Here is a 55,317-nt window from a genome sequence, read left to right on the forward strand (position 1 = left end):
GGCTCGACGCGCTCACCATGCGCGCGGTCGCGCAGCGCCTCGGCGTGACCCCGATGACCCTCTACACGTACGTCCCCGGCAAGGCCGAACTGCTCGACCTGATGCTCGACCTGGTCTTCCGGCGGATGCCCCGAACCCCCTTCGCGCCGGAGGAGCCCTGGCGGGAGCGGGTGACGGCGGTCGCCGACGAGAACCGCGCGCTCTATCTACGGCACCCCTGGCTGGTCGAACTGCGGGTCCACCGGCCTCCGCTCGGGCCCGGGGTGATGACGAAGTACGAGCACGAGCTCGGTGCCTTCGAAGGGCTCGGCCTCGACGACGTGGCCATGGACTCGGCGCTGACGCATCTGCTCGGGTTCGTGCAGTCCGCCGCCCGTACGGAGCTGGACGCGCGGGCCGTCGACCGGGAGAGCGCGATGTCCGACCACGAGTGGTGGGACGCCCACGCGCCGCTGCTGGCCCGGATGTTCGACGCGGAGCGGTTCCCGCTGGCGTCGCGGGTGGGGGAGGCGGCGGCCGTGGCGTACGAGGGCATGTACAGCCCCGACCACGCCTACGCCTTCGGTCTGGCGCGCGTCCTGGACGGACTCGCGGCGCTCATCCCCCCAGGTTCAGCAGCGCGTCGACCCCGGCCTTGAGCTCCTCGGCGGAGAGCGCGCGTTCGACGGTGAGGTGGTGCATCAGGCTCGGCGAGAACGGCGCGAGCAGCAGGTGCGCGAGGAGCGCCGGGTTGGTTTCGGGCCGGACGCGGGCGAGCAGCATCGCGACGTGGGCGTGCATGGCGAGGTACGCGCCGCTGGTGTAGCGCGCGCTCGGGGCGGCGGCCTGGGCGGCGAGCAGCAGCTCGCGCTGCTCGATGATCCGGTCGACGAGGGCGTCGAGGAAGGCGCGCAGGCGCTCGTCGTCGGGTGCGCCGGGGCCGAGCGGCGGCGGGCCGCTCAGGTACGCCTCCTGGAACTGGCGCTCCCGGTCGTCGAGGAGCGCCCACAGGAGCTGGGCTACGTCGCCGAAGCGGCGGTAGACGGTGCCGACGCCTATCCCGCTGGCGTGGGCGACCTGGTTCATGGTCACGGCCTCGGGCCCCACCTCGGCGACGATCCGGGCGGCCGCGTCGAGGATCCTGCGCCGGTTCCGCGCGGCATCGGCCCGCTCGGTCACGACGGGCGCTCCGGCGGCGGGGAGCAGGGTGACGGCGGGGGGTATGGCGCCGCCGGCCGGGGGCGCGGCGGAGGCTGCCGGGCGGGCGGGAGCGGCCGGGCGGGCGGGGGCGGCCGGGCGGGCGGGGGCCTGGGGCGCCTCGCTCGTCTCGGACGCCTCGCTCGTCCCGTGCGCCTGGCTCGTCCCGTGCGCCGGCCCGGGCGCCTGGCCCGTCCCGGGTACTGGCCCGGACGCCTCGCTCGTTCCGTGCGTCGGCCCGGGCGCCTGGCTCGTTCCGTGCGTCCGGCCCTGGCGGTGGTCCGCTCCGGTGTTCTTCGTGCGCGCCATGTCCGCCTCCGCCTCCGCCTGTCCGCTCGCTCGCTCCGATCCCCGTCGGTCGCTTCCTGCCCCCGAGCATAACGGAGCGCTATCCGGTTCCTCGATGATTCCCCTTGCAAAGCGGATGAGTATCCGTTTACGCTCGGAACCGTTGAAGCGGAAATGAATCCGGTTGAAGGGGTACGTCATGTCCGTCAAGGTCGCCGTCATCTACTACTCGTCCACCGGCAGCGTGCACCAGCTCGCCCAGGCCGTCGCCGAAGGTGCGGAGAAGGCCGGCGCGGAGGTCCGGCTGCGGCGCGTGACCGAGCTCGCCCCCGACGCCGCCATCGACGGCAACCCGGCATGGCGCGCCCACGTCGACGCGACCGGTGACGTCGAGATCGCCACGCTCGACGACCTGGAGTGGGCGGACGCGTACGCGCTCGGCTCGCCGACCCGGTACGGCAACATCGCCGCCCAGCTGAAGCAGTTCATCGACACCACCGGCGGCCTGTGGGCGCGCGGCGCCTTCGCCGACAAGCCCGCGACGGCCTTCACGAGCGCCCACAACGTTCACGGTGGCAACGAGTCCACGCTGCTGGCGCTCTACAACACCTTCCACCACTGGGGTTCGGTCATCGTCTCCCCCGGTTACACCGACGCCTCCGTCTACGCCGCGGGCGGCAACCCCTACGGCACCTCGCACCCGGCCGCGAACGGCGCCCCGGACGAGAACACCCTCCAGGCCGCTCGCTACCAGGGCGCCCGCCTCGCGAAGATCGCCAAGCGTCTGAAGGGCCTCGCGACCGACTGACCTGCGGCGACACATCGCCTTCCGCGTCCCCCAAGGGCCGGGCCTCCGTACGGCGGAGGCCCGGCCCTTTGCCGTTCCGGCAAGCGGGCTGGATACCCCCGGGGGTACTTCTGTTAGGGTCACGGAGTCGCTTGGATACCCCGGGGGGTAATTGAGCTCGTGCTTCCGAGCTCGGAAGGAGGACAAGGCCGTGTTCTTCGTGGATACCGTCGACATGCCCGGCCTCGGCAATCGCGGATACCTCGCGGGCGGAACCGCCCGCGCCGTCGTGATCGACCCGCCGCGTGACATCGACCGCGTGCTCACCGCGGCGGCCCTGCGCGGTGTGCGGATCTCCCACGTGCTGGAGACCCATGTGCACAACGACTACGTGAGCGGCGGCCGCGAGCTGGCCCGGATCACCGGGGCCGTGCACGTGGTCCCGGCCGCCGCCCCCGTCGCGTACGACCGGCTCCCCGTCTCCGACGGGGACAGGCTCGAGATCGACGAGGGCCTCGCCGTGCGGGCCATGGCCACCCCCGGCCACACCCCGCACCACACCTCGTACGTCCTGGAGGAGGCCGGCCGGGCCGCCGCCGTCTTCACCGGCGGCTCGCTGCTCATCGGCACCGTCGGCCGCCCCGACCTGGTCGAACCCCGGCTGACCGAGCGGCTCGCCCGCGCCCAGCACGCCTCCGCGCACCGCCTCGCCGCCGAACTCCCCGCGGACACCGCCGTGCTGCCCACCCACGGGTTCGGCAGCTTCTGCGCCTCCGGCCCGTCCTCGCCCGACGCCGGTCCCACCACCATCGGTGAGCAGGCGGCGGTGAACGCGGCCCTGGTCAAGGACGCCGACACCTTCGTCGCCGAGCTGCTCGCCGGTCTCGACGACGTCCCCGCGTACTACGCCCACATGGGCCCGCTCAACACCGTCGGCGCGGCGCCCGTCGACCTCACCCCTCCGCCCGTCGCGGATTCCGAGGAGATCGCGGCGCGGCTGGCCGCGGGCGAGTGGGTCGTGGACCTGCGCGGCCGGATGGCCTTCGCGGAGGGGCACGTGGCCGGCTCGTTCAACATCGAGGCGGGCGGTCAGCTCGCGGCCCACCTGGCCTGGCTCATTCCGTGGGGCAGGCCGGTGACGTTGCTCGCGGAGTCGCCGGGCCAACTGGCCGAGGCCCAGCGGGAGCTGGTGCGAGTCGGCATCGACCGCCCGGCGGCCGCCGCGACCGGCGGCCCCGAGGACTGGGTGCGGGCGGGGGAGCGGCCGGAGACGTACCGCCGCGCCGTCTTCGCGGACCTCGCCGAGGTGGAGGGGTCGGCCGAGGTGGAGGGGTCGGCCGGGACCGTCCGTGTACTGGACGTACGGCGGGACTCCGAGCGCTCCTCGGCCGGCCACATCCCGGGGTCGCTCCACATCCCGCTGCACCTGCTCCGTTCCCGGATGGGCGAGATACCCGCCGGCACGACCGTCTGGGTGCACTGCGCCGGCGGGATGCGGGCCGCGATCGCCGCGTCGATGCTGGCCGCGGTCGGCCACGACGTCGTGGCGATCGACGACTCGTTCGCGAACGCGCCTGTCCCGAACCGGTGTTGATCGCCCTCGCCGGAGGCGCCGTCGTCGGGCTCGCGCTCGGGGCGCTCGGGGGCGGCGGCAGCGTGCTCGCCGTACCGGTACTGATCTATCTCCTCGGTTTCGCGCCGCCCGCGGCGGCGACCGCGAGCCTGCTCATCGTGCTCGCGACCTCGGCGACCGCCCTGTTCGCCCACGCCCGGGACGGTCAGGTGCGGTGGGGGACGGGCGCGCTGTTCGCGGCGGCGGGGCTGGTACCGGCGGCGCTCGGCGGACTGCTCTCGGCCCGGCTCCCGGAGTGGCTCCTGACGACCGGCTTCGCGGTGGTGGCGGGAGTGGCGGCGGTGCGGATGGTACGACCGGCTCGTGTCGCCGAGGCCGAGGCGGTTCGGATGGGGGCTCCGGCGGTCGCGGGTGCGGGCGCCGGGCTCGGCGCGGTCACCGGTGTCCTCGGCGTGGGCGGCGGCTTCTTGACCGTACCGGCGCTCGTCCAGGTCGTCGGCCTGCGGATGCGGACGGCGGTCGGGACCAGCCTGCTGATCGTCTCCGTCAACGCGCTGGCCGCCCTGCTCGCGCGCGGCGGCGGAGGCACGGCCGGATCCTTCGACTGGGCCGTGGTCGCCCCCTTCGCGGGTGCGGCGATCCTCGGCGCCTGGGACGGGCGGCGGCTGGCCGCCAGGATCCGCGGAGAGACGCTGCGCCGCGTGTTCGGCGCGGTGCTGCTGGCGGTGTCGGCGCTGATGCTGCTCGACGCAGCTCTCGACTGAGCCAGACGCCGCGCCCCAGGCCACCCCCGCCGGTCACCCGCCGACAGGCCACCGTCCGCCGGCGGCTACGCGAGCGAGAGGAAGAGCTTCTCCAGCCGGGCCCGCATCTGCTCGCGGTCCTCGCCGTCCTTCTGGCCGGCGTCGATGTCCGTCAGGCACTGCTGCAGGCCCGTCGCGATGATCGCGAAACCGGCCCGGTCCAGGGCCCGGGAGGCGGCGGCGAGCTGGGTCACGACCTCCTCGCAGTCACGGCCCTCCTCGATCATCCGGATCACGCCGGAGATCTGGCCCTGTGCCCGGCGCAGCCGGTTCAGGACGGCCTTCAGCTCGGCGCCCGCGAGATCCAGTTCCACCACTCCTCCTCCACAGATACCCCAGGGGGTAATTTACTCCCCCGAACGGGGTCCCGTCGAAGACCAAGGATGACACCTGTCATGACCGCTCCCCGCTCCCTCGACGCAGACCAGGCCCTGGCCCGACTCGGCGATCTGACGGTCGTCGACGTCCGTACGCCCGGCGAGTACGCCGCAGGTCATGTGCCGGGCGCCCTCAACGTCCCGCTCGACCGGCTCTCCCGCGCGCTCCCCGCGCTCAAGGAGGCCGCCGCGCGGGGCGAGCTGCTCGTGGTGTGCCAGTCGGGCAACCGCTCCGCCCGCGCCTGCGCACAGCTCGCCGCGCACGGCGTGACCGCGCTCGACCTCACGGGCGGCACCACGGGCTGGTCCGCGCGCGGCCACGCCCTCGCCCGCCCCGAGGGCGCGCCGGCCCGCGCCACCTGGGCGATGGAACGCCAGGTCCGCCTCGCCGCCGGATCCCTGATCCTGACCGGCCTGGCCCTGGGACTGCTCCTCCACCCGGCCTGGCAGCTGCTCTCGGCGGCCGCCGCGGGCGGCCTCGTCCTCGCGGCGCTCACGAACACCTGCGGCATGGCAGCAGTACTGGCCAGACTCCCGCACAACCGCCCCACCCACTGCACCCCGGACCTGAACACCACCCTGACCCACCTCGGCTCGGCCCCGGACACTCCCTGACGGAGGGCGGCCGCCGGCGGGACGGCGTGCTCAGCTCAGGGCCACCGGCTGCTCCCCGCCGGACCGCTGACGAGGTGTGCCGCGCTCGAACTGGCCGAGGTGCGTGACGACCGTCCCGTAGAAGCGGTCGACGGCGTCGTCGACGCTGCGGATGAAGCCAGACTCAGTACTGCCCCGGCTCCCGCCCATGCCCTTGAAGAGCGTGAGCCGGAATCCTGAGATCGGGGCTCCGTCCTTCGGCAGCAGGTCACCGGGTTCGGGCCGCAAACGCTCCAGTGTGCCGCGAGGTCCGTTCCCGCCGTCCACCAGCGTCTGGACGTGGAGGTCGGCGGGCGCCTCGGCGAGAACCCGGACGAGCCGCTTGGCGATCGTGAGCGGGTAGCCGCCCTCCGGTGCCGGAAGGTCCACCGACGTGCGCAACTTCCCCGTCCGCAGGTCCGCGGTGATCGCGAGGACGCCATGCGCCCCGTCGACTCGCACCTCCGCCGACAGGCGGCCCTCCTCGCACAACCGGTCCGCGAGCTCAGCACGTCGGGACGCAGGGTCCGTGCCTCGCTTGGCCCGCTGGACGGGCAGGGCCTTCTGCCCGAGCTCACCTCCGAGGCGCAGACAGACCTGACGGATCAGCCGTTCCCAGCTCTCGACCACGTCGACGGCCTGACGGTCGCCCTGGCAGAGCGTCTCGGCGTCGATTCCGTTGCGCACGGGGACCCATGACGGGCCCATGTTCTGGAAGCCGTGGCAGCCCGAGTTCTCGTGCTGGAGGTAGTGCAGCAGCTCCTCCAGCAGCCAGGCGTGCGCCGCGTTGCCGACGCCCTCGTGCCGGATCAGCATCTGTGCCTGATGGGCCACTTCGGCCCAGGAGAGGTGCCAGAGCGCCACCTTGTGCTTGCGACGTCCGTCGATCTTGACGTCGACGAGCGGGCTGCCTTCCAGGGCCACGTCGTTGGAGAGCGTGATGACCGCTTCGTAGCCTCGCCGGGCCGCGATGTCCATGTAGTTCTGGACCTGCTCCGCCTTCAGCGGATTCCCGTTGGTCTTCGTCTCGACGAGAGCGGTCCAGAGCTTGCCGGCCCGCTCCACCCTGATCACCCCGTCGGGCCGCTTGGGGGTGTCTCCGTGGGGGAGGGCGACCTCGGAGAACGTCTGCATCCGCCCGGCCGGGGCACCGAACCCGGCCGTGAGCCGACGGCCGAACTCCGGGACCTCCGCCATCACCGAGAGGAGCACCGAGGTCGCCCGGACCTCCCGTTCCCTGTCGCTCTTGTACGACGGGACAGGGAAGAGGCGAGCCGGCTTCCAGGAGTCGCTCTCAGCGAGGGACTTCTTGGCCGCCTTGGGGAGGGTGACCTTCTTCTTGGCCGTGCGCGGGCCACGGCGCCCGCGGGCAGGTGCAGGTGTCGTCGCGGTGGCCTCCGGTGTCGGGCCGGTGCGGCCGGTCCTCGGCGCGGGCTGCGCCGGAACGGCGTCGAGCAGACGTTCGGCTGCAGGATCCGCCGCCGTCGGCGGTTCGGCGTCATGCGTTCCGAGGCCCGTACCGTCGGCCTCTTCGTCATCGACGACATCGATGCCGAAGTCGGTGGCGAGACCGGCAAGTCCGGTCTCGTACCCCTGTCCGACGGCGCGGAACTTCCATTCCTCGTTGCGCCGGTAGAGCTCGCCGAAGATGAACGCGGTCTCGATCGTGGCGTCCGTGATGGAGAAGCCGAGGAGGGCTTCGCCCGACCGGTCGGAGACGGTCATCCGGAGGTCGTCGAGGGCCCCGAAGGTCGTCGTTCCGTACTGACTCGCGGCGACGACGATGCGCGTCACGTCCGAGGGTACGGCGGTGAGGTCCAGCCCGATGCGGTCCTCGCTGCCGTTGTCCGTCGGGGTCTTGCCCAGGAGCTGCACACTGCCGTCGGCGGCGGCGGGGTGGTTGTAGAAGTAGAAGTCGGCGTCGCTGCGAACCTTGCCGCTGCTGTCGAGAAGCAGAACGGACACGTCCGCGTCGCCGTCCCCGGCCGCGCTGCTCCAACTCAGGCCCACGAAAACCGAGCTCGCGTCCTCGCTCAGCGAGGCCAGCCCGACATTGGCTCCCTTGGACATCTCGTGCATATGTCCCCCCACGGACACGCGGCCGTCGTCGGAGAGTGCGAACGGTCGCGAAAGATCTGGTTCCGGATGTTCGACCCATGGGGAACCGTAGCCGTCGGGGCCGGAGTACGAGGACGTGATGTGAAATTCAGTGCAATTCACGAAACGAACGGACGGTCTCGCGTTCACCGGCTCAGTCGGGCGGCCTTGGTGTGGAGGTAGTGGCGTTCCGGGAGGCTGAGGGTGAGGGCGGCGGCCTGGGTGTAGGCGGCGCGGGCGGCTTCGGTCGCGCCCGTGCGCTCCAGGAGGTGGGCGCGGACCGCCCAGAGTCGGTGGTGGTCCTTCAGGCGCGGTTCCAGGGCGGTGAGTTCGGTGAGGCCCGCCTCCGGGCCGTGGGTCATCGCGACGGCGACCACGCGGCCCAGTTCTGCCATCGGGTCGGGCCAGTCGGCGACCAGGACGTCGTAGAGGGCGAGGATCTGCGGCCAGTCCGTGTCCTCGGCAACGCGGGCCTCGTCGTGGAGCGCGGAGATCGCCGCCTGGAGCTGGTACGGCCCCGGCGGGCCCTCGGTCAGCGCCTCCTCCACCAGGGCCGTGCCCTCGGTGATCGCGGCCCGGTCCCAGAGCGACCGGTCCTGCTCGTCGAGCGGGACCAGTTCGCCGTGCGGGCCCGTGCGGGCGGCGCTGCGGGCCTCCGTGAGGAGCATCAGGGCGAGGAGCCCCGTCACCGTGGCCTCGCGGGGGAGCAGTCTGCGGACCGCCCGCGTCAGCCGGATCGCCTCCTGCGCCAGGTCGGCCCGGCGGAGGGCGGCGCCCGAGGTGGCGGTGTAGCCCTCGTTGAAGATCAGGTACAGCACCTGCAGGACCGTCGCCAGGCGTGCGTCCCGGTCGTCGGGGCCGGGCGGATGGAAGGGGTGGTCGCGCAGCTTCGCCTTCGCCCGGCTGATCCGCTGGGCGATCGTCGCCTCCGGTACGAGATGCGCCCGGGCGATCTCCGCCGTCGTGAGACCCCCGACCGCGCGCAGCGTCAGCGCGATCCGGGCGGCGGGCGCGAGAGAGGGGTCGCAGCAGAGGAAGAGCAGCGTCAGGGTGTCGTCGTCGGACGGCGCGGCCCGGGTCTCGCGGGGTTCCAGACGCGCCGCGGTCTCCTCCCGCCGGGCCCGCGCCTCGTCCGCCCGCAGCTGGTCCGTCAGCCGCCGCGCGGCCACCCGGATGAGCCAGCCCCGCGGATTCGCGGGCGTCCCGGACTCCGGCCACTGCCGGGCCGCGGCCAGCAGGGCCTCCTGCACGGCGTCCTCGGCGGCGTCGAAGTGCCCGTACCGGCGCACGAGCGCGCCGAGGACCTGCGGCGCGTGCCTGCGCAGCAGGTCCTCGACGGTCTCGTCCCCGTCCACGTCCACGCTCAGCCGGCGAGGAACTCGGACTCGGACCGCTCGTCGATCTGGCGGATCACCACCGGGTACTCCGGCGCACCGTCGGGCTGCGGGCACCGCGCGACGCGCGCAGCGATCTCCGTGACCCGCTCCAGGCTCGCGCAGTCGAGAACCCAGTAGCCGGCGAGCAGCTCCTTCGTCTCGCTGTACGGCCCGTCGGTGATCACCGGCTGCCCGGCCTTGTCGACGGAGACGAACCGGGTCCTGGCCGGCTCGACGAGACCCTGCGCGTCGACCAGTTCTCCCGACTCCGCGAGGTCGTTGTTGATCGATCCCATGTGCTCGAACATCGCCTGCATGTCCTGCTCGCTCCACGCGGGGCCCTGCCCGGTGCTCTTGCCGGTCATCGTGTCGTAGTCGGCCTGGGACCCCTGCACCATGACGAGGTACTTCATGACGTTCTCCTTCGGAGGCGGTGGCTTCGCTTCACCCGTTCCCGGATGCCTTTCACAGGGGACGTCGGAGCCGCGTGCCGATTCTCGACACCTCGCCGGGAGCCGGAGGCGTTTTCTTCGGGATTCCACCCGGGGGGACCACGGACGCCCTTGCGCCGGCGCCGGCGCGTGCCCGGCGCCGGTGCGTGCTGGGGTCGGGCGCGTACCCGGGTCGGGTGCTTGCGCGGCTCGGGTGCCTGCTCGGGTGCCTGCTCGGGTCGGGCGCGCACCCGGGCCCGGGTACGCGAACGGGCTACGGCGCGCCCGCGAGCTCCCGTTCCAGCGGTGTACGGAACCGGGGCGTCACCCGGGCCTCCCCCAGCCGGCCGCGCAGCCGCGCCGCCTCCGCCTCTACGGCCGCCGTCGCCTCCGCACCACCCTCCTCACCCCGGCCGCTCAGGAGACGGACCGCGATCTCGCCGTCCGGGCGCTGCGCCCAGCCGCCGACGACACGGCCGTTCCACCACACGGTGGGGCCGATGTTGCCGTTGCGGTCGAAGAGCGCGGCCCGGTGCGCGGGATCGGTGTACCAGTCGCGGTGCTGCCAGCCCATCGCCGTCGGGTCCAGGGCGGGGAGCAGCGCCGCCCACGGTTCGGGGTCGGCCCGTACGGGTTCGAGGTCGTCGGGCAGGACATGGCCGGTGCCCTCCGCCAGCTCCACCGGCTCCGCGCCCGTCGCCGCGAGCGCTCTGCGGACGTCGGTGACCTTCCATCCGGTCCACCACTTCAGGTCCGCCTCGGTCGCGGGACCGCAGGCCGCCAGCCACCGCCGTACGAGTTCGGCGTGGGCGTCCCCGTCGCTCGGGTGGGGCTGCCGGGGCGTCGGCGCCCAGCGGAACTGGCTGGAGGTCCACGCCCCCAGCGGGCGCCCCCGCGCGATCCGGCCCTCCATGCCGAGGATCCGCAGCAGCCGGCTGGAGAGCGACTGGGGCCCTTCCTGCCGGGTGCCGATCCCGTACAGGTACTGCGCGCGCAGCCGTGGCACGGCCCGGCCCAGCTCCGCCCCGGTGGCCTCGCCCCGTGCCGTCAGCTCGGCCAGGACCTGCCGCTCGGTCTCGGCGAGCCAGGCCTCGTCGTACTCGCTGCCCTTGCGCAGGTCCCTGAGCAGCATCGTGCGCTCGCGGACGGCGACGTCGCGGGTGGTCGAGGCGTGGACGGCGGGGACGAGAGCGGTCGGGAAGACGAAGAGCGTGTGCCGCATGCCGTGCATCCGGGTCAGCGTCCGGTCCTCGTACAGGGCCCGTTCGAGCCCGGCCACCGGACTTCCGCCCCCGGCGAGCCGCGCCCCCACGGCGAGGAACACGCTCGCGGGGTCGGTCGCGTGCAGGGCGACGAGGGAGGCCGCGACCTCCTCGGCGCTCGACGCCCGCGCCGACGGCGCCAGCCGGTGGCGTACGGCGAGGCGGGCCCGGCGTTCGTCGGCGTCGACCCGGCGGCGTGTGTGCGTCCCCATACGAGCAAGCATGGACCAGGGACGGCGCCGGGGCGGGCTACCCGGGAGGAGTGGCCGGCCCGCCGCGGGCCGCTCGAGCACGGACCCGCGCTCGAGCGGCCCGTCTTGGGCGCGGGCCCGCGCGGGCGGCCGCCGAGCGCGTGAGCCCTCGCTCGGGTGGCCCGTGTCGCGCGTAGGCCCGTGTTCGGGTGGCCCGTCTTGTGCGCGGGCCCGCGCGGGCGGCCGCCGAGCGCGTAAGCCCACGCTCGGGCGGTTTCGCGCGCGAGCGGTCGCCCGGTCAGCCCGCCGCGCGGTCCGTCGTCGGCCTCCGCCGCAGCGACACGTCCGTCAGGGACTCCGGCTGCCAGACGCCGTCCGCCCGGTAGAGGTTCGTCCCCGGCGGGACGATCTCGTCGATCCGGTCGAGGACCTCGTCGTCGAGGAGGAGCGACGCGCCCTTCAGCAGCCCCTCCAGCTGTTCCCCCGTCCGGGGCCCGATGATCACGGACGTCACCGCCGGGTGCGCCGTCACGAACGCGAGGGCCAGCTCGGGCAGCGAGCAGCCGATCTGCTCGGCCAGAGCGGCCAGTTGCTCGACGGCCTCGAACTTGGCCGCGTTGCCGGGGAGTTCCGGGTCGAAGCGGTGCGGGGTGAGCGCGGGGCGCCCGCCGGTCAGGTCGACCGGCCGGCCCTTGCGGTACTTCCCGGAGAGGAACCCGGAGGCCAGCGGGCTCCAGGTCAGCACACCCATCCCGTACCGCTGCGCCACCGGCAGCACCGAGGCCTCCACGCCCCGCGCGAGCAGCGAGTACGGCGGCTGCTCGGTACGGAAGCGGCGCAGTCCGCGGCGCTCGGCGACGGCGTGCGCCTCGACGATCTCCTCGGCGGGGAAGGTGGAGCAGCCGAACGCCCGGATCTTGCCCTGGGCCTGGAGGTCCCCGAGGACGGAGAGCGTCTCCTCGACGTCCGTACGGTGGTCGGGCCGGTGGACCTGGTAGAGGTCGATCCAGTCGGTACCGAGCCGCGTCAGGCTGTCCTCGACCGCGCGGGTGAGCCAGCGCCGGGAGAGCCCGCCGCGGGCCGGCCCCTCGCCCATCGGGAAGTACCCCTTCGTCGCGAGGACGGTCTCGGCGCGGCGGCGCGGGTCGCGCAGCGCCTGGCCGACGATCTCCTCGGACTCGCCGGTCGAGTACATGTCGGCGGTGTCCACGAAGTTGATGCCCTGGTCGAGGGCGGCGTGGATGATCCGTACGGAGTCCGCGTGGTCGGGGTTGCCGACGGCGCCGAACATCATCGTTCCGAGGCAGTACGCGCTGACTTCGATGCCGGTTCCGCCGAGTACGCGATAACGCATGCTTCTCATCTCCCCGTTGGGCGTGCGGGCCGGGTGTGCGCGGCCGCTTCGCGCGACGCACTCTAGAAGTTGGAGTGGACTCCAGCGCAAGGGGTGACTGGGCCGGGGCCTTCCCGGCCTTCCCAGCCTTCCGGGCCTTCCGGGCCTTCCTGGTCTTTCCGTCCTTCCTGGCCTTCCGGACCGCTCGGGCCTTCCCGGCCGTCCGCGACTTCCGATCCGTCCACGTCGCGGAGGAACGCGGCGAGCAGCTGGTGGAGTGCGTCCGGCCGCTCCAGATGGACGTCGTGCCCCGTGGCCGGGACGCTCGCGGTCCAGGTGTCGGGGCGCCGGCCGACCATGCCGTCCAACTCGTCCGCCGTGATGATCCCGTTCTGGGCGATCACCATGAGCTTCGGGCAGTCGATCGCCGCCCACTCCTCCCACCAGGCCCGGGTGCCGTTCTCGGCGAGCGAGCGCACCATGACCTCGGCGTCGAATCGCGGCCACAGCCCGCCGCCGTCCCGTTCCTGGAGGCCGGCCGCCCAGCCCTCGCCCACGGGGCCGCCACCCAGGAACCGCGCGGCCGCCTCCCGGGTGGGGAACGGCACCGGCCAGCTCTTCAGCCACGCGCCGATGTCGTCGGCGACCCCCGGGTCACCCTGCGCGGCCCCGGCCTCGACGAGCACCACACCCCTCAGCAGGCCGGGGTGGGCGGCCGCGGTGAGCATGGCGGCGTGCCCGCCGAGCGACTGCCCGATCAACACGGGCCGGGTGAGGCCGAGTTCCTCGATGACGGCCACGGTGTCGGCGACGTACGCGGCGCGTGAGGTGTCCTGCGGGAGGCGCTCGCTGAGGCCGTGCCCGCGCTGGTCGACGGCGACGACCCGGTGGCCCTCGGCCCGGAGCCGTACGGCGGTGGCGTCCCACTCGCCGGCGTGCCCGGCGAGCCCGTGCAGGAGGACGACGGCGGGCGAGGTCCCGTCGCCGCCGTCGCCGTCGCCGTCGCCCCAGTCGCGGCAGGAGAGCCGTACTCCGTCGCGTATGACGACACGCTCGGACCAGGGCGAGGACCATGACCAGGTCATACGAGTTCCTCCGTGGGAGAGAGCAAGGCGTCCGCGACCGAGGTGCGGGCGTAGAGGACCGAGCGGCCGCTGCGGTGCGCGGTGACGAGGCCCGCGTCGCGCAGCGCGGTGAGGTGCTGCGAGACGGCGGCGGCCGACAGGCCGCAGTCGGCGGCGAGTCGGGTGGTGGATGCCGGGGTGTCGAGTTCGGTGAGGAGCAGGGTGCGGGAACGGCCGAGTACGGCGGCGACGGCATCGGTCGCGGCGGACCTGCGCGGCTCCCAGAGGTTGCCGATACCGCGTGCAGGATAGGCGAGTTGGGGCGGTTCGGGTGACACCGAGCGGGTCAGGACTCGGGGCCAGGCGAACGCCGAGGGGACGAGCAGCAGCCCGGAGCCCGCCTCGTCCCGGGTCAGCGCGCAGTGGCGGCGGACCAGGCGGAGGGTGCCGTCGTCCCACCGTACGGTCTCGTGCAGTTCGCTCAGGACACGCGCCGAGCCGTGTTCGGCCACCTGCCGGGCGCGGTGGAAGACGTCGGCTTCGAGGAGGCGGCGGATGCGGGCCCAGTAGGGGGCGAGGGCGAGTTCCCAGTACGCCTCGATCTCGGCGGCGACCTTCTCCAGGGCCTCCTCGGGGGCCTCGCGCAGCAGCCGCATACGGGGCGAGGGGCGGTGCCCGGGGCCGCGCGGCTCCTTGGTGCGGAGGATGTCCAGGTCCTTGCGCACCTGCGCGGGCGTGGAGGTGCGGATGGCGTCGAGCTCGGCGGCGAGGGTGGGGAAGGGGGTGGTGGGGGTCGGGTTGAGGAAGTCGGCGAGGTAACCGTGCCCGGGGATCAGCTCGGCGAGCCAGCCGCGGTCGAGCCCGGCGGCGCCGATCCGGGGCCGCACCTGAGCGGCCCAACGCCGATGCAGGGGCGGGTCGTCGGCCTCGCGGAGCAGTCGGAAGCTGGTGACGACCTCCCACATGGGGGAGACCGCGAAACGGGTCTGGGCCAGATCGGCCGCCGAGAAACTGAGTCCGGTCTCCACGCGCGCGCCCCCTCGTCACCGACGGTGGATTCGGCCTGAGCTTAATCAATGGATGGGTCGGGTGTCCCGGGAGCATGGTGCTCGCATGCTCTCCTCCTTCCGCGGACTCCCGCCCACCGTGTGGACCCTCTTCGCCGGAACGGTCATCAACCGTCTCGGCTTCATGGTCACTCCCTTCCTCGTCTTCTTCCTCGCCGCGCGCGACGTCACGGGTCCGGAGACGACGTACGTCCTCGGCGCCCTGGGCGCGGGCAACCTCCTCGGCCCGGCCGTGGGCGGCGTCCTCGCCGACCGAGTGGGCCGCCGCCCCACGATGCTGCTCGGCCTCGTCGGCTCGGCGGCGGCGCAGGGCGCGCTGTTCGTGGCGCCCGGTGTGTGGACGATGGCGGCGGCGGCGCTGCTGATCAGCGCGATGGGGGCCCTGGTCGGCCCGGCGGCGTTCGCGCTGATGGCCGACGCGGTCGACGCGGAGCGCAGGCAGCGCGCGTACGCCCTCTTCGGCTGGGGCGTGAACATCGGTACGGCGGTGGCGGGCGTCCTCGGCGGCTTCCTGGCGGCGCGGGGCTACTGGCTGCTGTTCGCGGTGGACGCGGGAACCATGCTGATCTACGCGGTGGTGGTGGCGACGCGCCTGAAGGAGCCGCGTCGAGACGAGCCGGCACGGGGCGCGAAGGACGGCATCGGTTACGGAGTGGTGTTCCGGGACCGGCTGGCCCTGGCGCTGCTCCCTCTCTTCGGGATCCAGCTCTTCGTCTACTCCCTGACGGAGGTGGCCTTGCCGCTCGCCGTCCAGGACAGCGGTCTGTCGCCGGCGGTGTACGGGGCGATGGCGGCGGTCAACGCGATCCTGGTGGTCGGGCTCCAGCCCTTCGTCACGGCGAGGCTGACCCGCCTGCCCCAGCTGTGGGTGCAGGCGGCGGGCAGTGTACTGATCGCGGTCGGCGTGGCCCTGACGGGCCTTGCGGACGGGATCGTGGGCTTCACGGTGTCGGTGGTCGTCTGGTCGCTGGGCGAGGTCGTGGTCGCGGGCATCGCGGCGACGGTCGTCGCCAACCTGGCCCCGCCCCACGCCCGCGGCCGCTACCAGGGCGCCTTCAGCTGGACCTGGGGCCTGGCCCGCTTCACGGCCCTCACCGTGGGCGTCACGCTCTACACGGGCGCGGGCCCGTCGACCCTCTGGTGGACGGCCCTGGCAGGCGGCCTGACGGCGGCGACGGCGACACTGGCCCTGACGGGCCGGGTAACAAAGCGAACGGGGCACGAGCTGGCGGCGTGAGGGGCGGGGCGGGGCCGGGGCGGGGCCGGGGCGGGAGGCCCTGGCGCCCGGGGACCTGGCCCCCGTGCTTCTGGCGTCAGGGGCCGGGAGCCGGGCGGCCGGTCAGTCTCGCCGGATGTGCTCCGGGTCTACGTGACGCCGGACGAGCGGCAGGGAGGCGACCGTGGCGGCGACGAGCACGCCGAGGCAGCAGGCGAGGAGCAGGGGAAGCCCACTCCAGTCCCAGTGCACGGCCCCACCCCCGGTGATCAGATAACTGGACTCGGCCAGCCACCCGGTGACGACGGCGGCCCCGAGCCCGAGGGCCAGCGGCAACACCACCTGAGCGCACTGCACGACGCGCAGGGTCGCCGCCCGAGCCCCGAGCAACGCGAGCGCGGCGACCTGAGCCCGCCGCTCCATGGCCCGATCGGCGACGGACACGACGAACGCGGCGACGCTGATGACGAGCCCGAGAACCATGCCGGCGGCTAGGAGACTGCGGATGACGGTGAGTTGGGCGAGGGAGGTGATGACGATGCCGACGGGTTGGATCGTGGCGGTGGGGGCGATGGTGCCAAGAGCGTCGAGGGTGGTGCGGACTGTCTGAGGATCGGAATCAGTGGCGAGAACGAGCTGGCCGTCTGCAGGGAGCGCGTCCGCCGGGAGGAAAGTGGGTGGGACGAGTAGGTCTGCAGCGCTCAAGTCGTAGGACTGGTAGGTGCGCACTGTCAGCAGGTCTTGGGGGACGTCAACGCTGAACTTCTTGCCGTTGTCCAAGAGAATGGGAAACCTTGCTCCTGGCTTGGCATCCTCAGACGGCATGTTGTCTGGGCGCCGCAGCCGGACGATCTTCCCATCGACGCAGCCGCGGGATGATGCGCTGAAGGCCATAAGCTGCGCGCAGCTCGCGACCGTAACGTCGACGGTCGCATCGCTGGTTCCGTCAGCGTCGTACCAGGTCGGAGTGCTGACGCCGTGTGCCCTAATCCCCTTCACCTTGGTCATGCTTTCCCGCTGCTCCGGGGTCAGCTCGGCGAGTCTGACTCTGTACTCCTGAATGGGCGAGGTGTTGCGGCTTACCTGACTGAGCTCCACGAGCACGCCCTGGGTGAGGGACGTGGCGTAGACGAGCAGCACCAGACCGGTGACTACGCGCAGTGAGGCGCCGGGCTCGACCTCGGCGCGACGCATGGCGAGCGCCAACGGTAGAGATCGTGTGGTGCCCGCCAATCGACGGGCGAGCCACGCCGTAATTGGCGGCAGACCGAAGACCAGGCCAGCTCCGGTCAGCAGCACGGCTGCGGGAATGAGGAGGGTGCTTGCCGAGCCGCCGGACGGATCCCTCCCCAACACACTGAGGGCGCAGTAGCCGCCGATGACTCCGAGTCCTGGAACAAGCAGAAGCATTCCGTACGCCCCGGGCGGCTTCCGATCGGTAGTGCGACGGACGTTGAGTGGGGTACGTGCCGCTGTGCGAGCACTGCGCTGTCCAACGAACCAGGCGAGCGCCGGGCAAAGGATCAGGCAGGCTCCGAGCGTGGTGGCTTCGGGGTGGCCGTCGGCCGGGTACCAGTGAAGTCCCGGCAGGCCTACCCTCGCCATGATCTCGTTGACAACGAGGTACCCACCGACCCCGAGCAGCGCCCCTAGGGATGCGGCCGACACCGTCTCGCCGGCATTGACTCGCAAGGTGTCCTTGACGCTCATACCGACGAGCCGTAGTGCGGCGAGCCTGCGGGCGCGGGATTCGGCCGACAGCCGGGCGCACACCGAAAGGAATACGGCGAGTGGGAGCAGGACCACGCACGCGAGGGTGAACCTCAGGATGTCCAGCGTGGATTCTTCGACCACCTCGGTGATCGCGTACTGCGAACCGAAGTAGTCCACGCGCCGAAGACGTTCGTCATCCGAGAGCTGAGCATGGGAAGTGCCGACGTAGGCGTACAACTCGTCGGCTCCGGCGAGTCCCTCCGGGCCGATCGTGCCTGACACCCTGCCCGGCAGGAGGCCGGCGACGCCGGGCGACGCGGCCAAGACCTCATGCAAACGAGGCGAGACGATCACCTCCCCTGCGGCGGGCAGTCTGTCGAGGCCTGGGGGGACAGGCGCCGGACCGGAGACCGAGCGGGCGATGAACACGCGACGGAGCGGCTGAGAGCCATAAGCGTCCTGGTGGCTCTGAGCGATCGTGTCAGAGGTCGACCAGCCCTCTTTCAGTTCGTAGTTGGTCTGCGGCTCGCGGGCGGCGGACCGAGCATCGTGGGCGGCCAGGATTCCCGGAATGGTAAGCACGGCGGCGAGGCAGGCCACACCGAGCGAGCAGCCGAACGTCATCAGGAGAAAGCGGGCGCGGCCCCTCCGTCCACCACGCCACACCAGCACCATGCCGAGCAGGACGGGGTTCACTTCAGGATCCCGTCGGCCATCGTGTACCGGCTGTCGGCGTGCTCGGCCACCGTCGCGTCGTGAGTGACGATCACGACGGCCGTGCCCTGATCCCGTGCCAGCCGCAGGAACTCTTCCAGCACGGCGGCGGCGTTGACGCTGTCGAGCGCTCCGGTCGGCTCGTCGGCGAACACGACGTCCGGCCGATGGACAAGAGCCCGTGCAACGGCGACCCGCTGGCTCTGCCCGCCGGAGAGCTGGGAGGTCCGGCGTTGCAGCAGCTCGGTCATCCCGAGCCGCCCGAGGACTTCCCCGGCAGCCGCGTGCGCGGGAGCCTTGCGCTGGCCGGCGAGCCTCAGCGGCAGGGCGGCGTTCTCCTCGACCGTCAGCTCGGGAAGCAATTCCCCGTACTGGAAGACGAAGCCGAACCGCTCCCGTCGCAGCGTGCTCAGGTCATCGTCGGAGAGTTTGGAGAAGGCGACCCCGTCGAAGGAGACAGAGCCGTTCGTCGGAGCCAACACCCCTGCCAGGCAGTACAGCAGCGACGACTTCCCGGAACCACTGCTCCCCATGATGGCTGTCACCTCCCCGCGCCTCAGCGAAAAGTCCGCGCCGTTGACGGCCTTCTGCGTTCCGTAGAAGAGATCCACGCTCTCAGCGCGGAGAATGGCGTCCATCGTGGTGCGAACTCCCTTGCCGTGGGGGCCACAGGTGGGCGGCCCCCAGAACCGTTGTGCCTGCGATTACCGCTGCCTCGGACGCTCGCGGTACACGGTGTCGGAACAGTTGTCCGGGCGCAGGGACCCACGGTCACGGCAGGCGCGGATCCACGCCTCGCTCGTGACCTGAGCTGCTCCGTCGTAGATCACCTTCTTGAGAGAGACGGTCCTCCTCTGCACTCCGTACAGGCGGCTCCAGCTGTAGCCCTCGACCTTTGACTCCACGTAGACGTTGTGCCCGTCGTTGTTCTCGTCGTCCTTGAGCTTCACTTCGAAGTGGAAGCCGCCGTGGTTCTGTCCCCTGGGCTCCCACTTGTACTTGCCAGTGGCGACCACACCCCGGTCGTCCATACGCGGAAGGGTGTGCCAGCCGTCCGCAACCGCAACCCCCGCCCCACCCAAGAACAGCCCCGCCGCAACCGCTGTCGTCATCAACTTCCGCACGTTTCCTCCTGCTTGAGCACCCCCACCGGGTGTTGCGCAGAGTGTTGCAGTGATTACTTAGCGCACGCGCGGGCGTAACGTCTCTGCCGTTGCGGACCCCCCGAACCGGTGACATCACCACACGAGTCCGGCCACATCCTCAGCCGCATCCCCGCCTACACCCCCACCCCCATCCCGCCCCCCAGCCCGCCCGCCCCGTAGGGGTGATCATCGGTGTGGCGGCGTGAGGCTGTGGTGCTTCGGGGCCAAGGATGCGGGCATGCGCATTTCCACATCCCTGCCCCGCCGTGCCCTCCTCCCCCTCGTGGCCACCGTCGCGTTGCTGGCCACGGCCGGGTCCTCCGTGGCGGTCGCCGGGGAGGCCTGCGGGTCGGTCATCACGGCTCCGCTCGCCCGGCCCGTCGCCGCCGACGATCCCTGTCCGAGCGCCGACCCCGTCGTGTGCCGGCTCCGGGTCCTTCCCATGGACGAGAAGGTGGAGGCCCAGCGGACCCGGATGCAGTACCACGAGCTCCTGGAGGACATGCACCGTACCGAGGCCAACATGCGTGAGGCGGGTGCATCGGACGAGGAGATCGCCCGTGAGCTCGTCGACATGCGCAACCAGGCCAAGGCCATCACCCGCGCCGGCATGTCCGAGGAGGAGGTCCGCGTCCTGGAGGAGCGGAACATGGCCAAGTACGGCAATCCTCTCGGCCCCACGGCCGACCAGCTCTACGTCAAGTACGGCTCCTGGCAGCAGGTCATCGACGCGTCCATGCGTACCAGCTACGCGGTCGACCGCGAGCTGAGCCTCGAGTACCGGCCCTGCCCCGTCTAACAGCCGTCCATCAGTCGTCCAGCAGTCGCCCAGTGGCCGCCCAGTGGCCGCCAGTGGGTGGACAGCGGGCGTATGCGCGCGAGCCCCATGGGTCCGTGACCCATGGGGCTCGCGCGGTACGAAGGCCCTCACTCCCCGCCCGGCTCCTCCGGTTCCCTCACGCGGTCCGCGTCGCAGTACTCCTGGTGCCAGTACGGGTACGGGAGCGGCGGCGCGCTGACCCCGTCGAGAGCGGCACGCTCCTCCTCGGTCAGCGACCAGGTCGTCGCGGCCAGGTTCTCCGCCAGCTGGCGTTCGTTGCGGGCGCCGATGACGACCGAGGTGACGCCGCGGCCCTCCAGTACCCAGCGCAGCGCCACCTGTGCCGGGGACACCTCCCGCTTCTTCGCGATCTCGCGGAGGACCTCGATGGTGTCGAACGTGCGCTCCGGGTCGACCGGTTCGAAGTAGCCGACCGCCCGCCGCGTGCCCGCCGGGGGCCTGCCGCCCCGTTCCTGGTGGCCGCTGAGCAGCCCGCCCGCGAGCGGGCTCCACACCATGACGCCGACCTCCTCCGCCTCGGCCATGGGCAGCAGCTCCCACTCGACCTCGCGGGCGGCCAGGCTGTACTGGATCTGGTGCGAGGCGAACCGTTCCAGGCCCTGCCTCTCGCTGGTGGCCAGCGCCCGGGTGAGCTGCCAGGACGTCAGGTTCGACGCGCCGACGTAGCGGACCTTGCCGGCCCGTACGAGATCGTCGAGGGCCCGCAGGGTCTCCTCCCACGGTGTCCGGCCGTCCCAGCCGTGTGTCTGGTAGAGGTCGATGTAGTCGGTACCCAGGCGGCGCAGACTGGCTTCGACGGAGCGGACGATGTGGTGCCGGGAGAGCCCGCGGTCGTTCGGGCCGCTGCTGCCGTCCGGCATCTGCCAGCGCACCTTCGTCGCGATGACGACGTCCTCGCGACGGTCGCCGAGGGCCGCGCCGAGCACCTCCTCGGACTGTCCGGCGGAGTACATGTCGGCGGTGTCGAAGAAGTTGACGCCCGCGTCCATGCTCTGGTGGACGAGCCGTCGGGCCTCGATGGTGTTGAGCCGGCCCATGTGCTGGAAGCCGTGGCGGCCCCCGAACGTCATGGTGCCGAGGCAGATCTCGGAGACCTGCAGGCCGGTACGGCCCAGGTAGCGCATACGCATGCGGATCGTCCTCCTCGGTCTGTCAGCGCGCCGCGATCTGCTGGTCGGCCAGGGGAGCCCCCGTCCCGGCCCCCGCGTCCGACGCAGGAGCCGCCGTCTGCCGGGGGCGCAGGAACGCGATGGCGACCAGGCCCGCGAGGAGCAGCGCGCCGGCCGCGAGGAGCAGACCGTTCTGTACGCCGTCGAGGACCGCCGCCGGACCGCTGCCGCCGGCCGAGTCGATGCCGGCCGCGGCGACCGTGGCCAGGATCGGGGTGCCGACGGTGACACCGAGCTGCTGCCCCGTGTAGGCGAGACCCGTGGCGAGGCCCTGCTCGTGGTCGGGCAGGCCCGAGGTGGCGGTGATCATGTAGCCGACGACGGCGAGGAGGTGGCCGAAGCCGCCGGTCGCGGTGGCGACGAGCAGCAGCGGCATGCCGCCCTCGGTGTCGAGGAAGTAGAGCGCCGCGGTGCTCGCCGCCTGCAGCAGCAGGCCGTAGACGAGCGCGCGGTGGACGCCGATCCTGCCGATGATCCGGGCGGCGAACGCGCCGCCGAGGACGGCCGCGACGCCCAGCGAGGCGAACGTGAAACCGGCGTTGAGCGGGCTCATCCCGCGGACCTGCTGCATGTAGAGGGTCAGCAGGAAGACCATGCCGGTCATCATCGCGAAGGTGACCAGGCCGGTGGTGTTGCCCCAGCTGACGGTCCGCCGGCGCAGCACCCGCAGGTCGACGAGCGGGGCGGTGACGCGGGACTCGACGGCGAAGAAGGCGATCAGGAGCACGAGTCCGGCGCCGAGGGAGAGCAGGGTCGTGGTGGAGGCCCAGCCGTTGCGCTCGGCGGAGGTGATGCCGAAGATGATCGACAGCAGGCCGCCGGTGACGGTGACCGCGCCGAGGAGGTCGAGCCTCGGCGTCTCCTCGTTACGGCTCTCCTTGATGAGGATCGGGGCGGCGATCGAGGCGACGATCCCGACCGGGACGCTGATGAAGAGTGTCACGCGCCAGCTGGTGAGGTCGGTGACGACCCCGCCGAGGACCACGCCCGACAGGAAGCCGAGCGACAGCAGCGCGCCGTTGATGCCGAGCGCGCGGTCGCGCTGCGAGCCCTCCGCGAAGCTGGTGGTGAGCAGCGACATCGCCGCCGGGGTCAGCATCGCCGCCGCGACGCCCTGTGCGGCACGGGCCGCGAGCAGGAATCCGGGGGTGGGGGCGAGGCCGCCGGCCAGCGAGGCGACGGTGAAGAGCACCATGCCCGCGATGAACCAGTTGCGGCGGCCGTAGAGGTCCGCGGCCCGGCCGAAGAGCAGCAGCAGGCCGCCGGACGGCAGGGCGAACGCGGTCACGACCCACTGGAGGTCGCTCAGTTGGAAGCCCAGGTCCTCGCCGAGGACGGGGAGGGCGACGCTGAGGATGGAGAAGTCCAGGGCGAGCATGAACTGCGCGCCGCACAGGAGCGCGATGATGAGCCACTGGCGGGTCGTGAAGGGCACCTTGCCCTGCGAAGTGGCGGAGTCGGAAGTCATGCCAGAAGGCTGGCAAATATCGCCACGGCGTGGGGAGCGCGAAAGTATCATGGGTTCATGACCACCAGCCTCAACGCGGTACGGGAGCCCCGCCGACGCGAGGAGCTCAAGCACTTCCTGCGCACGCGCCGGGAGCGCCTCGGTCCCGAGGACGTGGGTCTTGCTCCCGGTGGTCGCCGACGTACTCCGGGACTGCGCCGGGAGGAGGTCGCGATGCTGGCCGGCATCGGGGCCTCCTGGTACACGTGGCTCGAACAGGGCCGGGACATCAAGGTGTCGGAGCAGGTCCTGGACGCGATCAGCCGGACGCTGTTGCTCGACGCGGTGGAGCGGGACCACCTGTACCGGCTGGCGGGGATGAACCCGCCGCGGCGCACGGCGGCGGACGAGCCGGGAGATCCGGCCCAGTTGACGGCTCTGCTCGAGGGCTGGATGCCGAGCCCGGCGTACGTCATCGACCGGTGCTGGAACATCGTGGGGGCCAACCGGGCCGCCGAGCTGGTCTTCGGCTTCGGCGAGGGTGACACCAACTGCCTGGTGGCCTTCTTCACCAACCAGGCCTTCCGGGCGCGCCATCGCTACTGGGCGGAGGTCGCGCCGGGCCTGGTGTCCGAGTTCCGCCGCGACGCCGCACGGTACCCCGAGGAGCCGGAGTTCACCCGGATCGCGCGTCGACTCGAGGCGGAGAGCGCGGAGTTCGCGTCGTTGTGGTCGCGGTACGAGCTGACGGCGACCAACCAGGGCGTGAAGGCGATCGACCATCCGTGGGCGGGGTGTCTGATCTTCGATCACTCGGTCCTCGAGATCCCGGACCGCCCTGGCATCCGTCTGATGCTTCACACGGCACGGGCCGGTACCGATGTGCGTGAGCGGGTCGTGGAGCTGCTCGCGCGGGACGAGCGGAAGGGCCGTATCTCGCTGGTCGAGGCGGGCTGAGGCGGCGGGGTGGGGGTGGGCCGGGGGTGGGCTGAGGCCGGTTGAGGTGGGCTGAGGCCGGGTTGAGGTGGGCTGAGGGCGGTTGAGGCGGTTGGGGCGGCTGAGGCGGGTGGGGGTGCGCCGATCCGCGAGGTCCGCACAAGAACCGCTGAAGGCCGACAAGAGGCCAGCCCAGGAAGCCAAGACAGACCACGATTCAGTGCCAATGCTCTGATAAACATGGCTGCGGTTCGGTTCCCGTGAGCAGAGGACGTTTCCCGTGGTCAAGAAGAGCAAGCTCGTCACGGCCGGTGCCGTCGCCGCCGTGGCGTTCGGCGTCGGATTCGCCACCCAGCCCGTCGCCCAGGCCGAGATACCGCCGGTGAGCGCGGTCGTGCTGAGCGAGGGCGTCACCTCGGCACCCTTCAAGATCAAGGCGAACGGCGACCGCAAGGTCCTCTACCGCAAGGCGGTCGTGCAGCCGGGCGCCTCCACGGGCTGGCACTACCACCTCGGCGAGGAGATCGCCGTCATCGACTCCGGTACCTTCACCCGGATCGAGGGCGCGGACTGTTCGGTACGGGAGTACGGCCCGGGCGAGTCGCTCGTGGAGCCCGTGGGCCCCGACACCGTGCACATGGGCGTCAACAACGGCACGGAGCCGGTCGAGCTGTACGTCGTCGACATCCTCCCCAAGAACGCCACCGGCCCGACCAAGGCCGCGCCCGACCCGGGCTGCGACGTGCCCGGGCAGAGCGCCACGGGACAGCGCGCGGCCGGGAAGCGCGCGGCCGCCGGGGCCGAGTGATGCGTCTCCCCAGCCCGTTGGGCATCTCCGCCCCCTCGGTCTGGCTGCCCGCCGGGCGCCAGAGCTCCGAGGAGGCCGTCGCGAGGGAGCTGGTCGACGCCGAGACCGCCGAGGAGCTGGGCTACGACCGGCTTCCGGTGGCCGACCTCGCCCCGCCCGAGATGGCGGTCGAGGCCGGCCGCCACGCCCTCGCGGCGGCGGGGGTGGACGCCGCGGCCGTGGGCCTGGTCATGCACGCCTGGATCCACTACCAGGGCCACGACCTGTGGTCCCCCGCGCACTTCGTCGCCGACGGGGTCGGTGCCAGGGACGCCGTGCCCGTCGGCGTCCAGCAGGTGTGCAACGGCGGCGCGGCGGCCGTGGAGCTGGCCGCCGCCCGGCTCTTCGTCGAACCCGGGCTCGGCCACGCCCTGGTCACCACGGCCGACGCCTTCGTGGAACCGGGCTTCGACCGCTGGAGCGGGGACTACGGCATCGCGTACGGAGACGGGGCCACCGCGCTCGTCCTGCACCACCTGCCGGGGAACGGGGCCGAGGCCGGTGCCGGGACCACGCCCGGAACCGGGGGCGGGGCGGCGGGTGCGACCGGAGGCGGCCGGCCGGCCGACCTCGTCCTGCACGCCCTCTCCACCGTGGCCGCGCCGAGCCTGGAGCGGATGCACCGGGGGGACGACCCGTTCAGCCCGGCGGCCCGCTCCCTCGGGCCGCGCGTCGACATCCGCCGTACCAAGAAGGCGTTCCTCCAGGCGGAGGGCATGGAGGCCTTCACCGGGGCGAGCGCCGCCGCGCTGCGGTCGGCGGTGGGCGACTGCCTGGCGGCTGCGGGCGATGTGGCGCTGCGGTATGTGGTGGCGCCGCGTCTTGGCCGCAAGACCGTCGACCTGGCCTACGCACCGGAGCTGACGAAGCTCACCGGGGCTGAGTTGCTGCGGCCAGGCGCCGACACCGGGCACCTGGGCGCCGGAGACGCCACGGCCAGCCTCGCGGACCTGCACTCCCGGCGGCTGCTCGGCCCCGGCGAGTACGCCCTCGTGGTGAGCGCCGGCGCCGGCTTCACCTGGTCGTGCCTGCTCGTCAGCGGCACCTGAGGCACCGAGGACCGCGGGTTGGCGGCGCCGCCCCGTACCCAGGTCCGCCGGGCATCCGCGCCCGGCGCCGCAGGCCCACCGGTCACCCGCGCCCGGCGCCCCCAGGCCGCCGTTGGACGGGCTCGACGCACCGAAGGCCCCGGCATGACGAAGACCGCGGGTCGGCGGGGGCTTCGTGCCCCCGCCGACCCGCGGTCTTCGTGTCTCCGTGCCGCCCGTCGCCGGACGGCTTCTTCCGTCAGCCGGTCGCCCGCATCTGGGGGGCCAGGTGCACCACATGCCGCATCGCTCTGCGGTCCGCCTGCCGTACGACCACGTCGGCGGCGGCCCGCAGCCGCGGCCAGTCCAGGGACGGTTCGCCGCGGAGGATGTCCTGTTCCAGCTGGACCAGGAACGGTGAGGGCTCCAGGCCCAGTTCCTCCACGAGCCGGGCGCGCAGCCGCCGCATGACGGCGAGCGACTCGGCCCGCCGGCCGCAGCGGTACAGGGCGAGCATCAGGTGCCGGTGGAAGTTCTCGTGCAGCGGGTGGCGGGTGGTGAGCTCGGTGAGCTCAGGCACCAGAGTGTGGTGTGCTCCGCGCTGGAGGTCGGCGTAGATCCGGTGCTCCAGCGCGCACAGCAGGGACTCCTCGAGGTGGACGATCCGGGCGCCGAGCAGCTCGCCGGCCTCCACGTTGACGAGCGCGGGCCCGCGCCAGAGTCCGACGGCCCGGTGCAGCAGGTCCGATGCCTGGACGAATTCCTCACGCTGAATCGCCGCGTTACCGGTCGCGACGAGCATCTCGTACTCCGTGGAGTCGAGCGCGACATTCGCGGTGGACAGCACATAGCTGCCGCCCTCGGTTATCAGGATTTCCTCGGCGACTTGATTGGCGCTCTTTCCGAGGGATTCTGCGATGGTACGCCGGACCTGTCCGATGTAAGTCTGTATCGTGGCGGTGGCCGTTCGCGGCGGATTGTTCCCCCACAACTCCTGAACGAGTGCGTGGACGGATACGGCGCTGTCCGCGTTGACAGCGAGTAAAGCCAGCAGTCGGCGCGGCTTCGGCGCCAGGACGATCGGTTCAAGCTCGTCGTTCAGGATCGTCATCGGTCCCAGGACATGAATCTGCACGACTCCCCCTTGTCTGCACCACTCCCCCTGAATTGGGCCATCCATCCCGTCGGTGACGAAATGGTTGATCCCTGCATCCCCCGTCGCCCGTGGTGCGCAGCGCGCGAGACCAGCCAACCATAGCAGGACCCTGTCCTAAAACAGTTTAGGGGCAGCCCTCGGTGGCAAACATTTACACGTTCTGTTCCTGCTATTTACTTTGGTCGCGGCAGTGCGGCCGCAACAGTGAAAAAAGGAAACCGCGGTGATTCGTGGTAGATGAATTCACCGTGGTTTCCTCAGATCACGCCAAGGGATTCGGAAGGCTATTCCAAGGACCCCAGGACGGTGATCGCCCGCTCCAGGTACTCCCGGAAGTGGGCGAGCTCCTCGGGCGTGAACTCGGCGCTCAGCGAGCCCTCGACATGCAGGGCCGCCTTGTCCGCCTTCTTGGCGATGGCGCGGCCGGCCCGGGTCGCCCGGTTGACCACGACCTTCTGGTGGAGCTCCGAGGGCTCGCGGAACACGAGATCGGCCTTCTCCAGGTTGGTCAGGACCGTGGCCATCGTCTGCGGCGTGACCATGCACTCCCGCGCGAGCTGTGCCGCGGACATGCCGTCGGAGAGCGACAGCAGCAGTAGGACCGAGTACTGCGGAACCGTCAGCCCGAATTCGCGCAGCACTTCGGTCTTGCGTCCGATGAGGGCCTGCTCAGCCCTCTTGATCGTGTGCCCGAGTCGGTCGGCGGCGACCGTCTCCGTCGTCGTGTTCGCCATGTCAATAGTCTTGCATACGGCAGAGGACGAAGCAGTAGTCGCGCATTGCCGCCTTCGGGCAGGCCCGCGGTCGTTCCCCGGGGCCTCCCGGGTCACCGGCCGGACCGGCGCCGGGCCGGCGGGATCGCACAGGTCAGCCGGGCGGTGCAGGTGCGCCGCCCGCGGTCGTCGGTGATGACGATCTCGTACGTGGCGGTGTGGGTGCCCACGTGCAGTGGCCGGCAGTGGCCGGTGACCTTGCCCGAGCGTGCCCCGGCGTGGTGGGTGCAGGACAGTTCCTGGCCGACGATGATCCGGTCGGCGCCCGCGTGCACCCAGGCCGCGAGCGAGCCGAGGGTCTCGGCGAGCACGGCGTTGGCTCCGCCGTGCATCAGTCCGATGGGCTGGCGGTTGCCCGACACCGGCATGGTGCCGATCACGAGATCGGGCTCGCACACGCTGATCTCGATGCCGAGGCGCTCCACGAGCTGCTCGTCGACGTAGGGCGGCAGGACCTCGACGGGTCCGAGGGAGGTCTGGGTCACGGTCGCCCCCTCAGTGCGCGGCGGCGGGCTCGGGCGCCGTCGCGGCCGGGCCGCCGTGGCCGTCGCCGGGAGCGGCGGAGGCGTCGGCGGACGTGTCGTCGGACCCTTCGGCGGAGTCCTTACGGCCCTTGAGCAGGCTGCCGACGACGACCGCGCTGACCACGCACGCCGCCGCCACGATCCACATGGTGGTGTGCAGTCCGCTGCCGTACGCGTCGGCCATCGCGGCCACGGCCCGGTCCCGCACCTCGCCGGCCGGCAGCTCGCCCGCGGCCTCGGTCAGGCCGCCCTGCAGCGCCCGCGAGGTCAGAGCGTCGGCGCCGCCCGGGAAGGCGGAGACGGCGTCGCTGTCGAGGGCGCTCTTGGTGAGGGCCGTGACGAGGGTGGCCAGCCCGGCCATGGAGACGGCGTCGGAGGCGAGCCGCACCGTGTTGAACATGCCCGCGGCCATGCCCATCCGCTCGGGCTCGACGGCCGAGACCGCCGCGCCGTCCAGGATGCCGAGGGAGATGCCGTACCCGATGCCGAGGCAGAGCAGCGGACCGGCCAGCGCGGCCGTCGAGGCGCCCGGGTCCACCATCGTCAGCCAGGCGGCGCCGACGGCGGAGAAGGAGAGGAGCACGACGAACAGGGCGCGCTGCGAGACCTTCTGGGCGATCACACCGGTCACGGCGGGCATCACCAGCGACGGGCCGGTGAGCAGCAGCAGGACCAGGCCGATGCGGACGGCCGACAGGCCGCTCGTGGAGGTCAGGTACGGCGGGAGCACGATGACGAGGGCGACGAAGCTGAACGCGAGGACCAGCGGCACCAGGCAGACGGCGAGGAACTGCGGACGGGCGAAGAGGCCGAGGTCGAACATCGGGTGCTCGGCTCGGCGTTCGACGGCGACGAACGTCGCCATCAGGACGAGGCAGACGGCGAAGGAGCCGAGTACGACCGGGTCGGTCCAGCCCCGGCCGGGGCCCTCCACCAGGGCGAGGACGAACAGGGCGACGCCGAAGCCGAAGGCGAGCGTGCCGGGCCAGTCGAACCGCGGTCCGCGCTGGGGTTCCGTGCGGGGCAGCAGCGGGGTGCTCAGCAGGACGAGCGCGGAGACGGCGGCCAGGACGAGGAAGACCGAGCGCCAGCCCCACAGGTTGACCAGGACGCCGCCGAACATCGGCCCGAACGCGAGGCCCGCCCCGAGGAACGTGCCGAAGAGGCCGAAGGCCTTCGCGCGGGCGGGGCCGTCGAAGGACTGCGCCAGGATCGCGGTGATGGAGGCGAGCGCCGCGCCGCTGCCGAAGCCGGCGATCGCGCGCGCCGCGTCGAGCAGCAGGATGCTGTTCGCCAGACCGGAGACGGCCATCCAGAAGGCGAAGAAGGCCATGCCCCAGGTGAACATCCTGCGGTGGCCGATGCGGTCGGCGAGCGAGCCCATGGCCGCGAGGCTGCTGGACGCGGTCAGCATGTAGCCGTCGACCACCCACTGCGCGGCGGCGAGCGAGCTGTTCAGGTCGGCGCCGATGTCGGGGACGGCCACGGAGGGACCGGTCACGACCAGGGTCATGAGCGGGCCGACGACGCACGCCGCGGCGAGCGTCGCCCGCGGGTTGCCGGTGGACACGGAGGATCACCTCTGTCTTATTCGTAGTCAGCTATGTGTATGAGCTCTGGCATAGAGTAGGGGTCTGAACATAGAGGATGTCAATGTCGTATGGCAGAGTTCTGCCTGAAGGCGAGGGGCTGCTGTCCGCCTCAGGGGCACAGGACTCGCAGGCACAAGGGGAAAGGCGGTGCGCACGTGATGCGCAGGATCCAACTGGGCGGCTCGGAGCGGACCTTCGCGGCCGTCGGCCTCGGTTGCATGGGGATGTCGTGGGGGTACGACGAACTGGGCCGGGACGAGGACGAGTCCATCGGCGTCATCCGTCACGCCCTCGACCTCGGCGTCGACCTCGTCGACACGGCCGACCAGTACGGCCCGTTCACCAACGAGCTGCTCGTCGGCAAGGCGCTGCGGGGCCACCGCGACCGGGCGCTGCTGGCCACCAAGGGCGGACTCGTCGTGGACGACCCCACGACCTACCGCAGCCACCGGGACGGCCGGCCCGAGTACCTGCGCGCCGCCGTCGAGGCGAGTCTGGAGCGGCTCGGCGTCGACCACGTGGACCTCTACCAGCTGCACCGCATCGACCCCGAGGTCCCGGTCGAGGAGAGCTGGGGCACGCTCGCGGAGCTGGTGAAGGAGGGCAAGCTCGGCGCGCTCGGGCTCTCCGAGGCGTCGGCGGAGGAGATCGGCCGGGCGCACGCGGTGCATCCGGTCGCCTCCGTGCAGAGCGAGCTGTCCCTGTGGAGCCGTGACGCGCTGACGGACGGGGTGGTGGAGTTCTGCGGACGCGAGGGCATCGCGTTCGTCGCGTTCGCCCCCCTCGGCCGCGGCTTCCTGTCCGGACTCATCAGTGGTCCGCAGGACCTGCCGGCGGTGGACGGGCGGCACCGGATCCCGCGCTTCCAGCCGGAGGCCATCAGCGCCAACCAGGCGATCGTCGAGCGGGTGCGGTCCGTCGCCGACGGGCTCGGCGCGACCGTGGCCCAGGTGGCGATCGCGTGGGTGCTCGCCCAGGGCGAGCACGTGGGCGTCATCCCCGGGACCAAGACCCGCCGTTACCTCGAGGACAACGTGGCCGCAGGATCGCTGGTCCTGCCGCCCGACGCGCTGGAGCGGCTGGCCGAGCTGCCCGCGGCGGTCGGCGCGCGCTGAGACGCCCGGTCCGCCCCGCAGGCGCCGGTGGGCGGTTCCCACCGGCGCCCGGCGCGGACTGCACCGCCCACCGGCGCGGACTGCACCGCCCACCGGCGCGGACTGCACCGCCCACCGGCGCGGAGGGCACCGCCCACCGGCGCGGACTACACCGGCTGGCGCCGGGTGCCCGGCATGAGCGTCGCCGGGACGACGGGCCAGCCGTGCTCGGCGGCGTGCGCCGTCATCCTCGGGTGCGCGCCGACCACCGTCGGACGGCCCACCATGCCCAGCATGGTCAGGTCGCCCGGGTCGTCCCCGTAGGCGTAGCAGTCCGCCGGGTCCGCGCCGAACTTCTCCAGCGCCTCCCGGACCGCGTCCGCCTTCGCGGGACCGAACATCGCGTGCCGGATCGCACCGGTCATCAGTCCGGCCTCGTCCAGCTCCGGTTCCGTGCACAGGACCAGGTCGATCCCCAGGTCGTCGGTGATCGGGTGCAGCGTCGCGGGCCACGAGCCGGAGATCACCACCGTGTGATGGCCCGCCGCCTGGTGGCGGCGGAGCCGGGCCACCGTCGGCTCGATGAAGGGCGCCCCCCGCTCGCGCAGATCGGCGTACCACTCACGGGCCTCCGCGATCACGTCGTCCCACGGGATGCCGGCGTGCAGCTCGTAGAACTTGGACACCACCTCGACCGGGGTCACGCCCAGCGACGCCAGCCGCCGCAGCGGGTCCACGAGACGTTCGTACGCGGTGCCGGTGACGTCCCCCTGGCGCCGCAGCCGGTAGCGCAGCAGCGAGAAGGGGGTCTTCATGGCGATGAGCGTCTCGTCCGCGTCGAAGAACGCCACCACCGGTCGGGAGTGGTCGGTGGTGAGGGGTGGGAGTGCGGGGGGTGGTGTCATGACCGGCTCCTGAGATGTGCCGCTCGGTCGAGCAGCCGCTTGGTGTCCTGAGGCCGTGCGGGATCCAGCCGGGCCAGCAGATGGCCGTCGGGGCGTACCACCGCGACGGCGGGGCGCGGGCCGAGGGCCCGGGCCAGGCCCTGGGGGACCGCACGGGTCAGGTCGAGTACGGGGGTGGCGTCGGGCAGTTCGCGGCGTACCCGGTCCCGGGTGCGCCGCCAGTCCGCCGGCGGGGTGCGCGTACCGGGCCAGAGCAGCACGGTGTGCCGGTCCCGGTCGATCGCCGGCCAGCCGCCGCCGTCGAACCGCAGGGCCGCGACCCCCGGGACGCCGTCCCCGGCGGCCGGGGCAGCCCCGGCCGCCCCGGCCGCCGACTGGGATCCGGCAGCCCCGCCGGTTACGGCCGCCCCGCCCGCCCCGGCCGCCCAGGGCCCGGAGGCCACCTTCAGCGGCAGCCGGGGGTGGCGGTCGCCGTCGTAGCTGACGGCCGTCTGGCCGAGCTGCGGGGCCAGCTTGCGCTGGAAGAGCCCGGTCCGGTCGGCCGCCATGAACGCCGCGTCCCGCAGCGCCACCTTCGCCGGCGTGTTGACCAGCCCGGCCTTGGTGAGGAGTTCCGTCGAGCGCGCCACCTCGTGGGAGACGGCGCGGCGCTCGGAGTCGTACGAGTCGAGGATCGACTCGCCGAACTCGCCGTGGAGGACGCCGGACAGCTTCCACGCCAGGTTGAACGCGTCCTGCATGCCCGTGTTCATGCCCTGCCCGCCGGCCGGGCTGATCACGTGCGCGGCGTCGCCCACCAGGAAGCAGCGGCCGCTGCGGAAGGCGGAGGCGATCCTGACCCGTACCCGGAACGACCCGCTCCACAGCAGTTCCTCGACTCGGGTGCGCCCCGCCGCCCGGTCGTCGACGACCTGCTGGAACATCTCGCGCGGCGGCGGGTTCCGCTCGTCGTAGGCGTCGTGCGGCACGTTCAGGGCGATGCGGTGCACACCGTCGCCCATCGGTCCGAGGACGATGGCGCCGCTCGGCGCGTAGCAGTAGTGCGAGAGGTCCTCGGGGAGGCTGGTGGAGATGCGGGCGTCGGTGATGGCGAACGACACGTCGACCGGCGGGCCGTCGTAGGCGATGCCCAGCTCCTTGCGCACGGTGCTGTGCGCGCCGTCCGCGCCGACGAGCCAGCCGGGCTCCAGTTCCTCGGTCCGGCCGTCCTCGTGCTCGAGCTTCACGGCCGGGCCGCCCGCCGTGTTGTCCAGCGCGGTGAGCCGGACGCCCTCCTCCAGGGTGCCGCCGAGAGCGGCGAGGCGCCGGCGCAGTACCCGTTCGGTGTCGTGCTGCGGGATCGTGAGCGCGAACGGGTACGGCGAGTCCGGCAGCTTGCTCATCCAGGCGGTCGCCAGGCGGCGGCCGCGCGAGTAGAACGCGGTCCCCGCGAGGCGGTGGCCGGTGGCGAGGAGCTCTTCGGTCACCCCGACCCGGTCGAGCAGTTCGAGGTTGCGCGGCCAGATGACGTTCGCGCGGGAGTGCGCCGAGTGTCCGCGCCCGGCGTCCACGACGCGTACGGGGATGTCGCGCTGGAGCAGTTCACAGGCGACGAGCAGACCGACCGGGCCCGCGCCGACGACCAGGACCGGACGGTCCGCCCCGACACCTGTGTGACGTTCCGTCAGGCTGCCCACATCAGGCCCCCGTTGACCTCCACCACGCTGCCGTTGACGTACGAGCTGTCCTGTGAGGCGAGGAACACGGCGGTCGCGCCCACCTCGGCCGGGCGGCCGAGCCGGCCGGACAGCAGCCGGCCGCGGTAGTACTCCCAGGCGCTCTCGTTGGAGGCCAGTTCCTTGCCCATGCCCTCGTCGATGTAGCCGGGCGAGAGGCAGTTGACGGTGATTCCCTTGGGCGCGAGCTCGGCGGCCGAGGTACGGGTGAACATCTCCACGGCGGCCTTGCTGGCGCTGTACGCGGAGGCGCCGATCGCCGCCCGGCCGGCCACGCAGGACGACAGGTTGATGATGCGCCCGCCGATCCCGGTGGCCTCGCGGCGCGCGGTCATCGGGCCGATCACCGCGCGCGTGCAGAGGAAGACACCGGTCAGGTTGGTCGCGAGGGTGGTGTTCCAGTCGGCGACCGACAGCCGGGCGATCTTGCCGTCGCGGCTGACGCCGGCGTTGTTGACCAGGATGTCGATGCCGCCGAAGGTCTCGGCGGCGGTGTCCATCAGCCCGGCCACGGAGCCCTCGTCGGTGACGTCCGTGTGGTGGTAGAGCAGCCGGTCGCCGTGGTCGTCGGCGAGCTCCTTGATGTCGTACGGGTTGCGCGCGGCGACGACGACCGAGGCGCCCTCCGCGAGGTAGGCCTCGGCGATCGCCCGGCCCAGGCCCCGCGTCCCGCCAGTGATGACGGCCGTCTGTCCGTCGAGCCTCATGGGCTCCTCCATCCGATGCTGTGTGCGTGTGGTGTGCGTGTGTGGCTCTGCGCCGACGGGACGGGCAGAGGGGCGACCGGGAGCGGCTGGCTCAGTACCAGGTCAGCAGTGCCGCGCCCGCGGTCATGCCGCCGCCCACCGAGGCGAGCAGCACCCGCTCGCCGCGGCGCAGCGGCTTCTCGCGGTGCGTGGCGTGCAGGGTGAGCGGCACGGAGGCGGCGACCGTGTTGCCCAGGTGGGGCGCGGTGTAGGCGACACGCTCCGGGTCGATGCCGGCGTCCGCCGCGAAGGTCTCCAGGAGACGGGTGTTGGCCTGGTGGAAGACGAACCGGTCCACGTCGTCCAGGGTGAGTCCGCAGTCGTCGAGCGTGACGGCGGTCAGCTTCGCGAGCACCGAGAGCGCGTAGTCGCGCACCGAGCGGCCGTCCATCCGGAAGAGGTGCTTGCCGGCCTCGCGGGCCTCGGCGTCGAGCGGCGTCCGGGTACCGCCGGCCTCCACGCCCACGTAGTGGTGGTACTCCCCGTCCGTGACCAGGTGCACCGACTGCAGGCCGTAGCCCTCGGGCACCTCGCCGAGCAGGACGGCGCCCGCGCCGTCACCGAAGAGGCTCACCGTCCGCCGGTCGGTCCTGTCCATGATCGTGGAGAACATGTCGGCGCCGACGAGCAGCACGTGGTCACCGTGCCGGCCGGCCTTGAGGAGGCCCTCGGCGACCGCGAGGCCGTAGAGGAAACCGCTGCAGACTGCGTTGATGTCGAAGGCGGGCAGCGAGGAGAGCCCCAGCTTGTGCTGGAGGATCGCCGCGGTGGACGGCTGCGGCACGTCCGGGGTGCTGGTCGCCACGACGAGCGCGCCCAGCCTCTCGCGCACGGACTCGTCGGCGCCCTGGAGCGCTTCGCGGGCGGCGGGGAGCGCCAGGTCGGACGTCGCGGTGCCCGGCTCGGCGTACCGCCGCTCGAGCACGCCGGTCCGCTCGGCCACCCAGGACTCGGGCATGCCCGTCCAGGCGCTGATCTGCTGGTTGTCGACCACCTTGTCCGGTGTGTACGAGCCGATCGACAGGACGCCGACTGCCATGGTCTCCCTTTCCTGCGCGGGGTTCCCGCGCGTGGGTTGGTGCGCGTGGCTTGCTGCGCGTGGTGCGTGGTGCGTTTGCCTGGTGCCTGGTGCCTGGTGCCTGGTGCCTGGTGCGTGGTGTGGGGGGGCGTACGGCAGGGGGCGTCAGTGACCCATGCCGAGCCCACCGCTGACCGGCAGCACGGCGCCGGTGACGTACGAGGCCTCCTCGCCGGTGAGGAAGCGGACGGCGGCGGCCACCTCGTCGGCGGTCCCGGCGCGGCCGAGCGGCGTCATCGCCAGGTACTGGTCCAGACGGGCGGGCCGCACCTCGCGGAGCATGTCCGTCTCCACGAGCCCGGGGGCGACGACGTTGACGGTGATGCCGCGGCTGCCGAGCTCCCAGGCGAGCGAGCGGGCCAGGCCGACGAGGCCGGACTTGGCGGCGGTGTAGTTCGTCTGGCCGGGCGAGCCGGTGAACGCGACGGCGGACGAGATCAGCACCATCCGGCCCCAGCGCGCGCCGAGCATGGAGCGGGAGGCGTGCCGGGCGACCCGGATGACCGCCCGCAGGTTGGTGTCGAGCACGGCGTCCACGGCCTCGTCGTCGAGGGTGAGGAGCAGCCCGTCCCGGGTGATCCCGGCGTTGGCGACGAGGACCTCGACGTCGCCCTGTTCGGCCGCGACCTCCTTGAAGGCCCGTGCCACCTGCGCCTCGTCGGTCACATCGCAGCGCACCCCGAACAGACCCTCGGGGGGCTCGCCGGTGCGGTAGGTGACCGCCACCCGGTCGCCGCGTGCGGCGAGCGAGCGGGCGACGGCCAGTCCGATGCCCCGGTTGCCCCCGGTGACGAGGACGGAGCGGGGCGCGGCGTTCACTGTCGTGGTCACGCCGGCGTCACCACGATCACGGCGTTCTGTCCGCCGAAGCCGAAGGAGTCGTTCACGGCGGCGCCGATCTCCATCGGGCGGGCCTCCTTGGCGACGACGTCGACCCCGATGCCCGGGTCCAGGCTGGACAGGTTGGCCGTCGGCGGGACGAGCCGGCGCTCGACGGCGAGCACCGTGTACACGGCCTCGGCGGCCCCGGCCGCGCCCAGCAGATGGCCGACGACGCCCTTGGTGGAGGTGACGGCCGGCTTCTCGCCGAAGACCCGGCGGATGACCCCGGCCTCGGTGATGTCGTTGAGCGGTGTCGACGTGCCGTGCGCGTTGACGTGGTCCACCTCGGAGGCGTCGACCAGGGCGTCGGCGAGCGCCGCCCGGATGGCCCGCTCGGCGCCGCCGCCCGTCGGATCGGGCGCCGAGGCGTGGTGGCCGTCAGCGGACGCGCCGAAGCCGGAGACCCGGGCGCGGATGCGCGCGCCGCGTGCCCGTGCGTCCTCGACCCGCTCCAGTACGAGCATGGCCGCTCCCTCGCCGGCGACGAAGCCGTCACGGTCGGCGTCGAAGGGCCGGGAGGCGGACGCAGGGTCGTCGCGCCGGGTGGACAGCGCCCCGGCCTTGGCCAGGCTGGCCATCGCGGTGGGGGACATCGCCGCCTCCGCTCCGCCGGCCAGGACGATGTCGCAGACCCCGGACTCCAGCAGGGCGCGGGCGTAGCCGATCGCCGTGTTGCCGGAGGCGCAGGCCGTCGACACCACCTGGTTGGGGCCGAGTGCCTTGAGGTCCATGGCGATGTAGCCGGCGGTCATGTTGACCGGGCCCATGACCATGAGGAGCGGGGAGACGAACCCCGGACCGTCGGCCAGGTGCTTGCCGTGCTCCCGCTCGACGGTGGACCAGCCGCCGAGTGAGGTGCCGACGACCACGCCGACGCGGGGTCCGTCCCAGGCCGCCGGGTCGAGCCCGGCGTCCTCGACGGCCTGCCGGGCGGCGACCACGCCGAAGTGGCTGATGGGGTCCATGCGGACGGCGGAGCGCCGCCCGAGCAGCGCTCCCGCGTCGAAGTCCGGCACGCGGCAGGCGAAGTCGACGGGCAGGCCCGCGAGTTCGGGGTCGACGGCGGCGGTGGACCGGCCGGCCCAAACCGTCTCGAAGTTGGCCTCGACGCCGAGGCCCGCGGGGGTCACCAGGCCGACGCCGGTGACGGCCACGTCGAAGCGTCGCGTGCGCCCGCCACGGGCACTCGTCGGTACGCCGGTCACCGGTACGCCGGTCGCCGGTACGCCTGTCGTCGGTATGCCGGCCATCAGGCCACCGCGATCTTGGCGTCGATCTCGCCGAGGACGTCGGCGAAGGTGTTCTCCGGGGTCAGCGCGGTCTCGTCGATCTCGACGCCGAACTCCTTCTGCACGATGACGCTGAGCTCGATCAGGGCGAGCGAGTCCAGTTCGAGGGTGTCGAAGGTGGCGGTGGTGTTCAGCTCCTCGGCGGGGACGCCGAGCTTGTCGGAGACGAGGGCGAAGAGACGGTCCTGGGAAGCGGACATGGTGGTGGCTCCTTGGGAGGTGGTGTGTCGCGGATGAAGGTGGGTCAGGGGCCGTGGTGGGGTCAGCACTTGCTGACGACCACCGCGGTGAAGGTGAATCCGCCGCCGCCGTTGAGCACGAGCGCATGGCTCCCGCGGGGCAGCAGGTCCGTACGGGCCAGGTCGGCGAGGGAGGCGTTCAGGTCGCCGGCCCCCACGTGTCCGGTGGCGCGGCCGAGATCGAGCACCTCCGCGGAGGTGACGTCCGTCAGCGGCGGGATGTACGCCTCCGCCATCGCCTTGCTCCCGAGGCGTGGGATCACGGCGTGGCGCAGCCGCGGGTCGTCGCCGGTGAGTCCGGCGCCGGCCAGGGCCTCTTCGACGACGCCACGGATCCGGTCGGCGGCCGTCTTGAGGAAGAAGTCGACGCCGTACGCCTTGATGAACGCGCGCTTGGTGCGCCGCACGTCGATCATCGGACTGTGGCCCATCGGCGTCGCGTTGAGCTCGTCGTCGCCGCGGTGCATCACCTCGAGTTCGGACGCTGCCCGGGTGGCGAGCGAGTGGAGCAGCAGGTCGGGGGCGTGCCCGGGTCCCGTCGGCCCTCCGGCGCGGTCGACGAGGACGGCCGTCGCCGCGTCGCCGGCCGCCATGCCGTAGTCGCTGAGCCAGCGGTGCCAGCTCGGCATCAGGAAACGGTCGGCGGTGGTGACGAGCGCGGGCCCGGCGTCCGGGTCGCCCTGGAGGCGGCTCGCGGCCAGCTCGATGCCGACGGCGCCGCCGTTGCACTGCTGGAGCAGCCCGATCGGTACGGCGTTGTCGGCGCCGATCCGGCGGGCGATGTAGTGCGGGGCGGACCAGGCGTCGTGACCCTGGTGGTGCACGCTCGCGTGGAGGACGAGCGAGAGCCGCTCGGCCCGGGCTCCGGAGAGCGCGAGGGCCTGGTTCGCGGCCTCGACAGCCATGTCCGGGGGTGCGGTGTCCTCGCTGACCGGGAGCGATGTGTAGCCGAGTTCGCGCGCGGTCTTGGCGGGGACGTCCCCTGCGGCCACGGCCTCCTCGACGGTCTGGCGCCCTTCCGGGTACCAGGCCGTCGCGGTCAGGGCGAGCGGTGAGTCCAGTCGCACGGTGCCCGTCACCGGCCGTCCGCGGCGAGGGCCGTCGGCTCCGGGAGCGAAGGCTCCGGGGCCGGAGGGTCCGGGAGGGCGGCGACCGCGGTCGGCGGCTCAGGGAGGGCGGCGCCTGCGGACGGCGGCTCAGGGAGGGCGGCGACCGCGGCCGGCGGCTCCGGGAGCGCGGAGACGGCGACCGTCGCCGTGCAGACCGACGCCCCGTCCTGGAGGAAGTCGACGGTGAAGCGGTCGCCGGCCATCGCCGTGACGGAGACGGTGACCGGGCTGTCCAGCTCCACGAAGCGGCGGAAGGTGGCCGCGAAGGCGGCGGCGTAGCGGCGCTCGGCGGGCGCCCCGGCGGCGAGCACGGCGGCCTGGCGGGCCGCCTCCATGAGCGCCATCGCGGGTACGTGGTCCAGCGGGTGGTCGTACATGGCCGGGTGCAGGACGGGCACGTCGAGCAGGGCGCGCAGGACGGCCGGCCCGCCGGGGCGCTCGACATCCGTCAGCACGACGTTCTCGGCCCGCTCGCGGCCCACCAGGGCGGGCGCCACGGGCGTGCCCGCCCGGGTCCGCGGCATCGCGGAGGAGAGCGGCGGCACGGTGCCCCGGCTCTTCTCCCGGTGCGCCCCGTAGCCGTCGCGGCTGAGGTAGCCGGCCACGACGGAGCTGGTCCCGGCCCGCCGGCCGGCCACGACGAACGCGCACTCCAGGGTGGCGGCCAGCAGCTTGGTGCCGCGCCGCCTGAGGTCGCGCGTGGTGACCTCGACGACGAGTTCGTCCGGGGCGTCGCCGCGGGCCCGCAGCGCCGCCAGGTCCGTGAACTCGGTGGTCCAGTCGCTGATCAGGAAGGACGTGTCGTACGTGACGTCCAGCCAGCGGTGCGCGACGACGGTGACCGCCTGGCGGGCGGCCTCCAGGAGGAACAGCGGGTCGAGCAGCACGGGCCGCTGCGTGTGGTCGTTGTAGTAGCCGTGCGCGCGGGGCGCCTGGACGGCCACGGCGAAGGTGTCGTCGTCGAGCCGGACGGCGTCCGTGACGAACACCTCCATGACGGCCCGGCGGTGCACCAGGACGCGGTCCAGCGGTCGCTGGTAGGCGAGTTCGGCAGCGACCGGAGCGGCCTCGGGCCGCTCCTGCTCAGCAAGGGTCATGCCCCGTCCGTTCGTCCGTGGGTCTGGGTTCGGCGACGCCCCCCGAGGGCGTGGAACCAGCCTCACAGCGACCCCTCGGGTTTCGTCTGCGAACGGCGAAGGGTCTGGCCGACGGCTTCGAGGTGGCTGGATCGAGAGCCGCTCAAGGTTCACTGGAGACGGGGTGCGGACGCCCCGGACATGCGCAAAGGGCCGCCCCCGGGTGGGGACGGCCCTTGTTTCGTACGGGTTTCGCGGCTGTCGACGGCTGTGCCGCTCCGGTTCAGTCAGGCTGGACCGCAAGGACGATCTTGCCCCGCACATGGCCGGTTTGCACGAGTTCATGCGCGCGCGCCGCCTCCGCGAGGGGGAACTCGGCGCTGACGTGGACCCGGACCTCGCCCCGCTCCGCCATCGCCACCAGCTCGGCCAGATCGGCCGGGTCGGGGCGGACGAACACGTAACGTCCGCCGAGCCCCGTCACGTCGCCGGAGATGGAGGCGAGCCGCCCGCCCGGCCGCAGCAGCTCCGGCGAGCCGAAGAGGGTGTCGCCGCCCATGAGGTCGAAGACGGCGTCGACGCCCCGGGGAGCCAGGGCGCGCACCCGGTCGGCGAGCCCGGGCCCGTAGGTCACCGGCTCGGCCCCGAGCGACCGCAGGAAGTCGTGGTTGCGCTCGCTCGCCGTCCCGATGACCCGGGCGCCGAGTGCGCGGCCGATCTGCACGGCGAGCGAGCCGACCCCGCCGGCCGCCGCGTGGACGAGCAGCACGTCGCCGGCGGCGATCCGCAGATGACGGCGGAGCGCCTGGTACGCGGTGAGACCGGCGGCCGGAAGTCCGGCCGCGGCCCGCGGGTCGAGGGAGGGCGGCCGGTGCGCCAGGGTCCTCACGGGTGCGGCCACCAGCTCGCCGTACGTACCGCGCTGCATGTGGTCGCAGCGGACGTAGCCGACGACCTCGTCGCCGGGGGCGAACTCGGTGACGCCGAGGCCGGTGCGCTCGACCACGCCGGACAGGTCGCACCCCATCACCAGGGGGAAGTGGGACTCGAACCAGTCGTCGATGTAGCCCTCGCGGATCTTCCAGTCCGCCGGGTTGACGCCCGCGTACCGCACGCGGACGAGCACGACGTCCGGCCCGAGGCGCGGCTCGGGGAGGTCCATGAGTTCCAGGACCTCGGGCCCTCCGTAGCGCTGGACGGCGATGGCCTTCACGTGCGAACCCCCTGATGGGACGACGACCGTACGGGTATGGGGCGCCGGCCCCGGTTCGGGCCCCGGTTCGGGCGCGGGACGCCGGCACCGCCACTATACGAGTTCTGAGCCAGGGTTCTGCGACACAACCGGTAATTGACATATGACCGAGGTCTCGGTCAGAGTCGCGTCATGCTCGTACTGTCCGCCTCCACCGGCAAGTTCGGCACGAACGTCCATCTCGTCGCCGCAGGACCGGGAAATCCCTGCCTCATCGTCGACCCCGGGCACGACTCCGCCGAAGCGGTCCGACAGGCCGTCCGCGCCCACCGCCTGGAGCCCGAGGCCATCCTCATCACCCACGGCCACATGGACCACACGTGGGACGCCGTGCCGCTCGCCCGGCACTACGGAATCGCCACCTGGATCCACCCCGCCGACCGCTACCAGCTCGGCGCCCCCGCCCGGGGACTGCCCGACTCCTTCCCCCGCGAACTCCTCGTCGGACACCCCGACGAGGAGCCCGACGAGGTGAGCGAACTCCCCGCAGAGGGAGGTGAGCTGACCTTCGCGACCGGCCCCGTCACCGTGCTCCACACCCCCGGCCACACCGGGGGTTCCGTGATGTTCCGCTTCGACGGAGGAACCGACCCGCTCCTCGCGACCGGGGACAGCCTCCTCGCCACCGGCCCCGGGCGCGCGGACGCGCCGGGTGCCAGCCCGGCCGGTCTGGACAGCTCCCTTCGCATGATCGCCGGCCTGTGCCCGGACGAGACCCGGCTGCTCACCGGCCACGGCCCCTCCACCACCTTCAGCGAGACGGGAATCCGATGACGAACACCGCCCAGACCTCCACGCCCCCCGGAGACCGCATGCGCACCGTCCGGTTCGAGTCCTTCGGCGCCCCGTCCGTCCTCGGCGTCGCGGACGTCGCCGTGCCCGAACCGGAGGCCGGGCAGCTCACGATCGACGTCCGGTACGCGGGCGTGAACTTCGCCGAAGTGATGTTCCGCCGGGGCCAGTTCCCCGTGGACCTGCCTCACTTCCCCGGGCTCGAGGCCGTGGGCACCGTGCGCGCCGTGGGCGGGGGCGTCACCGGCTTCGAGGTCGGCGACCGCGTGGCCGCCCTCACGCTCGGCGGCGGTGGCAACGCCGAGGTGGTCGCCGTCGGTGCCGAGCACGCCGTCCGTCTCGACGGCGACCTCGCCGAGCTCGACGGCGCCGTCGCGGCGGGCGCCCTGTGCAACGTCACCACCGCGCTGGGCGTCCTCACCTCGGCGGGCCGTCTCGCGAAGGGCGAGACCGTCGTCGTCCTGGCCGCCGCCGGCGGCGTCGGCACGGCAGCCGCGCAGCTCGCCCGCTCGCTGGGCGCCGCCACGGTCATCGGCGTGACGAGCTCCCCGGCCAAGGCCGCGTACGCCCGCGCCTACGGCTACGACAGCGTGGTCTCCTACGACGAGCTGGAGCGCGAGGTGGCCGAGCGGACCGGCGGAGCCGGCGCCGACCTGGTCCTGGACTCCGTCGGCGGCGCGTTCCGGTCGTCCGTGACCGGCCTGCTGGCGGCCTTCGGCCGCCACGTCATCTTCGGCAACGCCGCCGCCGAGGACGTCACCTTCGAGGGCAACCACCCCTGGTACACGAACAGCTCCCTCGCCGGCTACAACCTCGGCGGCGTCGCGGGCCGCGCCCCGGCACTGCTCCGAGCCCACCTGGAGCAGGCCCTGACCGAGGTCGCCAAGGGCACCGTCCGGGTCGACGTGACGGTCCTGCCGCTGCGCGACGTGACGCGCGCACACGAACTCCTGGAGACGCGGGCCTCCACCGGCAAGTACGTCCTGGACGTCCGGAGCTGACCCGGTCCCGGTGTCTCCGTCGGCGGAGACACCGGGAAACGCCGAAGGGCCCCACCGCGAACGGTGGGGCCCTTCAACGAATTGCCCGGTGAGAGCAATGGCGGAGGATACGAGATTCGAACTCGTGAGGGGTTGCCCCCAACACGCTTTCCAAGCGTGCGCCCTAGGCCTCTAGGCGAATCCTCCGCCGCAAACAATACAAGACGCTGAGGGGTGCTCGCGAACGTGATCCAGAACGGGGTCGCCCGGTCGGGATCGGGGGGTCGCGGGGGTCCTGGGATCGGGTACCCTTGGCGGAGCCCCTCACGTGGCGCTATCTGACTGAACTCCCCCAGGGCCGGAAGGCAGCAAGGGTAGGTCGGCTCTGGCGGGTGCGTGGGGGGCGCTTGCGTTCCCGGGTTGTCGGTGGGCGCCTATAACCTCGTATACGTGTCGTCTCTCGCGCTGTACCGCCGCTACCGCCCCGAGTCCTTCGCCGAGGTCATCGGGCAGGAGCATGTCACCGACCCGTTGCAGCAGGCCCTGCGGAACAACCGGGTCAATCACGCGTACCTGTTCAGCGGGCCGCGCGGCTGTGGCAAGACGACCAGTGCGCGCATCCTCGCGCGCTGTCTGAACTGTGAGCAGGGTCCCACTCCCACGCCCTGCGGGGAGTGCCAGTCCTGCCGTGACCTGGCGCGGAACGGGCCGGGCTCGATCGACGTCATCGAGATCGACGCCGCCTCCCACGGTGGTGTGGACGACGCCCGTGACCTGCGCGAGAAGGCCTTCTTCGGGCCCGCCTCCAGCCGGTACAAGATCTACATCATCGACGAGGCGCACATGGTCACCTCGGCGGGGTTCAACGCCCTGCTGAAGGTGGTCGAGGAGCCGCCGGAGCACCTCAAGTTCATCTTCGCCACGACCGAGCCGGAGAAGGTGATCGGGACGATCCGGTCCCGTACGCACCACTATCCGTTCCGGCTCGTGCCGCCCGGCACCCTGCGGGACTACCTGGGCGAGGTCTGCGGGCGCGAGGGCATCCCCGTCGAGGACGGCGTGCTGCCGCTCGTCGTCCGTGCGGGCGCCGGATCCGTGCGTGACTCGATGTCCGTGATGGACCAGCTGCTCGCCGGCGCCGCCGACGACGGTGTGACATACGCCATGGCGACCTCGCTTCTCGGCTATACGGACGGGTCCCTGCTCGACTCGGTCGTGGACGCCTTCGCCGCCGGTGACGGCGCGGCGGCCTTCGAGGTCGTGGACCGCGTCATCGAGGGCGGGAACGACCCCCGCCGCTTCGTCGCCGACCTGCTGGAGCGGCTGCGCGACCTGGTGATCCTCGCCGCCGTTCCGGACGCCGCAGAGAAGGGGCTGATCGACGCCCCCGTGGACGTCGTGGAGCGCATGCAGGCCCAGGCGTCCGTGTTCGGCGCGGCCGAGCTGAGCCGCGCGGCCGACCTGGTCAACGCCGGACTGACCGAGATGCGGGGGGCCACCTCGCCCCGGCTCCAGCTGGAGCTGATCTGCGCGCGCGTGCTGCTGCCCGCCGCCTTCGACGACGAGCGGTCGCTCCAGGCCCGGATCGACCGGCTGGAGCGCGGCGCGGCGGCCGCCCCGGCCTCCGCCGCCGTCTTCACGGCCGGTCCGCCCGTGCCCGCCATGGGGTACGTCCCCGGGCCCGACGCCCACACGCCGATGGCCCCGCCCCCGCCCGCCCCGGTCGCCCAGACCCCCGCACCGCAGGCCCCCGCACCGCAGGCCCCCGCACCGCAGGCCCCCGCACCGCAAGCTCCCGAGCCCGCGCCCGTACAGCAGCGGCCCGCCGCGGAAGGGCCGCGGCCCGGTGCCTGGCCCGGGGCCGCGAGCCCCGCCGCACCGGCCGGCCCCGCCCCCGGCGCCTGGCCGGGTGCCTCCGCCCCCGCGCCCCAGGCCCCCGCCCCCGTGCCGCAGGCCGCCGCACCGGCCGCCGCGTCCGCCCCGACCGGCGACCCGGCCCAAGGCGCCGCCCAGGTGCGGAACATGTGGCCGTCGATCCTGGACGCGGTCAAGAACAGGCGCCGCTTCACCTGGATCCTGCTCAGTCAGAACGCCCAGGTGGCCGGGTTCGACGGCACCACCCTCCAGCTCGGCTTCCTCAACGCCGGCGCGCGCGACAACTTCGCGAGCAGCGGCAGCGAGGACGTCCTGCGCCAGGTCCTGGCCGACCAGTTCAACGTGCAGTGGAAGATCGAGGCGATCGTCGACCCCTCGGGCGGTGCGACCCCGCCGCCCGCCGCGACCGGCTTCGGCGGCGGACGCCCGGCCCAGACGCCCGCCCCGCAGCAGCCGTGGTCTTCCTCACAGCAGAGCCCGCAGGCCCAGCAGCCCCCGCAGGGTCCGCCGTCCCAGTCGTCGCACCAGCCCCCGGGCGCGTCCGCCGCGCCCGCCTCGCAGGCGCCCGCGGCCGCTCCCGCACCGCAGAGCCAGCCGTACTCCCCGCCGCCCGTCGCGCCCGAGGACGACGTACCTGAGGAGGACGACCCGGACCTCGTCGACTCCGCCCTCTCGGGCCACGACCTGATCGTGCGCGAGCTCGGGGCCACCGTTGTGGAGGAATACACGAACGAGTAGGGACGTCTCGCTCGGTGGCCCGCACAAGGGGCAACCCGCCGCGCGGGCTACCCTGGCTGGCGTGAAGGTCCTCGTCATCGGCGGCGGCGCCCGCGAACACGCCCTGTGCCGCTCTCTCTCCCTCGATCCCGACGTCACCGCTCTGCACTGCGCGCCCGGCAACGCCGGAATCGCGGAGGTCGCCGAGCTGCACCCCGTCGACCAGCTGGACGGCGAGGCCGTCGCTCGGCTCGCCGCCGACCTCCAGGCCGGCCTGGTCGTCGTCGGCCCGGAGGCCCCGCTCGTCGCGGGTGTCGCCGACGCCGTCCGCGCGGCCGGCATCCCCTGCTTCGGCCCGTCCGAGCAGGCGGCGCAGCTGGAGGGCTCCAAGGCGTTCGCCAAGGACGTCATGGCCGGCGCCGGCGTCCCGACCGCCCGCAGCTACGTCTGCACCACCCCCGAGGAGATCGACGAGGCGCTCGACGCCTTCGGCGCTCCGTACGTGGTGAAGGACGACGGCCTCGCGGCCGGCAAGGGCGTCGTCGTCACCGACGACCTGGCGGAGGCCAGGGCCCACGCCCTCGCCTGCGGCCGGGTGGTGATCGAGGAGTTCCTGGACGGCCCCGAGGTCTCCCTCTTCGCGATCACCGACGGCGTCACCGTCCTCCCGCTCACCCCCGCGCAGGACTTCAAGCGCGCGCTCGACGGCGACGAGGGCCCGAACACCGGCGGCATGGGCGCGTACTCGCCGCTGCCCTGGGCCGACCCCAAGCTGGTCGACGAGGTCATGGCCACGGTCCTCCAGCCGACGGTCGACGAGCTGCGCCGCCGCGGCACCCCGTTCCAGGGCCTGCTGTACGCGGGTCTGGCGATCACCAGCCGTGGCGTGCGGGTCATCGAGTTCAACGCCCGCTTCGGCGACCCGGAGACCCAGGTCGTCCTGGCCCGGCTGCGGACCCCGCTGGCGAGCGTCCTGCTGAACGCCGCCAACGGCACCCTCGACAGCGAGCCGCCGCTGAACTGGCACGAGGACGCGGCCGTGACCGTGGTCGTCGCCTCGCACAACTACCCGGGCACCCCGCGTACGGGCGACCCCATCGAGGGTCTGGACGAGGTCGCGGCGCAGGATGCACCGCACGCGTACGTCCTGCACGCCGGGACGAAGCGGGACGGCGACGCGGTCGTGAGCGCCGGCGGCCGCGTGCTGTCGGTCACCGCGACCGGATCGGACCTGGCGCAGGCCCGTGAGCGGGCCTACAAGGCGGTCGGCCGCATCCGTCTGGACGGCTCGCAGCACCGTACGGACATCGCGCGCAAGGCCGCGGGGGAGTGAACCTCTAACCGCCCCGAATCGTCATCACCTTTGCCCAAAGCCATTCCATCGAGTGACGGCTGAGCCATCCGGATGACGCCTGCCGACGCCCCAACTAGGGTGCGGCGCAGGCGTTCCGGCACTTGGCCCACCGGCATTGCGATGTCAGTGGCGGGTGCCACAGTGGGGGAGTGAGCAACACCGCCACAGGCAGTCCCGACGAGGGCAGGAGGGGGTGATGTACGGCGTGTCCGGTACCGGTTCGGTTCCCGGCGAGGAGATGGGTGCGCGCGCCGCGCGCTCCCGGGCCCTCGGCGTGCTCCGGGTCCGCGGCAGGGCGCTGGGCGTCGCCGTGCTCCCGGCCGCCGCGGCCGTGGTCCTGTACGCGGGCGGGGTCACCGGCCACATGACCGGCGCCGGCTGGGACGCGGCCCGCTGGCTCACCACGGCGCTCGCGCTCGTCGTCCTGCTCGCCGCGGCGGCCGTCGCCCTGGTGATCGCGCGCTCCCGGCCCGCCGTCACCCCCACCGTCGAGCTCGCCGAGACCTCGGCCCCCGACCTCTACCGCATGGTGCGGGACCTGGCCGACCGGCTCGGCGTCCCCGCGCCGTCCGCGATAGCCCTGACCCCGGACTGCGACAGCTGGCTCGAGGACCGTACGCATCCGGCGCACCGCCCGGGTCGCACGGGCGCCCTCCGGCGCTCCGACGACGCGCCGGTCCTGGTCATAGGCTCCCCCTTCCTCTGGTGGATGCGGGTCGGCGAGCTGCGTGCCGTCCTCGCCCCCGTCGTCGCGGGTACGGCTCCCTCGGCGCACCCCGACATAGCCGCGGCCCGCCGCTTCGTCCAGGGCCTCGACGCGGCCGTGGCCGCCCCCCGTACCCCCGGGCTCGACCCGGCCCGCAGGCTCGGCGCGCACGCGATCGCGTGGGTCGCCCGGGTCCTGCTGCGCCTCTGCCGCGGACACGCCGCCGAGATGGAGCGGGGTGTCGCCGTCGCGGGCTCCGAGCGCGCACAGGCCGTGGACTACGGCATCCGGATCGTCGCCCAGGAGCAGGTCGGCCTCGCCTACGCGGGCTGGGACCGGCTGCTCACCCGCGTCGCGCTGCCCGCCTGGCGGATGGGCCGCTGGCCGTCGAGCCTGGACGTCGGCGTGGTCGCGGCCCTCACCGAGCTGGCCCGCCGCGACCGCCTCGCCGAGGGCTTCGCCTCCCGGCTCGGCGAGCGACCGGCCTGCGACCTGCTCGAAGAGCCCGGTGCCGTCGACGAGGCGGCCTCGCTGCTCGCCGCCCGGCTCTTCCACGGCGGCCCCGCGGAACCCGGTCCGGACTGGGCCCCGGTCGACTGGAGCCAGTATCCGGAGGAGGTCGTGGACCGGAAGTGGCGCAGCGACGCGGCCCGCCTCCACCAGGTCCTCGACGAACTGGGCGTCCTCACGCCGGGGCGGGGCGCCGCACCGGAGACCCGCATGGGCACCGGTACGCGCATCGGCGCCGGCGACCGCCTCGCCACCGGCACCCGCGTCGGTGCCGGCACGCGCCCCGGCAGCGGCATCGGCCCGGCTCACGGATCCGCCCCTCGCGGAACCGCTGACGGTCCGACGCTTATCCGTGTGATGACCCATCTGTCGGCCCACCCCGAGACGACGGCGACGGCGATGGCGGCGGGTACGGCGACGGCGGACGGCACGCCCGGCACCCCGCCGCCCGCTCCCGCCTCCGCCCCCACGCCCGCCCACGCGACTCCGGTGACCCCGGTGACCCCCGACACCCCTCACGACCCGCAGCTCGCCGTCGACGACGCCGACCTCGCCGACTCCGGCCCCGACCTCGCCGACCCCGACCTCGGTGAGCCGCCGGTCTCCAATCCCACCGCCGACGCCCTGGCCGCCGCTCTCACCGCCCGCGTCGCGCGCGAGGAGGCCGCCGCGCCCGCACCCGCGACGCACACCCCGGCGGGAGCCCCCGGTGGCGACACGCTGCCGCTCTTCCCGCTGCAGCCGCCGCGGACCGGCCGCGATCTCCTCGCCGACCATGTGACGGCGATGGTCTGCTGCGCCGCCGTCGACACCGCCGGCGCGGCGCCCGGCCTCGACTGGCTCGACGGGCCCGCTCTCCTCGTCGGAGGCGTCCGGCCCACCGACCTCACCGCCCGCGTGCTGGCCCTCGTAGAGGACGGCGACCCCGAGCCCCTGAACGCCTGGCTCGCGGAGACGGGCGTACGCCCCGAGAAGCCCGTCCGCCTCGTGTGAGCCGGGACGGCGCCGGAAGCTTGCCTTCCGTTCACGTCAATTAGCGACGAACGGTGACGGAGTGCGTGCGTTATGTGATGTGCTGGAGACCGGCACTGACAGCAGCACATGACAGCCCATGACAGCCATGTGCGACACGACGGCAGACGGCACGCGGGGGAGTCGAGGGAGGGGCGCGTTATGGGGGCGGACCAGATCAGGCGGTGGGAGTCGGGCGCGCTCGCCCACGCCGTCTCGGACCCCTTCGGCCAGGGCCCCCTGCCCTGGCTGCGCGGTTCGGAGAACTACTTCGACGACACGGGCCAGGTCGTCCCGTGGTACGCCGACGAGACGCTCGCCCGCGGCGGCAGCGGCGGTCCGCGCACCGCCGACGACGTACGGAGCCAGATCAAGGGGTTCGTGTCCAACGGGGCCGTGGCGCCCGGCGAGGCGATCGACTTCCACATCACTGTGGACCCGCCGCAGCAGTTCTCGGTCGACATCTACCGGATCGGTCACTACGGCGGCGAGGGCGCCACCAAGGTCACCACCAGCCCCCGCCTCTCCGGCATCGTCCAGCCCGCCCCGCTCGCCGCCGACCGCACGGTCTCCTGCCACCACTGGTGGCAGTCATGGCGCCTGCAGGTCCCGGCCCACTGGTCGATCGGCGCGTACGTCGCCGTGCTCACCACTGTCGACGGCTACCGCTCGCACATCCCCTTCACCGTCCGCGACAGCCACCCTGCCGACCTGCTCCTCGTCCTCCCGGACATCACCTGGCAGGCCTACAACCTCTATCCCGAGGACGGCCGGACGGGCGCCAGTCTCTACCACGCGTGGGACGAGGACGGCCGGCTGCTCGGCGAGCGGGACGCGGCGATCACCGTCTCCTTCGACCGCCCCTACGCGGGCGCCGGTCTCCCCCTCCACGTCGGCCACGCCTACGACTTCATCCGCTGGGCCGAGCGGTACGGCTACGACCTCGCCTACGCCGAGACCCGCGATCTGCACGCCGGCCGCGTCGACCCCACCCGCTACCGGGGCCTGGTCTTCCCGGGTCACGACGAGTACTGGTCCGTCCCGATGCGCCGGACCGTCGAACTCGCCCGCGAGCAGGGCACCTCCCTGGTCTTCCTCTCCGCCAACACCATGTACTGGCAGGTCGAGCTGGCCCCCTCGCCGTCCGGCGTCCCCGACCGGCTCCTCACCTGCCGCAAACGCCGCGGCCCCGGCCGCTCCGCGCTCTGGCGCGAGATCGACCGCCCGGAGCAGCAGCTGCTCGGCATCCAGTACGCGGGAAGGGTGCCGGAGCCGCACCCGCTGGTCGTACGGAACGCGGACCACTGGCTCTGGGACGCCACCGGCGCCGGGGACGGCGACGAGATCCCCGGCCTGGTCGCGGGCGAGGCGGACCGCTACTTCCCGCGCACCGCGCTCCCCGAGCACGAGAGCCGGATCCTGCTCGCCCACTCGCCCTACCGGGACGGCGAAGGCGCCCTGCGCCACCAGGAGACCTCCCTCTACCGCGCCCCGTCCGGTGCCTGGGTCTTCGCCTCCGGCACCTTCGCCTGGTCGCCCGCCCTGGACCGGCCGGGCCATGTCGACGAGCGGATCCAGCGCGCCACGGCGAACCTCCTCGACCGGATCTGCAAACGGGACTGACCGACGACAGGGTCTGACCAGGGCTTCGAAGGGGTCGCGCGCCGAGCCGCCCGGAGAGTGCGAGAGAATCGAACCGCTCCTGGATCAACCTACGCGGAGGAACCGTGTCCGGATTCGTAGAAAAGCCCGAGCCCGTCCAGGTCCCGGGCCTGACCCACCTCCACACGGGCAAGGTGCGTGACCTCTACCGGAACGAGGCGGGCGACCTCGTGATGGTGGCCAGCGACCGCATGTCCGCGTACGACTGGGTCCTGCCGACCGAGATCCCCGACAAGGGGCGGGTGCTCACCAAGCTCTCCCTGTGGTGGTTCGACCGGCTCTCCGACCTCGTCCCGCACCACGTCCTCTCCACCGAGCTGCCGCCCGGCGCCCCCGCCGACTGGGAGGGCCGCACCCTCGTCTGCAAGTCGCTGACCATGGTCCCGGTCGAGTGCGTGGCCCGCGGCTACCTGACGGGCTCCGGCCTCGTCGAGTACGACGCCTCCCGCACGGTCTGCGGCATTCCGCTGCCCGAGGGCCTCAGCGACGGCTCCGAGCTGCCCGCGCCGATCTTCACCCCGGCCACCAAGGCGGCGGTCGGCGACCACGACGAGAACGTGTCGTACGAGGAGGTCGTCCGCCAGGTCGGCGAGGAGACCGCCGCGCTGCTGCGCGACACGACCCTCGCGGTCTACGGCCGGGCCCGTGACATCGCCCGCGAGCGGGGCATCATCCTCGCCGACACCAAGTTCGAGTTCGGCTTCGAGGCCACCGGAGACGGTCCGGTCCTGGTCATCGCCGACGAGGTCCTCACCCCGGACTCCTCCCGCTTCTGGCCCGCCGACCAGTGGCAGCCGGGCCGCGCCCAGCCCTCGTACGACAAGCAGTTCGTCCGTGACTGGCTGACCTCCCCGGCCTCCGGCTGGGACCGCAAGAGCGAGCAGCCGCCGCCCGCGCTCCCGCAGGAGGTCGTGGACGCCACGCGCGCCAAGTACATCGAGGCGTACGAGCTGCTGACCGGCGACGCCTGGTCCTAGGGCGGGGACACGAAGAAGCCCCCGGTCCGAGAGGACCGGGGGCTTCTTTCATGGAGCGGACGACGAGATTCGAACTCGCGACCCTCACCTTGGCAAGGTGATGCTCTACCAACTGAGCCACGTCCGCATGCGCCGTAGCGCGGAGCCAACTATACCCAACCTTTCGCGCGGGCGAGACGCACCGCCGCGTGACGGTTCTCGGCTCCGAGTTTCGCGGCGGCCGAGGAGAGGTAGTTCCGCACCGTCCCCTGCGAGAGCGAGGCCCGCTCGGCGATCTCCGCGACCGGTGCGCCGTCCGCCGCGAGTTCGAGCACCTCGGCCTCGCGCGCGGTCAGCGGGGAGTCCCCCGCGGCGATCGCGTCGGCCGCCAACTCCGGGTCCACGTAACGGTTTCCGGCGTGTACGGAGCGGATGAGCTCGGCCAGCCGCTGGGCGCTCACGGTCTTCGGCACGAAGCCCCGCACCCCGGCCGCGAGTGCCCGCTTGAGGTGCCCGGGACGGCCGTGACTGGTCACGATCATGGTGCGGCAGCCGGGGAGTTCGTCGCGCAGCGATGTGGCGACCCTCACACCGTCCAGCCCCGGCATCTGCAGATCGAGGACGGCGACGTCGGGCCGGTGGGCACGGGCCATGGCGAGCGCCTCGGGCCCGGTGGCTGCCTCGGCCACGACCACGAGGTCGTCCTCCAGGGCGAGCAGCGCGGCGAGCGCGCCGCGGATCAGATGCTCGTCGTCCGCGAGCAGCACACGTACGGGCACGGTCACGCCCCCTTCCGGGCAGTCGGCACGCCGACGGGCACCAGCGCCGTCACCTGGAACGTACCGCCGTGGTGCGGTCCCGCCTCCAGCGTTCCGTCCACCGCCGCGAGCCGTTCCCGCAGCCCCGCGAGGCCCGAGCCCTGCCCCATCACCGCTCCTTCCCGTACGCCGTCGTTCCGTACCGTCAGCAGCACCGAACCGTCCTTCTCCCGCAGCGAGATCCCGCATCGCCGCGCGTCTCCGTGCCGCAGCACGTTGGTCGTCGTCTCCCGCACCACCCAGCCGAGGACCGACTGGACGGCGGCGGGCAGTTCGACGGTGACCGGGTCGATCGCGCACTCGATCCCCGCGGCCCCGAGCACCCCGCGCGCGCCCTCCAGTTCGACGCGCAGGTCCGCGTCGCGGTAGCCGCGCACCACGTCCCGTACCTCCCGCTGGGACTCCCGCGCGATCCGCTGCACCTCGATCATCTGGTCGACGGCCTCGGGCCGTTCGCGCCGGGCGAGCTGTACGGCGAGTTCGCTCTTGAGCGCGATCACCGACAGGTTGCGGCCCATGACGTCGTGCAGGTCACGGCCGAAGCGAAGCCGCTCCTCGGCGACGGCCAGGCGTGCCTTCAGCTCCTTGGAGCGCTCCAGTTCCCAGACCATCCTCATCAGCCAGCCGGAGAACCCACAGGCGGCCACGAGCCCGCCGCCGCTCAGCAGGATGCCCACCGTGTAGCCGAGCGCCTCGCCGAGTCCGACACCCGCCGCCGCGACCGCGCCGCCGGTGGTGAGGGCGGCGAGCGGAGCCACGTAGAGCATGTGCCGGATCCGGTTCATGCACAGGACGAGGCTGCCGAGGGTGAAGGTGACCGTGCCGGTGACGACGGCGGCGGCGACCGCCGGCTCGGCGAGGGCCCCGGTGGCCCGCAGGGCGATGGCGGTCAGCGAACCGGCCGCGGTCAGCGCCACGAGGGAAGCCGCGAGCCGGACCGGGCGCTCGCGCCGGTCGAGGACCCAGTCGAGGGCGCGGGAGGAGAGCACGCCGTTCAGGACGGCGTGCAGGCAGACGAGCGCGGCCAGGGTGGCTGCCAGCGGCAGTCCCAGCGGGCTGCTGTCGCCCTGCGCCACCGTGCCGCCGCCGATGAAGGCGATCTCGAGCAGGACGAAGAAGTGGAAGCTCCACCGGGTGTACAGCTCGACCTTGGCCGCCGTACTGCGACGGCTCCACCACCCCGTCAGCCTGGACACGCGCCCGGCCCCCTCTCTGGCGACGCGGCTCCCAGCGGAACCACCTCTGGCGACGCGGCTCCCAGCGGAACCACCTCTAGCGACGCGGCTCCCAGCGGAACCACCGTCGGACAGCAAACACGGTGAGCACGCCCCAGGCCAATGTGTTGAGTACGGCGGTGAGCAGGTCCTTGGTGTCGCCGACGCCGAGCCAGCCCACGCGGACGAGCTCCATGACACCGCTGGCCGGGAGCAGCCGGCAGAGGTCGGCGACGAGGTCGGGGAGCAGGTCGGTGGGGACCATCAGCCCGGATCCCATGGCGGAGAGGAGGAAGAAGGGCAGGGTGGTGAGCCCCGCGCTCTCGACGTTGCGGGTGATGGCCGTGGTCACGGCGGCCAGGCCGGCGAGCAGCACGATCGCGGCGAGCAGCCCGAGGACGAGCAGCTCGGGCCGGCGCGGCGCGGGCACGTCCAGGGCGAGGGCGCCGCCGACGGTGAGCAGGGCGCACTGGACGAGGGCGATGGCCGCCGAGGGGAGCGCGGCCCCGGTGAGGATCTCCAGGTCGGTCGCCTCCCCGGTCCGCAGCCGCTTGAGGACCAGCTCCTCGCGGCGGGCGACGAGGGCGGACGTCAGGCCCATGTAGACGACGAGGATGAGGACCAGGCCGGTCCCGCCGATGAGGGTGGCGCCCGCCATGCCCATCGGCAGCTCCTCCTCGCCCATCGTCGTGAGCGAGGACCGCAGCACGAAGATCATCAGGAGCGGCATGAGCAGGGCGATGAAGAGGTTGTTCTTGTTCCGTCCGAGGAGGGTGAGTTCGGCCCGCCCCAGCGAGGTCATCCGGCGTGCGGTCGCGTTCATCGGGCGGTCTCCAGGGAGTCGTCGGTGCGGGAGCCGGTGGTGCGGGAGTCGTCGGTGCGGGAGTCGTCGGTGCGGGAGGCTATCTCCAGGAACGCCTCCTCGAGGGAGGCCGAGCGGGCGTCCAGCCCCTCCAGCCGTACGTTCGCCTCGCGGGCCCAGTCGAGGAGTTCGCCGAGCGCGTTCTGCAGTTCGTGCGTACGGATCTCCACGCGTCGTCCCTCCGCCCCGGCCTTCAGGGTGAGCGGGAGCCGGCCGGGCTCGACGCCCTCGGGAAGGGTGAAGCGGATGCGGGCGGGACGGGCGGCGGTGACCTCGGCGGGGGTGCCGGAGAGCACGATCCGCCCCTGGTGCATGATCGCCAGCCGGTCGGCCAGGGACTCGGCCTCCTCCAGGTAGTGCGTGGTGAGGACGACGGTCGTGCCGCCGTCCCGCAGCGCCCGCACCAGCTCCCAGGTGTCGCGCCGGCCCTCGGCGTCCAGGCCGGTGCTCGGCTCGTCGAGGAAGAGGACCTCGGGGCGGCCCAGGAGCGCGAGCGCCAGGTCGAGTCGGCGACGCTCGCCGCCGGAGAGCTGCTTGATCCGTACGTCGCCGCGGGCGGCGAGCCCGACCATCTCCAGCGCTTCGGGGAGCGGCCGGGCGCCGGTGGTGCAGCCGGCCCACATCCGTAGGGTCTCGCTCACCGTCAGGTCGGAGGGGAAGCCGCCCTCCTGGAGCATCACCCCGATCCGGGGCCGGACGGCGGCCGGTTCGCGGTACGGGTCATGGCCGAGGACGTGGACCGTGCCGCCGCTGGGCGCGGCGAGGCCCTCCAGCAGTTCGACGGTGGAGGTCTTGCCGGCCCCGTTGGTCCCGAGGAGGGCGAAGATCTCGCCCTGCGGGACGGCGAAGGAGATGCCGTCGACGGCGGTGAACCCGCCGCTGTAGATCCGGCGGAGGTCGTCGGCCTCGATCACGT

50 protein-coding genes, 2 tRNA genes and 1 other RNA gene (2 of these 53 cut by a window edge) are annotated in these 55,317 nt (G+C 72.7%); 19 read left to right on the forward strand and 34 right to left on the reverse strand.

From position 1 onward, the window contains the following. Positions 1–638: the 3' portion of a TetR/AcrR family transcriptional regulator gene (locus ACZ3IJ_RS15040; RefSeq protein WP_467468213.1), read on the forward strand. The gene continues 163 nt to the left of window position 1, outside the view; the window shows 638 of its 801 coding nt (coding positions 164–801); its start codon lies off the left edge, out of view; it ends in the stop codon at positions 636–638. On the opposite strand, the gene ACZ3IJ_RS15045 is transcribed toward ACZ3IJ_RS15040, so the two are convergent. Next, positions 598–1,203 (reverse strand): TetR/AcrR family transcriptional regulator, encoded by a 606-nt coding sequence (locus ACZ3IJ_RS15045; RefSeq protein WP_467468426.1) that lies wholly within the window; start codon positions 1,201–1,203, stop codon positions 598–600. The two genes, ACZ3IJ_RS15040 and ACZ3IJ_RS15045, sit on opposite strands and share 41 nt — an antisense overlap. Before the next feature lie 460 nt (positions 1,204–1,663). Here ACZ3IJ_RS15045 and wrbA point away from each other — a divergent pair, with 460 nt between their 5' ends. The 3 genes from wrbA to ACZ3IJ_RS15060 all read left to right on the forward strand — a co-directional run bounded on the left by wrbA (position 1,664) and on the right by ACZ3IJ_RS15060 (position 4,588). Continuing rightward, complete coding sequence (gene wrbA / locus ACZ3IJ_RS15050; RefSeq protein WP_391799937.1) at positions 1,664–2,272, forward strand: NAD(P)H:quinone oxidoreductase; 609 nt, start codon at positions 1,664–1,666, stop codon at positions 2,270–2,272. A gap of 190 nt (positions 2,273–2,462) precedes the next feature. Then, a complete protein-coding gene (locus tag ACZ3IJ_RS15055; protein ID WP_467468216.1) occupies positions 2,463–3,845 on the forward strand; it encodes an MBL fold metallo-hydrolase in 1,383 nt (460 codons plus the stop codon). Further along, on the forward strand, positions 3,839–4,588 hold the full coding sequence (locus tag ACZ3IJ_RS15060) for a sulfite exporter TauE/SafE family protein (protein WP_467468218.1): 750 nt from the start codon (positions 3,839–3,841) through the stop codon (positions 4,586–4,588). Before ACZ3IJ_RS15055 ends, ACZ3IJ_RS15060 begins: the two co-directional genes overlap by 7 nt. A 65-nt stretch (positions 4,589–4,653) precedes the next feature. Here ACZ3IJ_RS15060 and ACZ3IJ_RS15065 read toward each other — a convergent pair whose 3' ends face one another. Further along, the gene (locus tag ACZ3IJ_RS15065) at positions 4,654–4,941 is read right to left on the reverse strand and encodes a metal-sensitive transcriptional regulator (RefSeq protein WP_352192439.1); all 288 of its coding nucleotides are present in this window, start codon (positions 4,939–4,941) and stop codon (positions 4,654–4,656) included. Positions 4,942–5,022: 81 nt separating this feature from the next. Between ACZ3IJ_RS15065 and ACZ3IJ_RS15070 the strand changes: the two genes are divergently transcribed. Next, positions 5,023–5,619 (forward strand): rhodanese-like domain-containing protein, encoded by a 597-nt coding sequence (locus ACZ3IJ_RS15070; protein ID WP_467468220.1) that lies wholly within the window; start codon positions 5,023–5,025, stop codon positions 5,617–5,619. A 30-nt stretch (positions 5,620–5,649) separates the two neighbouring features. Here ACZ3IJ_RS15070 and ACZ3IJ_RS15075 read toward each other — a convergent pair whose 3' ends face one another. From ACZ3IJ_RS15075 to ACZ3IJ_RS15105, 7 genes are all read right to left on the reverse strand, one after another. Continuing rightward, positions 5,650–7,716, reverse strand: a complete 2,067-nt coding sequence (locus ACZ3IJ_RS15075; protein WP_467468222.1) for a TerD family protein — start codon at positions 7,714–7,716, stop codon at positions 5,650–5,652. A 164-nt stretch (positions 7,717–7,880) separates the two neighbouring features. Continuing rightward, a complete protein-coding gene (locus ACZ3IJ_RS15080; protein ID WP_467468224.1) occupies positions 7,881–9,095 on the reverse strand; it encodes an RNA polymerase sigma factor in 1,215 nt (404 codons plus the stop codon). A 2-nt stretch (positions 9,096–9,097) separates the two neighbouring features. After that, entirely contained in the window at positions 9,098–9,523 is a 426-nt protein-coding gene (locus ACZ3IJ_RS15085) for a YciI family protein (RefSeq protein WP_391799935.1), read from the reverse strand. 292 nt (positions 9,524–9,815) lie between these two features. Continuing rightward, positions 9,816–11,015, reverse strand: coding sequence for a winged helix DNA-binding domain-containing protein (locus ACZ3IJ_RS15090; RefSeq protein ID WP_467468226.1), 1,200 nt, complete (start codon positions 11,013–11,015; stop codon positions 9,816–9,818). 277 nt (positions 11,016–11,292) lie between these two features. Further along, positions 11,293–12,348 (reverse strand): aldo/keto reductase, encoded by a 1,056-nt coding sequence (locus ACZ3IJ_RS15095; protein ID WP_467468228.1) that lies wholly within the window; start codon positions 12,346–12,348, stop codon positions 11,293–11,295. Positions 12,349–12,410: 62 nt separating this feature from the next. Further along, a complete protein-coding gene (locus ACZ3IJ_RS15100; RefSeq protein WP_467468230.1) occupies positions 12,411–13,412 on the reverse strand; it encodes an alpha/beta fold hydrolase in 1,002 nt (333 codons plus the stop codon). Then, the gene (locus ACZ3IJ_RS15105) at positions 13,409–14,419 is read right to left on the reverse strand and encodes an ArsR/SmtB family transcription factor (RefSeq protein ID WP_467468231.1); all 1,011 of its coding nucleotides are present in this window, start codon (positions 14,417–14,419) and stop codon (positions 13,409–13,411) included. Before ACZ3IJ_RS15105 ends, ACZ3IJ_RS15100 begins: the two co-directional genes overlap by 4 nt. Before the next feature lie 85 nt (positions 14,420–14,504). Here ACZ3IJ_RS15105 and ACZ3IJ_RS15110 point away from each other — a divergent pair, with 85 nt between their 5' ends. Then, positions 14,505–15,695 (forward strand): MDR family MFS transporter, encoded by a 1,191-nt coding sequence (locus tag ACZ3IJ_RS15110; RefSeq protein ID WP_467468233.1) that lies wholly within the window; start codon positions 14,505–14,507, stop codon positions 15,693–15,695. A 102-nt stretch (positions 15,696–15,797) separates the two neighbouring features. Here ACZ3IJ_RS15110 and ACZ3IJ_RS15115 read toward each other — a convergent pair whose 3' ends face one another. The 3 genes from ACZ3IJ_RS15115 to ACZ3IJ_RS15125 all read right to left on the reverse strand — a co-directional run bounded on the left by ACZ3IJ_RS15115 (position 15,798) and on the right by ACZ3IJ_RS15125 (position 19,132). After that, positions 15,798–18,083: an FtsX-like permease family protein gene (locus ACZ3IJ_RS15115; RefSeq protein WP_467468235.1), complete on the reverse strand. Its 2,286-nt coding sequence runs from the start codon at positions 18,081–18,083 to the stop codon at positions 15,798–15,800. Continuing rightward, positions 18,080–18,739, reverse strand: a complete 660-nt coding sequence (locus ACZ3IJ_RS15120) for an ABC transporter ATP-binding protein (RefSeq protein WP_467468237.1) — start codon at positions 18,737–18,739, stop codon at positions 18,080–18,082. Before ACZ3IJ_RS15120 ends, ACZ3IJ_RS15115 begins: the two co-directional genes overlap by 4 nt. A 66-nt stretch (positions 18,740–18,805) precedes the next feature. Next, positions 18,806–19,132 carry a hypothetical protein gene (locus ACZ3IJ_RS15125; protein ID WP_467468239.1) on the reverse strand — a complete coding sequence of 109 codons (327 nt, stop codon included), beginning with the start codon at positions 19,130–19,132 and terminating at the stop codon, positions 18,806–18,808. A 352-nt stretch (positions 19,133–19,484) separates the two neighbouring features. Between ACZ3IJ_RS15125 and ACZ3IJ_RS15130 the strand changes: the two genes are divergently transcribed. Beyond that, positions 19,485–20,045 carry a hypothetical protein gene (locus ACZ3IJ_RS15130; RefSeq protein WP_467468241.1) on the forward strand — a complete coding sequence of 187 codons (561 nt, stop codon included), beginning with the start codon at positions 19,485–19,487 and terminating at the stop codon, positions 20,043–20,045. Positions 20,046–20,173: 128 nt separating this feature from the next. Here the strand turns inward: ACZ3IJ_RS15130 and ACZ3IJ_RS15135 are convergent, their stop codons facing one another. Both ACZ3IJ_RS15135 and ACZ3IJ_RS15140 read right to left on the reverse strand, forming a co-directional pair. Continuing rightward, positions 20,174–21,217 carry an aldo/keto reductase gene (locus ACZ3IJ_RS15135; RefSeq protein WP_467468243.1) on the reverse strand — a complete coding sequence of 348 codons (1,044 nt, stop codon included), beginning with the start codon at positions 21,215–21,217 and terminating at the stop codon, positions 20,174–20,176. A gap of 22 nt (positions 21,218–21,239) precedes the next feature. Continuing rightward, positions 21,240–22,724, reverse strand: a complete 1,485-nt coding sequence (locus tag ACZ3IJ_RS15140; protein ID WP_467468245.1) for an MFS transporter — start codon at positions 22,722–22,724, stop codon at positions 21,240–21,242. 57 nt (positions 22,725–22,781) lie between these two features. Between ACZ3IJ_RS15140 and ACZ3IJ_RS15145 the strand changes: the two genes are divergently transcribed. The 3 genes from ACZ3IJ_RS15145 (at position 22,782) to ACZ3IJ_RS15155 (ending at position 25,535) form a co-directional block, all read left to right on the forward strand. Further along, entirely contained in the window at positions 22,782–23,660 is an 879-nt protein-coding gene (locus ACZ3IJ_RS15145; RefSeq protein WP_467468247.1) for a helix-turn-helix transcriptional regulator, read from the forward strand. 259 nt (positions 23,661–23,919) lie between these two features. Further along, entirely contained in the window at positions 23,920–24,447 is a 528-nt protein-coding gene (locus ACZ3IJ_RS15150; RefSeq protein WP_467468249.1) for a cupin domain-containing protein, read from the forward strand. Further along, on the forward strand, positions 24,447–25,535 hold the full coding sequence (locus ACZ3IJ_RS15155; protein ID WP_467468251.1) for a 3-oxoacyl-[acyl-carrier-protein] synthase III C-terminal domain-containing protein: 1,089 nt from the start codon (positions 24,447–24,449) through the stop codon (positions 25,533–25,535). The genes ACZ3IJ_RS15150 and ACZ3IJ_RS15155 overlap by 1 nt, the downstream gene beginning before the upstream one ends. A 238-nt stretch (positions 25,536–25,773) precedes the next feature. Here ACZ3IJ_RS15155 and ACZ3IJ_RS15160 read toward each other — a convergent pair whose 3' ends face one another. From ACZ3IJ_RS15160 to ACZ3IJ_RS15175, 4 genes are all read right to left on the reverse strand, one after another. Continuing rightward, on the reverse strand, positions 25,774–26,649 hold the full coding sequence (locus tag ACZ3IJ_RS15160; protein ID WP_467468253.1) for an AfsR/SARP family transcriptional regulator: 876 nt from the start codon (positions 26,647–26,649) through the stop codon (positions 25,774–25,776). A gap of 305 nt (positions 26,650–26,954) precedes the next feature. Beyond that, the gene (locus ACZ3IJ_RS15165) at positions 26,955–27,404 is read right to left on the reverse strand and encodes a MarR family winged helix-turn-helix transcriptional regulator (RefSeq protein ID WP_467468255.1); all 450 of its coding nucleotides are present in this window, start codon (positions 27,402–27,404) and stop codon (positions 26,955–26,957) included. Between the two features lie 92 nt (positions 27,405–27,496). Continuing rightward, positions 27,497–27,928 (reverse strand): hotdog fold thioesterase, encoded by a 432-nt coding sequence (locus tag ACZ3IJ_RS15170; RefSeq protein WP_467468257.1) that lies wholly within the window; start codon positions 27,926–27,928, stop codon positions 27,497–27,499. A 10-nt stretch (positions 27,929–27,938) separates the two neighbouring features. Then, complete coding sequence (locus tag ACZ3IJ_RS15175) at positions 27,939–29,537, reverse strand: MFS transporter (RefSeq protein WP_467468259.1); 1,599 nt, start codon at positions 29,535–29,537, stop codon at positions 27,939–27,941. A gap of 180 nt (positions 29,538–29,717) precedes the next feature. On the opposite strand from ACZ3IJ_RS15175, the gene ACZ3IJ_RS15180 reads away from it, so the two are divergent. Beyond that, positions 29,718–30,674: an aldo/keto reductase gene (locus tag ACZ3IJ_RS15180; protein WP_467468428.1), complete on the forward strand. Its 957-nt coding sequence runs from the start codon at positions 29,718–29,720 to the stop codon at positions 30,672–30,674. Positions 30,675–30,820: 146 nt separating this feature from the next. On the opposite strand, the gene ACZ3IJ_RS15185 is transcribed toward ACZ3IJ_RS15180, so the two are convergent. The 10 genes from ACZ3IJ_RS15185 to ACZ3IJ_RS15230 all read right to left on the reverse strand — a co-directional run bounded on the left by ACZ3IJ_RS15185 (position 30,821) and on the right by ACZ3IJ_RS15230 (position 40,905). Further along, a complete protein-coding gene (locus tag ACZ3IJ_RS15185; RefSeq protein WP_467468261.1) occupies positions 30,821–31,558 on the reverse strand; it encodes an HAD family hydrolase in 738 nt (245 codons plus the stop codon). Beyond that, positions 31,555–33,234 (reverse strand): FAD-dependent monooxygenase, encoded by a 1,680-nt coding sequence (locus ACZ3IJ_RS15190; RefSeq protein WP_467468262.1) that lies wholly within the window; start codon positions 33,232–33,234, stop codon positions 31,555–31,557. Before ACZ3IJ_RS15190 ends, ACZ3IJ_RS15185 begins: the two co-directional genes overlap by 4 nt. Further along, positions 33,222–33,980, reverse strand: a complete 759-nt coding sequence (locus ACZ3IJ_RS15195) for an SDR family NAD(P)-dependent oxidoreductase (RefSeq protein WP_391799916.1) — start codon at positions 33,978–33,980, stop codon at positions 33,222–33,224. The genes ACZ3IJ_RS15190 and ACZ3IJ_RS15195 overlap by 13 nt, the downstream gene beginning before the upstream one ends. Positions 33,981–34,071: 91 nt before the next feature. Then, a complete protein-coding gene (locus ACZ3IJ_RS15200) occupies positions 34,072–35,058 on the reverse strand; it encodes a 3-oxoacyl-ACP synthase III family protein (RefSeq protein ID WP_467468265.1) in 987 nt (328 codons plus the stop codon). A 144-nt stretch (positions 35,059–35,202) separates the two neighbouring features. Then, positions 35,203–35,928: an SDR family oxidoreductase gene (locus ACZ3IJ_RS15205; protein WP_467468267.1), complete on the reverse strand. Its 726-nt coding sequence runs from the start codon at positions 35,926–35,928 to the stop codon at positions 35,203–35,205. Next, positions 35,925–37,229, reverse strand: a complete 1,305-nt coding sequence (locus ACZ3IJ_RS15210; RefSeq protein ID WP_467468269.1) for a beta-ketoacyl-[acyl-carrier-protein] synthase family protein — start codon at positions 37,227–37,229, stop codon at positions 35,925–35,927. Before ACZ3IJ_RS15210 ends, ACZ3IJ_RS15205 begins: the two co-directional genes overlap by 4 nt. Next, positions 37,229–37,468 (reverse strand): acyl carrier protein, encoded by a 240-nt coding sequence (locus ACZ3IJ_RS15215; protein ID WP_467468271.1) that lies wholly within the window; start codon positions 37,466–37,468, stop codon positions 37,229–37,231. The genes ACZ3IJ_RS15210 and ACZ3IJ_RS15215 overlap by 1 nt, the downstream gene beginning before the upstream one ends. 62 nt (positions 37,469–37,530) lie before the next feature. Then, a complete protein-coding gene (locus ACZ3IJ_RS15220) occupies positions 37,531–38,574 on the reverse strand; it encodes a ketoacyl-ACP synthase III family protein (protein ID WP_467468273.1) in 1,044 nt (347 codons plus the stop codon). 8 nt (positions 38,575–38,582) lie between these two features. Next, complete coding sequence (locus ACZ3IJ_RS15225; protein ID WP_467468275.1) at positions 38,583–39,713, reverse strand: ScbA/BarX family gamma-butyrolactone biosynthesis protein; 1,131 nt, start codon at positions 39,711–39,713, stop codon at positions 38,583–38,585. A gap of 262 nt (positions 39,714–39,975) precedes the next feature. After that, entirely contained in the window at positions 39,976–40,905 is a 930-nt protein-coding gene (locus tag ACZ3IJ_RS15230; RefSeq protein ID WP_467468277.1) for an NADP-dependent oxidoreductase, read from the reverse strand. Between the two features lie 171 nt (positions 40,906–41,076). Here ACZ3IJ_RS15230 and ACZ3IJ_RS15235 point away from each other — a divergent pair, with 171 nt between their 5' ends. Next, positions 41,077–41,718 (forward strand): MBL fold metallo-hydrolase, encoded by a 642-nt coding sequence (locus ACZ3IJ_RS15235; protein ID WP_467468279.1) that lies wholly within the window; start codon positions 41,077–41,079, stop codon positions 41,716–41,718. Next, a complete protein-coding gene (locus tag ACZ3IJ_RS15240; protein WP_467468281.1) occupies positions 41,715–42,737 on the forward strand; it encodes a quinone oxidoreductase family protein in 1,023 nt (340 codons plus the stop codon). The genes ACZ3IJ_RS15235 and ACZ3IJ_RS15240 overlap by 4 nt, the downstream gene beginning before the upstream one ends. Positions 42,738–42,835: 98 nt before the next feature. Here ACZ3IJ_RS15240 and ACZ3IJ_RS15245 read toward each other — a convergent pair. After that, positions 42,836–42,923, reverse strand: a tRNA-Ser gene (locus ACZ3IJ_RS15245). 108 nt (positions 42,924–43,031) lie between these two features. Here ACZ3IJ_RS15245 and ffs point away from each other — a divergent pair. From ffs to ACZ3IJ_RS15275, 6 genes are all read left to right on the forward strand, one after another. Continuing rightward, an RNA gene (ffs, locus tag ACZ3IJ_RS15250) (signal recognition particle sRNA small type) lies at positions 43,032–43,130 on the forward strand. 36 nt (positions 43,131–43,166) lie between these two features. After that, positions 43,167–45,329 carry a DNA polymerase III subunit gamma and tau gene (locus ACZ3IJ_RS15255; RefSeq protein ID WP_467468284.1) on the forward strand — a complete coding sequence of 721 codons (2,163 nt, stop codon included), beginning with the start codon at positions 43,167–43,169 and terminating at the stop codon, positions 45,327–45,329. 61 nt (positions 45,330–45,390) lie between these two features. Next, positions 45,391–46,641: a phosphoribosylamine--glycine ligase gene (purD, locus tag ACZ3IJ_RS15260; protein ID WP_467468286.1), complete on the forward strand. Its 1,251-nt coding sequence runs from the start codon at positions 45,391–45,393 to the stop codon at positions 46,639–46,641. Positions 46,642–46,858: 217 nt separating this feature from the next. Further along, the gene (locus ACZ3IJ_RS15265) at positions 46,859–48,871 is read left to right on the forward strand and encodes a M48 family metalloprotease (protein ID WP_467468288.1); all 2,013 of its coding nucleotides are present in this window, start codon (positions 46,859–46,861) and stop codon (positions 48,869–48,871) included. A gap of 180 nt (positions 48,872–49,051) precedes the next feature. Then, complete coding sequence (locus ACZ3IJ_RS15270; protein ID WP_467468290.1) at positions 49,052–50,512, forward strand: N,N-dimethylformamidase beta subunit family domain-containing protein; 1,461 nt, start codon at positions 49,052–49,054, stop codon at positions 50,510–50,512. 104 nt (positions 50,513–50,616) lie between these two features. Beyond that, positions 50,617–51,528, forward strand: coding sequence for a phosphoribosylaminoimidazolesuccinocarboxamide synthase (locus ACZ3IJ_RS15275; RefSeq protein WP_467468292.1), 912 nt, complete (start codon positions 50,617–50,619; stop codon positions 51,526–51,528). Between the two features lie 51 nt (positions 51,529–51,579). On the opposite strand, the gene ACZ3IJ_RS15280 is transcribed toward ACZ3IJ_RS15275, so the two are convergent. The 5 genes from ACZ3IJ_RS15280 to ACZ3IJ_RS15300 form a co-directional block, all read right to left on the reverse strand. Beyond that, a tRNA-Gly gene (locus ACZ3IJ_RS15280) sits at positions 51,580–51,655 on the reverse strand. Between the two features lie 22 nt (positions 51,656–51,677). Then, entirely contained in the window at positions 51,678–52,292 is a 615-nt protein-coding gene (locus tag ACZ3IJ_RS15285; protein ID WP_467468294.1) for a response regulator, read from the reverse strand. Continuing rightward, the gene (locus ACZ3IJ_RS15290) at positions 52,289–53,521 is read right to left on the reverse strand and encodes a sensor histidine kinase (protein WP_467468296.1); all 1,233 of its coding nucleotides are present in this window, start codon (positions 53,519–53,521) and stop codon (positions 52,289–52,291) included. Before ACZ3IJ_RS15290 ends, ACZ3IJ_RS15285 begins: the two co-directional genes overlap by 4 nt. Positions 53,522–53,597: 76 nt before the next feature. After that, on the reverse strand, positions 53,598–54,362 hold the full coding sequence (locus ACZ3IJ_RS15295; RefSeq protein WP_467468298.1) for an ABC transporter permease: 765 nt from the start codon (positions 54,360–54,362) through the stop codon (positions 53,598–53,600). Continuing rightward, a protein-coding gene (locus tag ACZ3IJ_RS15300) for an ABC transporter ATP-binding protein (protein ID WP_467468300.1) crosses the window boundary here: on the reverse strand, positions 54,359–55,317 show its 3' portion. Its footprint extends 7 nt past the window's final position; only the last 959 of its 966 coding nucleotides appear in the window; the start codon falls outside the window, past its right edge; the stop codon is at positions 54,359–54,361. Before ACZ3IJ_RS15300 ends, ACZ3IJ_RS15295 begins: the two co-directional genes overlap by 4 nt.

This window comes from Streptomyces sp. NPDC013317 (assembly GCF_055563155.1).

Bases quoted from the DNA above. Each gene is read 5' to 3' on its own strand.
- wrbA (WP_391799937.1), top strand. From the start codon at position 1,664: ATGTCCGTCAAGGTCGCCGTCATCTACTACTCGTCCACCGGCAGCGTG.
- ACZ3IJ_RS15070 (WP_467468220.1), top strand. From the start codon at position 5,023: ATGACCGCTCCCCGCTCCCTCGACGCAGACCAGGCCCTGGCCCGACTC.
- ACZ3IJ_RS15075 (WP_467468222.1), bottom strand. From the start codon at position 7,716: ATGCACGAGATGTCCAAGGGAGCCAATGTCGGGCTGGCCTCGCTGAGC.
- ACZ3IJ_RS15085 (WP_391799935.1), bottom strand. From the start codon at position 9,523: ATGAAGTACCTCGTCATGGTGCAGGGGTCCCAGGCCGACTACGACACG.
- ACZ3IJ_RS15090 (WP_467468226.1), bottom strand. From the start codon at position 11,015: ATGGGGACGCACACACGCCGCCGGGTCGACGCCGACGAACGCCGGGCC.
- ACZ3IJ_RS15095 (WP_467468228.1), bottom strand. From the start codon at position 12,348: ATGCGTTATCGCGTACTCGGCGGAACCGGCATCGAAGTCAGCGCGTAC.
- ACZ3IJ_RS15100 (WP_467468230.1), bottom strand. From the start codon at position 13,412: ATGACCTGGTCATGGTCCTCGCCCTGGTCCGAGCGTGTCGTCATACGC.
- ACZ3IJ_RS15110 (WP_467468233.1), top strand. From the start codon at position 14,505: ATGCTCTCCTCCTTCCGCGGACTCCCGCCCACCGTGTGGACCCTCTTC.
- ACZ3IJ_RS15120 (WP_467468237.1), bottom strand. From the start codon at position 18,739: ATGGACGCCATTCTCCGCGCTGAGAGCGTGGATCTCTTCTACGGAACG.
- ACZ3IJ_RS15125 (WP_467468239.1), bottom strand. From the start codon at position 19,132: ATGGACGACCGGGGTGTGGTCGCCACTGGCAAGTACAAGTGGGAGCCC.
- ACZ3IJ_RS15130 (WP_467468241.1), top strand. From the start codon at position 19,485: ATGCGCATTTCCACATCCCTGCCCCGCCGTGCCCTCCTCCCCCTCGTG.
- ACZ3IJ_RS15135 (WP_467468243.1), bottom strand. From the start codon at position 21,217: ATGCGTATGCGCTACCTGGGCCGTACCGGCCTGCAGGTCTCCGAGATC.
- ACZ3IJ_RS15140 (WP_467468245.1), bottom strand. From the start codon at position 22,724: ATGACTTCCGACTCCGCCACTTCGCAGGGCAAGGTGCCCTTCACGACC.
- ACZ3IJ_RS15145 (WP_467468247.1), top strand. From the start codon at position 22,782: ATGACCACCAGCCTCAACGCGGTACGGGAGCCCCGCCGACGCGAGGAG.
- ACZ3IJ_RS15155 (WP_467468251.1), top strand. From the start codon at position 24,447: ATGCGTCTCCCCAGCCCGTTGGGCATCTCCGCCCCCTCGGTCTGGCTG.
- ACZ3IJ_RS15165 (WP_467468255.1), bottom strand. From the start codon at position 27,404: ATGGCGAACACGACGACGGAGACGGTCGCCGCCGACCGACTCGGGCAC.
- ACZ3IJ_RS15180 (WP_467468428.1), top strand. From the start codon at position 29,718: ATGCGCAGGATCCAACTGGGCGGCTCGGAGCGGACCTTCGCGGCCGTC.
- ACZ3IJ_RS15185 (WP_467468261.1), bottom strand. From the start codon at position 31,558: ATGACACCACCCCCCGCACTCCCACCCCTCACCACCGACCACTCCCGA.
- ACZ3IJ_RS15195 (WP_391799916.1), bottom strand. From the start codon at position 33,980: ATGAGGCTCGACGGACAGACGGCCGTCATCACTGGCGGGACGCGGGGC.
- ACZ3IJ_RS15200 (WP_467468265.1), bottom strand. From the start codon at position 35,058: ATGGCAGTCGGCGTCCTGTCGATCGGCTCGTACACACCGGACAAGGTG.
- ACZ3IJ_RS15210 (WP_467468269.1), bottom strand. From the start codon at position 37,229: ATGGCCGGCATACCGACGACAGGCGTACCGGCGACCGGCGTACCGGTG.
- ACZ3IJ_RS15215 (WP_467468271.1), bottom strand. From the start codon at position 37,468: ATGTCCGCTTCCCAGGACCGTCTCTTCGCCCTCGTCTCCGACAAGCTC.
- ACZ3IJ_RS15225 (WP_467468275.1), bottom strand. From the start codon at position 39,713: ATGACCCTTGCTGAGCAGGAGCGGCCCGAGGCCGCTCCGGTCGCTGCC.
- ACZ3IJ_RS15235 (WP_467468279.1), top strand. From the start codon at position 41,077: ATGCTCGTACTGTCCGCCTCCACCGGCAAGTTCGGCACGAACGTCCAT.
- ACZ3IJ_RS15240 (WP_467468281.1), top strand. From the start codon at position 41,715: ATGACGAACACCGCCCAGACCTCCACGCCCCCCGGAGACCGCATGCGC.
- ACZ3IJ_RS15265 (WP_467468288.1), top strand. From the start codon at position 46,859: ATGTACGGCGTGTCCGGTACCGGTTCGGTTCCCGGCGAGGAGATGGGT.
- ACZ3IJ_RS15270 (WP_467468290.1), top strand. From the start codon at position 49,052: ATGGGGGCGGACCAGATCAGGCGGTGGGAGTCGGGCGCGCTCGCCCAC.
- ACZ3IJ_RS15295 (WP_467468298.1), bottom strand. From the start codon at position 54,362: ATGAACGCGACCGCACGCCGGATGACCTCGCTGGGGCGGGCCGAACTC.